This is a genomic window from Arthrobacter sp. CMU6 (genome assembly GCF_059090205.1).
The window spans coordinates 1-46,719 of record NZ_JBNHFL010000036.1; the positions used below are offsets into that span (position 1 = coordinate 1).

The window sequence follows — 46,719 nt, forward strand, 5'->3', positions numbered from 1 at the left end:
AGGGCAGACTGGAATTTGGCGGCCGGGAGGCCCGTCCGCTTTGCCTCCACCAAGGCAAGATCCGAGACCGGGTCCGTTGCCCGTACCGTTCCGGCCATCCGGCGGCCATCGGCGAAGCCCACCTCCACAGCGCTGTTTCCGCGCACCACGTGCTCGTTGGTGATGATCAAACCGTCCTTCGAATACACCACGCCGCTTCCCAGCCCGCCGTCGGTGAAGACAGTCACGACAGACGGCTGGACGTTGCTGACAATTGCGGGAATATCGACCGGCCCTTGACCGGTCCCCGGGCCACCGCCCCCTGCCGGTGATGTTTGCGTTTGGGTCGGCTGGTCCGGCGTGATCCGGCCTCCTGGTGCACTACCTGAATCACCCCCTGATGCGCTGGCTTCGGCACTGCCCGAAGACTGCGGTGATGACGGAGCCGTGCATCCCGAAAGGATCGTTGCGAGTACGGCGGCCGCACACACGATCCCGCCCATGTGGACGATAGGGCGTGATGTTGGTTTCCGGGCGTTCATAGGAACTTCCTCTCGTTACGTGGCCCGTGCCTGCAATGCACCTAGTCACGAGGAGTTTCCGCGAGGACCACAGTCCCCAGGGCCGGGTTACACGCGGAGTGTCTTCAGCGCTGTTGCCCAGTCAATGAGTTGCTGAAGGAGTGGTTCCAGGGCTTCTTCCGCGGCGTTGCTGGGCGTGAACCTGGTGAAGTTTTCGAATTCCGTGGCGAAGGGCAACACCACCTGGGCGCGGACGTCGGCGATCTGCAGTTCACCGGCAATCAGGCGCAGGTTTTCCGCCGCCCGGACTCCGCCGGCGCTGCCGTAGGAAACGAAACCTGCAGCCTTGTTGTTCCATTCCTCGTACAGGTAATCCAGGGCGTTCTTCAGGACACCTGGAACGGAGTGGTTGTACTCGGCTGTGACGAAAATGAACCCATCGAACCGCGCAACCGCGGCCGCCCAGGACTTGGTGTGTTCGTGCTGGTAGTTGCCCAGCGACGGCGGCATCAGCTCGTCCAGCAGGGGCAGGTCGTAATCAGCCAGGTCCAGCATCTCGAATTCGGCACCGCCCCGCGACGTTGCCCTGGCCAGCACCCAGTCCGCTACCTGCTTGCTCCGCCGGCCGGGCCGGGTGCTGCCAACCACCACAGCGATCGTCACCACGCAGACCACTCTCCCTTCAAAACCTCTTCAGCGCCGTATGCGTGTGAGTTATGGTGCTTGTCCGGCTTAGCTTATGAGCAAGTCGATCTATATCCACTGACATAGATTTAATTGCACCGGCGCCTGGGGCTGGCAAGATCCATTGACGCAGGCGCCCTGCCCAAAAAACAACAGCCACCGACCCCAAAGTGCCGGATCCAAGGACATGGAGCGCGGGGTTCCGCCGGTCGCGGCCGAGTGCCTGCTTGGGCTGGAGTACTGCACTGTCGGACCTTGTTCGTGTCTCGGGAATGCGCAATCCGCAATGTCAGTTGTACTGATTGGACGAACAAGAAAGGAGGAGTTCTTACTAGGGTGGGCACCTACGAAAGAGGGTGTGCGAGGTTCTGCGACTACTACTCATTTATGTCGTACGCAGACTTCACCGCTTGGGTTGAAGCCGATGATGGGTCTCTCCCCGAGATCTCATTTTCCGAGGTCTCTCTCCGCGGCTGATGCTTCGGCTTCACAGGACAGACGTTCCCCGGGCCGCTCCCAACCGAATTGGGGCGGCCATCAAATCAGGCAGAGGCCTGCGGGATGGCCCAGCGAGGCTGATAGCGAAGCAGGGGGCGGGTCATTGGTAATGACCCGTCCCTGCTGATGGCTACGGCCGCATCGGGAAGGATGCGCCGGTGACATGACCCCCAGGTCCGTCAGTGCCGCGCGGTCGGTGCCGGTGCACCATGGCCGAGTTGCTGCTCGCTGCGGGCCAACGCGGTCCGTTCCGCGGTAAGGTCCAGCGAGCGGCTGAGCAGGAAATAGACAACCGACGTGACCAGGAGACCGACGAGCCAGGCGATGTCGACACCGCCAAGTGCGTCGGCGATTGGCCCCGTGTAGCTCCAGGAACCGATCTGGGGCAGCACCATGAACGGGATTTCGGCCATGAGACCGATGGCGAAGGCGACCAGACCACGCCATGCCCAGACTCCGTAGATGCCCGTGGGGGTGAACAGGTCCGTGATGGCGTAATGGCCCTTGCGGACCAGGAAGTAATCCACCAGGTTCGTCGCCGTCCACGGGACCAGCAGATACAACATCAGGGTCAGGGCGGAGAAGACTGTGGCAACAGCCCCGGAGGTGATCATGCTGGCGATGAGGTACCACACAGCAGTCAGGATGAGGACGGTGATGATCCGGGCTTTGCGGGTCGGTTTGATGGGCCGGATGGAATCGATGGTGGTCAGCACTGTGAGCATCCCGCCGTAGGCGTTCATCCCCATGGTGGCCGCCAGCGCGAGGGCCGAGAGCAGCGCGGTGGCGTCGCCAAGGTGGAGGAACACAGTGTTTCCGGCCAGCTGGAGGCCGGCGAGGCCGTCGGTGGCACCGAGCCGGATTGCCAGCCAGGCCCCCAGGATGATCAGCCAGATCGCGGAGGAGGATGCGCCGAAGAACACGGCTGCGATAACGGACCGGCTCCTGGTCTTTGCCGGCAGGTAGCGCGAATAGTCGGAAACATAAGGTGCGTAGGTGATGTTGTACGCTGCTGCCGCGGCGAACTGCGCCATGAACGCACCCCAGTTGAAGCCATACTCAGTGGTGCTTTCGGCTCCGCCGGCGTTGCCGGAGATGACCCCGATGGTCAGGATCAGCATGAGCGGCAGGGAAACATAGAGCAGCACGCGGAAGGCCTTGTGCACCCAGTCGTGGCCGAAAATCGCCAGAGCTGCCGCACCGAGGGCCGCGACGACGGCGATGACGGCCGGGTTCCAGCCGAAGGCGCTGCTTAGGCCGTCACTGAGGAGTACGGTGTCAACGACGTTGAAAGCCACGTAGGTGAAAAGGGTGGCGATCAAAGGAATCACCACGCCCCGGTATCCGAACTGGGCGCGCGACTGGATCATCTGCGGAAGGCCCATGGTGGGGCCCTGCGAGGCATGGAAGGCCATGAAGACCGTTCCGACCGCGATGCCAAGGACGCTCGCGACGACGGTCCATCCCAGGCTCAGGCCCATCGAGGGGCCGATGAATCCGATCGGAATGGAGAAGTATTGGAAGTTGCCCAGGAACCACAGCGGCGTCTGGTGCCACAGCTTGCCGTGCCGTTCGTTATCCGGAACCCAGTCGATGGAGCGTATCTCAATCAGGGGTGCGCCGGCCCGCGCCTTGGGCTGGTTGGATGCTTCTGAGGTCATTGGTCGACTCCGTGATCAGAAAGTGTTGAGTGAAAGGTGCTCGTGAACGGCCAGGATGCCGTCGGAGCCGGAGCGGGTGAACAGGATGGTCTCGCGTTCTTCAGTGGTTGTCCGCTGCCCCTGTTCTTCTGTGGTGGTTGCCACGCTGTGGGAAAAGACCGCGGTTGTGCCATAGATCTGGATGAACGGATCACTGCTGTGACAGGCGATCACTTTCCATCCTTCGGATACCCAGGTCCGCCATTGCGATTCGTAGTCGGCACGGCTGCTGAGCCGTGCAGGGGTCCCGTGGAAGATGAATGTGGCCGCCGGGTCGAACGAGGCGAAGTATGTGTCGTCGTCCATGGCGGCAAAGGCCATAACGATACGGGATGCCGCCGAAGTGACTTCGTCCGGGGTTAACTGCAGGCTCATGGTTCTCCAGTGTTGGTCTGGCACGGTGTCCCGTCCCGGGACGCGGCCGGGGTGCGCCGGCCTAGTGATAGGAGTGATTCCAATCACATGACGACTATGCAACATATGATGCTTAGAAGGCAACTATGTGTCCAACCTGGTCAGAGGGTCCAGGGTGGGGGCACAAAAACGCGCCACGGAGAATACTCCGTGGCGCTTGTCTGCTGATGATCTCGTTTATGAACTGCTCGACTGCATTCGGCTGCGTTCCGAAATGTGCTCCACCAGTTCGCCCACACGCTCCTCCGAGTAGTTGCGCGCGATGTCGCCCTGGCTGATGATGCCAACCAACTTGTGGTCGGCAATGACTGGGAGCCGCCGCACCTGGTACTTCTCCATCATTTCGATGGCGGCGTCGACGTTCGCATCGGCGTCAATCCAGTGTGGCTTGCCCATGGCGAGGTCGCTGGCCGGCATCTCGCGCGGGTCGCGGCCCATGGCCACGCATTTGAGCACGATGTCCCGGTCGGTGATCATGCCTTTCAACTTGCCGTCGTCGCCACAGATTGGCAACGATCCGCAGTCCAGATCCAGCATCATCCGTGCGGCATCTGCAAGGGATTGGTTCTCCCTAATACACTGTGCATTCGTCGTCATGAATTCACGTACGGCACTCATTGGTCCTCCTTCATCGATTGGGGTATCGACGCAGAGTCGCCGGGCACATGCGCCGATGTTGCCAGCCTACGCCGGGGCCGGCGCCGATGTCGACGGCGGCCCTGAACCTTCTTCAGAACCGAGCCTCTCGCCCGGAACCCAGGCCATGATCAAACTCGCCGAAGAGCACATGCGGATGCCCCAGAAGGAATACCAGCCGTCGTAGACGACATTTGCTCCATGCCCGTCCGTGACGGCAGGCGGACTTCCGCCGCAGCGAGCATCACTATTTCAGATGTGATTGCCCTATTTTATGAGCTATGCAGATGCACTTCACCCAAGTGAAAATGGATCAACCGTCACTTATGAGAGCCGCAGCGGCCGCAATTCCAGCCAAATCCCCAAGGAAGGGTCAGGCTGTGCGTGCGGCTTCCGCGTCGCACGCGTGGAGGAACGCTGCGGCTACTTTGCTGAATTTAGGAGATCCACATGATTAGCCAAGAGGTTGAGGTCCTCGTCGTCGGGGCCGGTCAAGCCGGGGTTGCGATGAGCGAGCATCTGAGCGAACGCGGGATATCGCATCTGGTTCTGGAGCGGCACCGTATCGCCGAGCGGTGGCGCACAATGCGGTGGGACTCCCTGGTTGCGAACGGGCCGGCGTGGCATGACCGCTTTCCGGGCCTGGAATTCACCGACGTTGAGCCGGGGGCGTTCCCGTCAAAGGAGCAGGTAGCGGATTACTTCGTTGCCTATGCAGAGAAGATCGGCGCACCCATCCGCTGCGGCGTGGAGGTGACATCCGTGCGCAGGAAAGTCGGTGCACCCGGATTCCATGTGCAGAGCTCGGACGGGAACTTCGATGCACGCTACGTCGTCGCAGCAACGGGGCCGTTCCAGCGCCCGGTGATTCCCGCCGTCGTTCCCGAAACTGCCGACCTCGTGCAGATCCACTCCAGCTCTTACCGGAACCCGGCCCAGTTGCCGGAAGGCGCCGTTCTGGTTGTGGGTGCCGGATCTTCGGGCGTGCAGATCGCCGCGGAAATCCAGCGGTCAGGCCGGCAGGTCTTCCTCTCGGTGGGGCCGCACGACCGGCCCCCGCGGAGCTACCGCGGACGCGACTTCTGCTGGTGGCTCGGCGTGCTCGGCATGTGGGACGCTTCCACCCCGGCGGCGGGCGCGGAACACGTAACGATCGCCGTGAGCGGTGCCGACGGCGGCCACACGGTCGACTTCCGCGCCCTTGCCGCGGATGGCATCAAGCTCGTCGGCCGGACCGAAGCGTTCCAGGACGGCAGCATGCGCTTTGCCGGGGATCTCCGCACCAACATCGCTAACGGCGACGCCCACTACCTGGGGCTGCTCGACGAGGCTGACGCGTACATCGAGCGCAACGGACTTGATCTTCCGGAGGAGCCCGACGCCCGCATCCTGGGACCCGATCCGGACAGCGTCACCCACCCCATTCTGGAGCTCGACCTCGCTGGCGCCGGTGTTGGCTCGATTGTCTGGGCCACCGGCTTCGCCGTCGATTACAGCTGGCTGCAAGTGGACGCGTTCGACGAGAAGGGCAGGCCGCAGCAGCAACGCGGAGTTTCCACCGAGCCGGGCGTCTACTTCCTCGGACTGCCGTGGCAGTCACGCCGGGGCTCGAGCTTTATTTGGGGGGTATGGCACGACGCCAAGTACGTTGCCGACCAGATCGCCATCCAGCGGAGCTACCTGGCCCACAACGATCAGCACTCGCTGGTATCCAGCGGAGCCGTCTGACGCCACGGGAGCGGACCACGCACCGATAGCAACGCGCAGTCAAAGGGACCATGCCACGGAGGCATGGTCCCTTGACGTTCCTGCCAGGTGGTTGACGGTCCTGCAAAAGGAGGTGAAGGGCGTCCTGCATGCGGTGACAGAAGCCCGGCGCAACCAGAACCGGCGCGCACACAAAAGGCCCGCTGCGTGGCAGGAAATCCACGCAGCGGGCCCATGGCGGACGGCTCCGGCGTCAGCCCAGCCCGGCCAGCGCCCTCGCCGAAAGAGCATGCTCCATCTTCTGCCGGTCAAGCAGTCCACGCTCGATCACCAGCTCGGCAATGCCGCGATGAGAAGCAAGTGCCTCCTTGGCCAGCTCGGCCGCGGCGGCGTAGCCGATCAAGGGGGCAAGGCCGGTGACCACGCTTATCGAGTCGGACATCCGCTGCTGCAGCACCTGCGTGTTCGGTGTGATGCCATCTACGCAGTGGGTCCGGAGCTGACGGCAGGCGACCGTCAGCCAGGCTATCGACTCAAGTAGGGAGTCAGCGATGACCGGCTCGAAGGCGTTGAGCTGAAGCTGGCCGGCCTCCACGGCCATGGTCACCGTTGCATCGGCGCCGATCACACGGAAGGCGACCTGGTTGACCATCTCGGGGATGACCGGGTTAACCTTGCCGGGCATGATGGACGACCCCGCCTGGACTGCGGGCAGGAAGATCTCTGCGAAGCCTGCTTGGGGACCAGAGGAGAGCAACCGAAGGTCGTTGCAGATCTTGGAAAGCTTCACCGCGGCCCTTTTGAGCACTCCTGACACGAGCATAAAAACGCCGGTATCGCTGGTGGCCTCCACGAGGTTGGCAGCAGAGGTCTGCTGCAGGCCCGTGACCGAATTGAGCTCACGTAGCACGGCGTCACGGTATCCCGGGGGAGCGGTGATGCCAGTACCGATGGGGGTTGCTCCGAGGTTGGATTCGCGCAGGTGCGGCAGGAGTTCCAGGAGCCGGGTTCCGTCCTCACGCAGGGTTTCGGCGAATGCCCCGAACTCCTGCCCCATGGACATGGGCACTGCATCCTGGAGTTGGGTGCGGCCCACCTTGATGATGCCGGAGAACTCCGCAGCTTTGGCATCGAATGCCGCTATGAGCCTGCCGTGCTCGGCACAGAACTCTGAGATTTCCCGCTGAAGGGCGATCTTGACGGCGGTCGGATACACGTCGTTGGTTGACTGGCTGCGGTTGACGTCATCAATGGGGTGCAGCGCAGCGTAGTCGCCCTTGTTATGCCCCATCAGTTCAAGGGCGCGGTTAGCTACGACCTCGTTGGCGTTCATGTTGGTGCTGGTCCCCGCGCCGCCCTGGATGGTGTCGACGACGAACTGGTCGTCCCAGAGCCCGTCCATAACCTCCCGGGAGGCCTTTTGTATGGCAGCGGATTTGTCCGGATCAAGGAGGTCCAGGCTTTCATTGGCGCGGGCTGCCGCATACTTCACGGCACCCAGCGCCCATATCAGGGAACGCAGGGTGCCGATGCTCCGCCCGCTGACGGGGAAGTTCCCTACCGCCCGCAGGGTGCTGATGCCCCAGTAGGCATCCGCGGGGACATCAGCGTCCCCGAGACTGTCGCGCTCACGCCGCGGCCCCGCGGCTGGGGAGGATAGTTGATCTGTCATGGTCCTGTTCCGTAGAAGTCCACACGTGCAAATGCCTGGCTACTCCGCCAGGTAGTCCAGCGCAGTGAGCGCCAAGGCGGCCGCGCCATCATGGATGGCAAGGTTGGCTGCCTCCCCGACGCAGTGGGAGGCGAATTCGGGCTGGTGATTGGCCGCAGGGAAACAGCCGAGCCCTATATAGGGGTGGATGGCCGGAACCACCTGGGACACGTTGCCCATGTCGGTTGAGGCCCGGTTCATGGTCGCTTGCTCGGGAGGGGCGTTGAAGTCCCTGCCAAGGGATTCCGCATGCCTGACATACAACTCAAGCGCCCGCGGGTCCGTGCGGAACTCCGAGTACGGTTCCGATTCCGGGGTAACTGACAGCTCGCAGCCGGAGGCCAGAGCCCCGGCTTCGAAGCAGCGGTGGACCCGCTCTTCGAGCTTCCCCAGCTGGGCGAGCGACTCGGCACGGACGTACCAGCGGCCCTCGGTCTTTTCCGGTATGGCGTTGGGCGCTTCACCGCCGCGCGTTTGGATGCCGTGGACGCGGGTGCCGGCGGGCAGTTGCTGGCGGAGGAGACCCAAGGCGACCTGGGCGACGATGAAGGCATCGTTGGCATTAACGCCCTGGTCGGGATACGCGGCAGCATGAGCCGACTTACCCCGGTATTCCACGTGGTTGTGGGCCACGGCGTAGGGACGGGCTTCGGCGGAGTCGACGGGGCTTGGGTGCGCCATCATGGCCAGATCCAGTCCCAGGAAGGCGCCCTTCTTGAGCAGCTCGATCTTCCCGCCGCCACCTTCCTCCGCCGGCGTTCCGTAGAGTTCTACGGTCAGGTCCCGCTCGGCGGCAAACCCTGCCAGGGCAACAGCGGCGCCGCACGAGATGGCCGTGATGATGTTGTGGCCGCACGCGTGCCCGAGGCCGGGAAGTGCGTCGTACTCGGCCATGAGCCCAATGCGCCGCGCGCCGGTTCCCAAGACGGCCCGTATTGCGGTGGGGAAGCCGAGGTACTCCTTTTCCACGTCGAACCCGTGGGAAGCCAGGTAAGCAGCCGTCCACCCGGCGGCGCGGTGTTCCTGCCAACCGAGCTCCGGGTTGGCGTGAAGTGTCTCCGAAAGCCGGGTCAGGTCCGCCTGCTGTGCGCGGACGGCCGCCAAAACCCGGACACTCTGACCGCGCTGCCCGGGCTGCCTACCCAGAACGGCCGGACTCACGCCGGCAGCAGATTCAGCGCTCATCGCCCGCCACTCCATAACCTACGGAAGACGCCGGGTCGAGCCCGCGGATCACGTAGTCCTGCCGCTGCGGAAGCCAGACCTCCAGGAGTTGCTCGAGCTCCGCGATCGGGTTCTTATGCCAGTCCACCCGCAGGTCAGTGTCCCGCCACCCGTGGCCGGAGACCACCGAGAGGCCGGCCGAGCGGACAGGCCCAGCCTCACCGCCGGCTGCCTCGGCCGCGCGAAGGGCAGCCATGAGGCGCACTTCCAGTTCCCCTGACGTGGCTTCAAACGCATCGCAGAGAGCCTGGGCAACGCCCTGATGCGCAAGCATGTTGCCGGCGGCCACACTGTTCGCACCACGGCCCTCCCCGAACACGCCCAGGGTGTGTGCCCCGCTGAACACGGCTGACCCGCCTTCTGCGTCCAGGACCACCAGCTGCCGGTAGTCGACAGCAGGTGATTCATGAACGACGGCGGCTATCGCCTCTTGTGCGGAATAACCCGCCTGGAGCCGGTCAAGCAGGGCATAGCCCAGCCTGGGATCAGTGATGTTCTGGGAGCTGACTGCGCCGACGCCGTCACGAAGGTGCGCGCAGCGTGCGGCGACGGCGGGCGAGGACGAGGAGACAGCGATGCCAAACCTGCCTTGCCCGTCTGTGGCGGCGATGCTGAAGGTCATGCCTGTCCCTCCGCTGAGAGCACTGCGGTGGCGTCAATCTCCACGAGCCACTCGGGGCGCGCCAGTGCCTGGACAACGATTCCGGTTGATACGGGGAACACGCCCTTGAGCCAGCGGCCCATCGTCCGGTACACAGTTTCCCGGTAGCGCGGGTCAATAAGGTAGACAGTCACCTTGACGATGTCCTCCAGGCTGCTACCGGCTTCCTTGAGCAGCATGTCGATGTTGGCCATGGCCTTTTCCGTCTGCGCTTCGACGTCACCTATACCCACGGACTCGCGCGTCTCAAGATCCTGGCCGATCTGGCCCCGGAGATAGACCACGCCGTTGGCCACTACTGCCTGGCAGAGATCGTTGTCCAGGTTCTGCTCGGGGTAGGTGTCTTTCGTATTGAACGTGCGTATACGCTGGTGCTTCACTTGGCAGCTGCCTTTCAATCCTGTTTGTAGCGGATGCTCGTATCCTTCAGCTTCCTGTGGGGGCATTGAATCTGTCCAACAGTTCTTTTAGAGGGATTGCATCGATAATTCTGATGAACGGTGTATGCTCGTCCAATGGATGTGACGCTCACCCAATTGCGCTATTTTGTGGAAGCGGCATCGCAGCTGTCCATGACGGGCGCGGCTGCACGGCTCAACGTTGCGCAATCCGCCGTATCGGCTGCCATCGCCCAGCTTGAACGCCACGTGGGAACGCAGTTCTTCATCAGGCAGCGCTCCAAAGGCCTGGTGCTGACGCCGGCCGGCGAGCTCTTCGTTCGCGACGCCCAAGCGATCCTGGCGCAGGTTGAAGAAAGCATTGATCACGCCCGCGGAGAGCACCAGAGTGTTGCCGGCCGCATCCGCATTGCTTGTTTCAGCACCCTTGCGCCGTTCCTGCTGCCCGGCGTCCTGACCAAGCTGCGGGAAGACCATCCTGCCCTTGAAACGGAAGTCATCGAGACCGATACCCCGGGGTGCATCAATGCGCTGCTCAGCGGTCAGGCGGACTTGGCGCTGTGCTACGACCTTGGCCTGCCGGACGTTATCGCCACATCAGTGGTGGATACGGTCAGGCCCTACGTGGCGCTTCCGCCGGATCACAAGCTTGCCGGGGCGGAAAGCGTGCCGCTCTCGGCGCTGGGCGGGGAGTCCTTTGTGCTGCTCGATCTGCCCCACACGCGCGACCTCATGCTTTCAATCGCCCGCCTGGGCGGCCAGGAGCCGGACATCCGGTTCCGCTCGGCCAGCTATGAAACCGTGCGTACATTCGTGGCCCGCGGACTGGGCTATTCAATCCTTCACCAGCGGCCGCAGCACCAGTTGACGTACGACGGCGGCAAGCTGGCCGCCGTCGAAATCCGCGACGACGTGCCTGAGCTCAAGACCGTCCTGGCCCACCTGAAGTCACACCGTCCAACCGCCAGGGTGCGGGCGGTAGCCCAGGCGGTAAGGCATCAGATCGTTGCCGCAAGATCCGCCCGCTCATAAGTTTGCGGCGGCGCTGCATCTGATCAGCAGATGCAATTCGCATCAAAAATCTATTCGACAGATTGAGCAAGCGCGTTCGAAAATGGTAATGCCAGTATTCGGGCGTGACCCGGGTCACGTGTTCTGGTGGCGCAGTTCTGCCGGTCGTCAGCGTCGACCACCGTGAACTCGCTCTCCCCATCCCAGCATCGGATCTTTTCCTCCAGGAGGAAGTGTGAACACCAACAATATCGAGGGGCAGATCAGCCGGAAGGGCTTGCGCACCAGCGTTGCTGCCGGTTCGATCGGCGTCTTTGTCCACTGGTTTGAGTGGGCCATCTACGCCTATCTCGCCTCCACTATCGCCGTCGTCTTCTTCCCCCAACAGGACAGCACAGCGGCGCTGCTTTCCGTCTTCGCGGTCTTCGCCATCAGCTTCGGCGTCCGTCCCCTGGGCGCACTCGTCTTCGGAACACTGGGCGACAGGATCGGACGAAAGAAGACACTTTCCATCGTCATCCTCTCCATGAGCGCGGCGACACTGGTGGTCGGACTCCTGCCTACCTACGACGCGATCGGCCTGTGGGCACCCGTCCTGCTCGTTGCAGCACGCGTGGTCCAGGGGCTCGCCGCGGGCGGCGAATTCGGCAGCGCGGCGGCGTTCCTCGCAGAGTATTCACCAAGGAAACACCGCGGTTTCGGCGTCAGCTGGCTGGAGTTCGGCAGTCTCCTTGGCTTCCTGGCGGCATCCCTGGTGGTCTTCGTCCTGACCAGCGTCATGGACGCCCAAACCATTGCCGACGGCGGCTGGCGGATTCCGTTCCTGATCGCAGTTCCGATGGGCATCATCGGTTTCTACATCCGTTCCAGGATCGAGGACACTCCAGAATTCCGGTCACTCGAGCAGCTGGACAACGTCCCGCAGAGCCCGGTCAAGGAGGTGTTCACCAGGCACTGGAAGCAGCTCCTACAGATGAGCGGCCTGGAAATCATGATGCACGTGACCTTCTATGTGGTGCTCGTTTACCTCCTGACCTACCAGGAAAAGGTCCTGGGCTTCGACGCCGGCACGGCCGCCCTGCTCTCCACCGCCGCATCCGTGGCCGGGCTCGTCCTTGTACCGTTGATTGGCGCGCTTTCTGACCGGATCGGCCGGAAGCCGATACTGATCGCCGCGGCCATTTCCCTGGTGGTGCTGGCATATCCGCTGTTCCTGATCATGCACTCCGGCACGTCCTGGGCGGGCATCGTTAGCACCATCGGCTTGGGCATCATTTTGGCCCTTATTCTCGGTGTCCATGCTGCGGCGGCAGCAGAACTCTTCCCAACCCGGACGCGGCAGACCGGCCTCTCGGTGGCCTACAGCGTCACCGCGGCCATCTTTGCCGGTACTGTGCCATACGTCCTGACTTGGCTCATTGCCCAGACAGGCAACGAAATGATGCCTGCGTTCTACCTCATTCTCGTTGGCCTGATTGGACTGGCGGCCGTGCTGAGCATGAAGGAAAGCAAGGGCAAGGACCTTCTCGGGGAAGAAGACATCCAAACGGCACCCCGCCAAACCGCGCCGGCCGCCAACGCGCCCATTCGTCACTGACACAACCATCACGCAATCCGTGGCCCGGGCTTCAGAATCTGAACCCGGGCTACGGCCGCATCCGGCGCATCACGCGCCAGGCTGCCGGGACACGAGCCGCGTCAGCGCACGCTCCACCAGATGACGCTGCCGCGAACCTGTGACGGCATCCGGATCCAGCATGGCGGTCACGTGCAGGCCCATCATGATGTTCAGCAACTCATCGGCAACCGCGTCCGGATCCGTCAAAGGTTCACATTCGCCGTCGTGCTCTGCCTGGGCGAGGAAACCCATCACCAGACCACGCCATTGCAGCAGCGCCTCCCGCCCGACGGCGCGCAGCGCGTCCTCCGTTTGCGCGCGCTGCCAGAAGGAGACCGCCACGCGGGCTTCGACCACGGTGAGGGGATCGGCCGGAATGATTTCCAGGCAGAGGCTGCGCAGCGCCGAAAGACCCCGGCGTCCGGCGGTGCCCGCGGCGATCCGTTCGTTGGTCCGCTCGCAGATCAGTTCGTACGAGGCCAGCAGCAGGGCATCCTTGCTCGGGAAGTAATGGGCCAGCACGCCCGGTGCCGCATACCCGCATTCGCGCGCAATGTCCCGCATGCTGGCATTCTCGATGCCCTGCCCCGCGATCAACCGCCACGTGGTCTCGATGATGGAACGGCGCCGTTCCTGGTGATCGACCAAGCGGGGCATGCTGCTCCTTCGTTCGCGGCGGTTCGTGGCTGGGACCGTGAGCACCCTACCACCGCGGGGACGCGCCTGCGCGTCCCCGCGGCGTGGACTGGCGTCAGTGCCTGCAGGTTCAGTGGGCGCAGTGGCCCGGGCCGGAATGCCCGACGGCGGTGCCTCCGCTGGCGCCATGCCCGCCTTCGTTTCCGGTACCGCAGTGGCCGGCAGCCGACGGCGGCACGTTCAGTGTTGGGTTCTCGTCGAAGAAGCCGTGCGGCTTCAGGGTGAAGCCGGTGGTGTCCACAGGCATGATGGGCCAGTCCTCGGGGCGGGGGAAGTGGGTCAATCCGAAGGAGTGCCACACCACAAGGTCCTGGCCGTCGATGTCACGGTCCTGTGCCACGTAGGCGGGAAGCCCGGCGCCGCCCGGGTGCTGGTTGACGAAGTCGCCTGCCGCGTAAAGCTCCTCCTCCGCGTGCCGTGTGACCCAGAGGTGGTGCCGGGCGAATGCAGCCCGGGATGCGATCGAGGAATCATCCGCCATGGCCAGGGTGGGGTTGCCTTCAGGGTAGAGCGTGTAGCCCACCGGGTGGCCGAGGTGGTTCAGTGACTCCGGGTTGCTGATGTGCCACACGCGGCCTTTGGCGCCATCGGCGTCGCGCACAGCAACAGACTCGCGGGCCAGCAGGGTGCGCTTTTGGGTGAAGGCGTTGCCGTGGGGGTTGCCCGGGCCCTTCGGCAGGCGCACCAGGTCCAGTTCCTCAACACGGTTCGTGTCGCCGTCGACCATCATGTCCAGCCGGGCGCTGAAGAGGTGCTGGTGGTAGGGAGCGCCAAGGCCCGGGGCGATCTCCGACGCGTAGGCGTAGTCCTTGTCCGGGAGCCCTGCCGTGAACACGATGCCCGTTGCTTTCGCTTCGAACTCGATGGTGCCATCCAGGTAGAGGTACCAGTAGAAGCCGTAGTCGTAGTTGCCCACGGTGGTGAAGAAGGAGACCACCAGGCGGCGGTTGCGGCGGACCTCGTTGGAGCCGGCCCACTCATCGGTGTGTTTCCAAAGGATTCCTGTGTCTTCCTCGTGGATGCAGATGCCGTTCTCGATGGTGCGTGGATTGCCGAAGTCGTCGGCCACCACGGGGGACATGTAGGTGATGTCGCCGAGGCAGTCGCAACCGAGCTTGAGTGAGTTCGCATCGCGGCCCACGAGGTATTCGCCGGAGTCGAAGTAGTTCTGCCAGCTCCTGTAGGGGGAGGGGTCGCCGTACGGGACCACCATCTCGGAGATTGATGCGCGGTGGACTACCGGACGCCTCCGTCCCTTGTGGGAGTGGTGGAGCTGTTGGAGCACCAACCCTTCGCGGGCGTCGAAGCCAACGCGCAGGTCCCAGCCGGCCCAGGAAAGGTGGTTGCCCTCCAGCGTGAAACTGGGCCCGTCGGGCTGCGTGATCTCGATCGGCTTCAAATCCGTGCGGAGCTCGCCGTGGACCGCGGGGTCCGTGTAGTTGCCGTTGACCTCCGGGACGGCGACCGGGCCGTCGTCGATCAGGTGGTTGACCCGCCGGTTCTGCACATCGACGAAGGCCACCAGGCCGTCGATCGGATGGGCCCACGGGTGGTCCGCGGGGTGGTCCTGGCGGAATCCGAGGCCGCGCAGCAGCCGCTTGCCGTCCTCATTCCCGTACTCGAAGACGCCCGCCGACAGGGGAGCGACGCGCACCTGTGCCGGGGTCAGGCCGCGGGCGGCAAGGGCCGCGTTCCACTGCGGGTCGCCGGCCAGGATGTCCTCGATGAGCCCGAATTCCTCCAGGAGAACCGGCAGCTGGCCGTCCGTTTCCGGATTGAGTTCACGCTTGTCCAGTACGAGGCCGCTGGTCAGGGAAAGGCGGACGTCGAGGGACCGGGACTGCGAGGCGTCCCAGAGCATGGCCCGGACCAGGCGAACGCAATCGGTGTCATTGCTTCGGAGGGCACTCTTCGGCGGCTCGATCAGGCCAAGGTAAGCGAAGCGGGTGGTCTCGGCCACGAGCCCGGCCTCCGCCAGGATCCGGCGGGCATCGTGGATTTCCCCGGCCGAGAGCTGCTCAAGGGGGTGCTGCGGCATCTGCGCCGGTGTGGCCAAGGGGGTGGTCTGAAGGGTCATGGCACTTCCTGAAGTCGGATTTTGATGGTACAACTGTTCAACCAACGCTTTGATGTTACCCACCTCACAAGCCCCGCGTAAAGTCCCCGACCCCCGCCACGCCGGCAGCCAGGAGAACCATGGACCAGCGAAACCGCTCTCGCCTTATGCGCTTTCCGGGCGCCCTCGTTCCAACGGGAATCGTCGGCACTGCCGCGGCGGGCAGCGCCACCGCCCACGTGGTGGCGGCCGCCAGCGGTCCGGCGGGATTGACGGCCTGGTGGACGGCTGCCATGGGTGCCGCCTGCCTGGCCTGCGCCGCACCGGTGCTGGGGGGACGGCTCTGCGCCGGGCGTGCCGCCGGGCACCTGCTGGCGATGAGTGCCGGCATGATCCTCATTCATTTGGTCTTGCTGGTGACGCCCGGCGCCGCGGGCCATCACGGCAATGGCGGCCCCGCATCCTCGCCGGGCCATGAGCACGTGATGCTTACCCTCATCGCCGTTGAACTGCTTTGCCTCATGAGCGCTTCAGCGGCGCTCCGCCTGGCCCGGCGCAAGCCGTCCGGAACGATCGGCACCGCAGTCCGTGCCGCCGTCGAACCTTAGCGACCACGTACTGAACCGCCTCCGAAACCCCAACCCCAGGAGCTACTGTGAACAGCACTTCCGCCACACTTTCCCTTGACTGGCAGGGCAGGGCGAACGCCCTGGCCATCGACGGCAGGGCCTTCATCGACGGCCGCCGCGCAACCGCAAGCGGGAAACAGTCCCGGCCCACCACCAGCCCCATCGATGGCCGCGTGCTGGCCGAGCTGACTGCATGCGGGCCCGCCGACGTCGACCGCGCGGTGGCTGCCGCACGGCGCGCCTTCCGGTCATGGTCCCGCATGGGCGCCGAAGGGCGGAAGGGATTCCTGCTTGCGTTGGCCGCGCTGATGGAACGGCATGCCGACGAACTGGCACTCCTGGAGACATTGGACAGCGGGAAGCCCATTCTGCAAACCACCACCGTGGATGTGCCCGGCGCCATTTCCACGCTGCGCTGGTATGCGGAGGCGGCGGACAAGCAGGGCGGGGAACTGCCTGCAGTCCCGCCCGGGGCTACCGCGCTGGTGACGCGCGAGCCGCTGGGCGTGGTGGCCGCCATTGTTCCGTGGAACTTCCCGCTCGAAATCGCGGTCTGGAAGCTGGCTCCGGCGCTTGCCGCCGGAAATACACTGGTGCTCAAGCCGGCCGAGCAGACGTCCCTGAGCGTGTTGCGACTTGCCGACCTGGCCACTGAAGCCGGGCTGCCGGACGGCGTCCTGAACATCGTCACCGGCTCCGGCAGGGAAGTGGGCGCGGCGCTGGCGCACCACATGGACGTTGACGCCCTGGCGTTCACCGGTTCGACCGCCGTCTCCCGAACTCTGCTGGAGGCCTCCGGTCGAAGCAACCTCAAGCGGCTCAGCCTCGAAGCCGGCGGCAAGAGTTCCAACATCGTCTTTGCCGACACGGCCGACCTCGCCGCTGCCGCAGCGAAGGCAGCCTTCGGCGCCTTCTACAATCAGGGCCAAGTCTGCTCCGCCAACTCGCGGATCCTGGTGCAGCGGGATGTCCATGACCAGTTTGCTGCGTTGCTGGCCGACGCCGCGGACGCCTACCGGCCGGAAGATCCGCTTGCCGGCCTGGCAGGCAACGGTGCCCTGATCAGCAGGGCGCACACAGACGACGTCGAAGGCTGGATCACACGCGGCCGCGCCGAGGGTGAGGTGCTTTTCGGGGGCGGGCGGCGCGAGATCCGTGGCTCTGATGCCTATCTGGAGCCCACGCTGCTGGGCGGCCTTGGGGCCGGGCACGATGTCCACCGCGAGGAGATCTTCGGGCCCGTGGCTGTGTTGCACGCCTTCGACACCGAGGACGAGGCGGTGCGGCTGGCGAACGCCACAGACTATGGATTGGCAGCGTCCGTGTGGACCTCGAACCTGTCCCGGGCCCACCGGGTGGCGGGGGAGTTGACTGCGGGAACAGTATCCGTGAACACTGTGGACGCGCTGGGCAACACCACGCCTTTCGGCGGTTTCAAACAGTCCGGATTCGGCCGCGATCTGTCCCTGCACGCCTTCGACAACTACACCGCACCGAAGACCACGTGGATCCAGTTCGGCTGATGAAATGCATCTGAAAAAACGATGATTCGCATCGTGATTCTTTAGTTTACGCGATGCATTTCACCAGCCTACGCTGCAACCATCCCTCTCACCTTTCTTGCGCAGTAGCGCCTTAAGCAGTAGCAAAGGACCCATCATGGATCAGCCAATAGCCTCCACAACGCGCCTTGCCCTGGAGCAAAGCCAGCATCTGCAGAAATCCCTCGGCCGCTTCGACATCCTGTTGCTGGTGGTCGCGGCCGTCATCTCCGTGGAAGTCTTGGGCCAGGTCTCCGGGTTCGGCGGCGAAACCTTCACCTGGACCCTCATCCTGGCCGTCACGTTCATGGTTCCTTATGGCCTGATCTTCGCCGAGACCGGCGGCGCGTTCACCGAAGAAGGTGGCGTGTACGTCTGGACCAGGATGGCATTCGGCCGCGTTGTCGCGGCCATCACGTCGCTTTTCACCTGGGTAACGCAGCCGGTCTGGGTGGGCGGCGCCATGGCGTTTGTGGCAGTGGAAACGTGGTCCGAATACGTGGGCCATGTGGAGGCGGGCAGCGTCAGCGACTACATCTTCAAGCTGGTCTTCATCTGGATCACGGTGACCTCAGCCATTGTCAGTTTGAAGCACGGTAAATGGCTGCCCTCGCTCGGAGCCATCCTCAAGGTCGCGTTCCTGACCTTCTTCATCATCGTCACCATGGTCTATGGGCTGCAGCACGGTTTCAACGGACTTGAACTCGGCTTCTTCTCACCCACCTTGGCCGGCTTCTTGGGCGTCACCCCGCTGCTGCTTTTCTCGTTCCTTGGCTTCGAGTCCGGCAACAGCGCCGCGGGGGAGATGAAGAACCCGGCCAAGGATGTTCCCATCTCGGTCGCGCGCTCTTCCATGATCGCCGCCGCGAGCTACCTCCTGCCGATCCTGGCCATCCTGCTGGTGGTGCCGCTCGACCAGATCACAGGCATCGGCGGGCTGTTCGGCGCAGTGTCCACCGTCTACACCGTGTTCGGCCCGGCCGCTGAGGTCATGCTTGCCATTTCAGCGGTGGTCTTCTGCTTCGTCCTCGTGTCGCAAGGCGCGGCATGGATGATCATCAGCGACCGCATGCAAGCCATGGCCGCCGCCGACGGCTCCTTCTTCGGGGGCTTCTTCGGCCGCTTCCACCCCAAGCTGGGCACGCCGATCCGCGTCAACACGCTCTCCGGGGTGGTGGCCACGCTGTTTATGCTCGCGGCCATGCAGCTCAGCGGGACCAGCAGCGCACTGTTCGGGGTGGTCCTGTCCATCGCCATCTCAACGTTCCTCCTCAGCTACCTTCTGGCCATCCCGGCCGCCGTCCGGCTGCGGAGCAAATACCCCCTGACCGCCAGGCCCTTCAAGGTGCCCGTCTCGGACACCGGCTTCCGCATCCTGGGTGCCATCTGCTTCGTCTGGATCCTGATCGGCTCGTGGGTGGCGATCTTCCCCGGAACACTCGAGGTCCTCTTCGGCCTGGAATACGACTTCGAGGCAACGTGGGGCGTCCCGCAATTCACCTTCGAGGCCTTCGCGCTCGGCACACTCGGCTGCATCCTGGCCCTGGGACTCGTGGGTTATGCCCGCGGCAAGAAGGTCCGCGACGTTGTGGCGCCGGCGAATGCCAAAGCTGAGCTGGTCAACGACTGACTTTTGCATACGGGTGTACCGGGCGGAAGATCGCCCGGTACACCCGTTGACGCCGAAGCTGCCGAAATTATCCGAACAGCGAGCGTGTGTGGTCGTTGAGGAACGTTCCCCGGGGATCGAACTCGCGCCGGACTTGGATGAAGGTATCCAGCTCCGGATAGAGGCGCTCCAAACGGCTTCTGGTCATGAAGTGGATTTTGCCCCAGTGGGCCCGGGGCTCGAAGTCATCCAGCACCGCATCGGCGTCCCGGAAGAACTGCCAGTAGTCGGTTCCTGGTTCTGTGGTCAGGGTGATGACGGTGCTGTCACGGCCTTGGAACTGAGACACGTACCCTTCGTCGGATTTCACCCAACGGACCTCCACGGGATATCTCTGGCCGGGGTGTTTGGCGCGGATCAGGTCTTGGATGGCCTCGACGGCGGTGAGGCCAAGTTCGCTGGGCACAAAGTACTCGAGCTCGTGGAATGGTGTGGTGAAGCCGTCCGGATAAATACGATATGAACGGTCCAAACGCGCGCCTTCAACAGTGGAGATTCCTGCCTCGTCCTGGACCGTCGCCACGTTGTACCGTTTGGTGTAGCTGCGGTTTCCCATAGGGTGGTCAGGTGAGCCCGGCAGGTCCAGGAGTTCGCATGAGTCGTCCTCTGGGCACCAGAGGAACGAGTAGTGCCGGTTCGACTCGATGTCAGACTGCCATGCCGCCGCCGTGTCCTCCCATGAGGGGTATGTGATCTGTTCCTGCAGGTAGTAGCGGTCCTCCACCGCGAGCTCCACTTCCAGGAAGATCCCAAGGGTTCCCAAGGCAACCTGGGCTGCCCTCAGTTCGCGGAGCTGCCCTTCGCCGATTTCGACGATTTCGCCGTAGCCGTTGATCAGCCTCACCCAGCGAAGGGCTGAGGAGAAGCTGCCCAGATCCTTCCCGGAGCCGTGCGTGCCCGTGGCCAGTGCGCCCGCGATCTGCTGCTTGTCGATGTCGCCCTGGTTGGCCAGTGCCAGTCCCTGTTCCCAAAGCGGATCCCCGAAGGCGTTGATCGTCGTGCCTGCCAAGGCCCTGGCACGACGGCGGACGCGGTCGGTTCCGGTGATGGCCGAGAGCGCAGACATGTCCATGAGGACGCCGCCCGTCTGGACCAGCGGCGACGATGAGTGCCCTGAGCCTGCCGCCCGCACAGGCAGGCCCTCGCGGATGGCGAAACGGACGGCGTCGAGCGCTTCTTGTTCGGTCCGCGGGCGGACAGTGAATGCAGGGGTTGCGCTCTGGTTCCCGCCCCAGTTGGTCCACGTGACGTCCGTCCCGAAGGGAGCGGTCGGGGTTGCCGCACGCGTTGATGCTGCGCCGGGAAGGTTGACTGTGGTCATCGCTGAACTCCGATGCTGTGTCTGACGCTCATGCGCCGTGATTGATCATGACGTGCTTGGTGCGGGAGTAGTCGTCCAGGGCGTAGAGCGAAAGGTCGCGGCCGTAGCCGGATCCCTTGAACCCGCCCCACGGTACTTCGCACGCCAGTACCAGGTGCGAGTTGACCCACACGGTGCCGAAATCGAGCCGCTTGGGCACGTTCAGAGACAAGCTCGAGTCACGGGTCCAGACTGAGGCGGAGAGGCCGTAGGGGCTCTCATTGGCTCGCGTAACGGCCTCTTCGGTGGAGCCGAAAGTCTCGACGGTGACCACGGGACCGAAGATTTCGTGCGTGGCGATGTGTGCGCCGGCCGGGACGTTGGTGATCACGGTTGGCTCAATGAAATAGCCAGGTCCCTCCAAGGCGGATCCTCCGATCGCCACCTCAAGCCCTGCGGCTTTTGCTTCGGCCAGTGACGCCTTGACGCGCTCGAAGTGCGGGCGGGAGATCATGGGACCGATTTCGACGTCGTCACCAGCTTCCGGCGCGCCGATCACCAAAGTGCCGACTTCCCTTACCAGGTGCTGGGTGAACTCTTCGGACACAGATTCGTGTACGAGCACGCGGCAGGCGGCCCCGCAGTCCTGGCCGGCATTCCAGAAGCCGGCGTTCCGTACGCCTGCGGCAGCGGCGCGGAGGTCGGCGTCGGGAAATACAACAACGGGAGCCTTGCCGCCAAGTTCCAGGTGGACGCGCTTAACCGATTTTGCTGCTGTCTGGGCCACCGCCTGCCCGCTGGCAACACTGCCAGTCAACGCGATGAGGGCAATATCCGGGTGCTCGGAGAGACGCTGGCCGACGGTCCCGCCCTGTCCCGTGACGACGTTGAGGATGCCATCCGGGATGCGTCCGGCCAGGAGTTCTGCCAGCTTCAGAGTGGACAGCGGCGTCTGCTCGGATGGCTTCAGGACAATGCTGTTGCCGGCGGCCAGGATGGGCGCGATCTTCCAGGCTGCCATCAGCAGCGGGTAGTTCCACGGCGTGATGACGCCCACCACGCCCACGGGTTCCCGGAGGATGACTGAGGTGTGTGCGTTTGCGTAGTCACCGCCCGCCATGGACGTCAGGGTGCGGGAGGCTCCAGCCATAAAGCGGAAAGTGTCGATGGTACTGGATACATCGTCCTCAGCGACGGTGCGGGGCTTTCCGGTGTTCGCGGATTCGATGATTTCGAGGGCTTCGCGGTTGGCTTCGATGATGTTGGCGATCAGGTTCAGGACCTCGGACCGTTCCTTGGGCGTCGTCGCGCTCCAGGATTTTTGTGCTGCGACGGCCGCCTCAACCGCCACGTCCACGTCGGCGGCGGTGCCCGCCTCAACAGAGGCGATTACTTGCCCCGTGGTGGGGTCTACGACGTCGATGAGCTCTGTGGAGGAGCCAGGAACAAAGGATCCGCCAATGAAGTGCCCCGTGGGCGGAAGGATGCGGGCGGGGCTGTGGTCCGTGGCGGCGCGTCGGACCGTGAAGGGCTAGGTTTGAGTGAGAGTCATGATGTTTCACCTTTTGCTTTCTGTGCCTGTCTGGGCAGCGGGAGTGGATGGGGCCGGTAGAAACCCGGGTTAGATCAGGTCGTTTGCGAGTGTTGGGGTGGGAACGGGATCACCGGCCTTTTTCGGGAAGACGCGTGCGGTGAAGTAGTAGAGAGGGGCAACAACCACAAGGCCGACTATCCAGGAGATATCCATGCCTCCCATCGCTGCCGCAAGCGGGCCGGTGTAGAGGGCCGTTGCAGAGAACGGGACCTGGATCAGGGCCCCGGCAACATAGGAACCGATGGCGATCCAGTTGAACCGTCCGTAAACGCCGCCGTCGCGCCGAAAGAAGTCCTCAACCCTGTAGTCGCCGTGCCGCAACAGGTAGTAGTCCACGAGGTTGATGGCAGTCCAAGGAACCAGGACGTACATGAGGAAGGCGAGGAAGTTCGTGTAGAAGAAGATGAAGTTGTCGCGGGCGAACAGGGCAATCAGGAGCGCGATGGTGAAGATGATGACGGCGGCGATGCTGCGGGTCTTGGCGTGCGGCAACCAGGTGGGCCGGAACGTCTGTCCGATGGTGAGGGTGCAGAGGACGCCGCAATACAGGTTCATGGCGTTGGAGGCGGCCACGCCCAGGCAAAAGATGCCAATGACGGCCAGGGTCCATGGCTGGAGCAGCGCCCCCAGGCTGCCGACGATCTCGACATTACCGGCCTCGGCGCTCAGGGCAACGGCGAGGGTTCCCACCACGGCACCGAGGATCATCGGGAAGAGTGTTCCGAGGACGCAGCCCGAGTAGGACGCCCAGAACGCAGGAGCCGAGCCGGTTCCCTGGGGCATGTAGCGGGAGTAGTCCGATACGTAAGGTGCGTAGGCGAGCTGCCACAGGGCGGACACGGAAACGGTGCCCATGAAGCCAACCCAGTTGAACGTGCCCTGCTCCAGGAAGCTTGCCGGGAGTCCATGGACGAACACGATCCAGATGAACGCCAGCAGCAGAGCCGCTCCGGCCACAACGCTCAGGAAGCGTGCGTAAGCGTGGATGAGGCGGTAGCCGAAAATCGTGGCGACCACGCTGACCAGGCCGATGATGATGATGCCGGCGTCCACACTGATGCCTGGACTGACCGCGGCCATGGCTTCCCCGCCAAAGACCAGGTTGGCTGCGAAGAACCCGACGTACATGATGACCACGATGACAACGATCAACAGTGCTCCGAAAGAACCGAACTGGCCCCGGGTCTGGATCATTTGTGCGACGCCGAGCTGCGGGCCCTGGGCGGAGTGCAGCGCCATGAAGATGCCGCCGATCACGTTGCCAATGATGATTCCCGCGATCGCCGTTACAAAGTCCAAGCCAAATACCGTGGTGGCCAGTCCGCCGGTCACGATTGTCATGATCATGATGTTGGAGCCGAACCAGATGGTGAAAAGATCGCGGGCTTTTCCATGGCGCTCAGTGGCCGGAATGGGCTGGATGGTCTTGTCCTCGAGCCGCGGAACTTCGGCGGCGGATGTTGTGTGAGTGCTCATCACACGCCCTTGGAGGTTGTTTGCAGTTCGCGGACAGCGTGAGCGGCAGTCCTGCCGCGATTCACCATCAGCGCGAGAAGGTCGAAGACCAGGGTTGCCGCTGCGACGCTGGTGATGTCGGCATGGTCGTAGGCGGGAGCGACTTCGACGACGTCGGCGCCCACTATGTTGATGCCGTTCAGTCCGCGGAGCAGTGCCAGAAGTTCACGGGAGTGGAGTCCGCCCATCTCGGGGGTGCCGGTGCCCGGCGCGTACGACGGGTCCAGGACGTCGATGTCGATGGACACGTAGACGGGGGTGTTGCCGAGCCGGTCCTTGACCTGCTGGATTGCTGCCGGAACGCCGATGACGTCCAGATCCGAGCAGCGGATGATCTGGAATCCGAATTCGTGGTCCCGGAGGAAGTCGTTGCGGTCGTAGACCGGCCCGCGGATGCCGACGTGCATGGACTTGTCCTCCACCAGGAGGCCTTCTTCGAATGCCCGGCGGAAGATCGTTCCGTGCGTGACCGGCTGGCCGAAATACGTGTCCCACGTGTCCAAATGGGCGTCGAAGTGGAGCAACGCCACGGGGCCGTGTACTGCGTTCAAAGCCCGCAGCACCGGCAACGCAATGGTGTGGTCGCCGCCGATCGAGATGAGCTTCTTGTCCTCGCCGATCAGCGGAAGCGCCTGCTCCTCGATTTCGCGGACCGCGCGGGTGATGTCGTACGGCGTGCAGGCGATGTCCCCGGCGTCCACAACCTGGACTTCGTGCACAGGCTCAACATCGAGTTCGGGATGGTATCCGGGACGCAGGAGACGGGAAGCCTCGCGAACTGCGGCAGGACCGAAACGGGCGCCGGGCCGGAAGGAGGTTCCGCCGTCGAACGGTACTCCGACAATCGCAATGTCGTAATCCGGAACGCGGTCGATCTGGGGCAGTCTGGCAAAGGTGCCAAGGCCTGCAAACCGAGGGACTTTCGTTGCGTCGACGGGGCCTATGGGGTTGTGCGTTGTCATGCTGGAATCCTTCGGAGGGAGTGTGCTCGCCCTTGAGCGGGAAGTAGGTAATTCAATTCTTGGTGACGCGCATCACGACGTATAGCGGTAGATTGACTACAAATGGCCGAGGCGCCTAGACATATGTATGAACGCCGCCAAACGGCCGAGCCAGCAGCAATAGGGAGCGCATTCCATGGCAATCACCGTGGCTGAACTCGTCGCCGAACCCCAGCTTGGGCTTACGCTCATGGCCGGATCGAAAGGCCGCGACAACCGGATCACATGGGCGCACACCTCCGACCTGCCGCGGCTGTGGGAATGGGTCACCGGCGGTGAGCTCATGATGACCAACGGCCTGTCCATACCCGCGGATGCCGCCGGACAAGTGGCGCTCGCCGAGGCCATGGTCGACTCCGGTGCCAGCGCTTTGGCCATCGGGGAGAAGATGCACGCACCGGAGCTCCGCCCCGAATTCCTTGCCGCCTGCGACCGGCTGCCACTGCCACTAATCAACATCCCGTACCCCCTGCCGTTCATCGCCATTGCCCGGTCCGTGGCGGAGTCGTCCTTGCTCGAGGAATCCCACCGCCTTCGCCAAACGGCACGCGTCTACGACCTCCTTCGCACCACCGGGGAAGCGGGGGACCATTGGCAGAGCCTTGTTCGGAGACTGGCCACTGAGCTGGACGCTGACCTGCTGGTGGTTGATCGGCAGTGTCTGCACCCGTGGCATCCCGAGGGCCGACCGCTCCCCAATTTCCTCGCGGACGAATGGGCCCCGTCGTCAGGACACGTGACGCTCGCGGGCAAGAATTTCCAATGGCATCGCGTCCGCGGCAGGCACGTGCTGACCATGGACATCCCAACCCATTCCAACGCGGTCTTGGTGGTGTTGCCGAACAGCGAACCGCACCCGGACGCCGTCGTACTTCTGCATGCCGCAACCGTCCTGGGACTGCAACTTTCACAAATTGTCCTGTCCCTGGAAAGCCGACACCGGCTGGCCGGTGAGTTCCTGCTGCAGGCCATGGACGGCCGCTTGGGGATGTCGGAAATCGAAAGGAGGCTAGCGGCTTTCAATGTCCCGGCACAGGATTTCCTGATGGCGTCAATCTCAGCGGAGGACGGCGAATGGCTGGCCAGTGTCCACATCGAACTTTGGCGTCACGGCATCCCGGCGGCGTCGTTGAAGCGGAACAACAGGCTGCACGTGGTGGTTCCGGCTGACGCGACCGACGACTCGCTGATCCACTGCGCCGGTCCCGGCGCACGGATCGGCATCAGTGCTCCCACCACTGCCGCCGGGATCCAGCGCGCGTTGCAGGAATCCTTGTGGGCCCTCGGTTCGGCTCAGGCCAACAACTCGGGGCTGGCCCGCTACGCGCAAGGCCCATCGTGGCTGGGGCTCACGAGCTTTGAGGAAGGGGGTGCGCTGGTTCAGCGCCTACTGGGCCCGATTTTCGACTACGAGCAAAGCCAGGAGGGCGATCTCCTGGTCACGCTGAAGACGTATCTGGACACTCAAAGGTCGTGGCAGAAGACGGCCGCGGCGCTCTTCGCGCACCGGCAAACCATCATCTATCGCATGCGGAAAATCGGTGAGTTGACTGGCCTGGACATGACCGAAACGTCCACATTGGCGCAGCTCTGGTTCGCGCTGCAGATTCACGCGGCCATGAAAAAGTGAGCACACGGGTTACCGCCCCGACCATGGCGAAACTTCGCCGCCTCCTGGCCGTGCGGGCTCCTAATCGGGCCTGCCGACGACGACGTGTGACGGGCTGTGTGTGACGTACCCGGTGAGCCAGGAGGAGAGTGCCCGGACCTTCTGTTGGGTGCCCGGGAGCAGGGCGAGGTGAACCCCCAGCCAGGAGAGGAAGGCCAGCGGTCCCTGGAGTTGGATGCGTTTGCGGCCCAGTTCGGCGACTGCTGCGCCACGGCCGACCATGGCCATGTAACCCTTGTCCCAATAGACGAAGGGCTGCCGTGTGCCGCCGGTAAGGTCAGCGTGGATATTGCGGGCGGCCCATTTCCCGGACTGCTCGGCGACAGAGCCGAGCTGGGGCAGTTTGGTGCCGGTGGCGTCAGTGATGTTCGCTGAGTCACCCAGGACGTAGACGCCTTCGGCGCCCGGCGCGGTCAGGTCCGGCAGCACGTCGATGCGTCCGCCCTTCCCCTGCGGCAGGCCGGATTCGGCGATGATTTTTCCGCCTTTCAGGCCACCGGCCCAGACGACGATCTGCGCGGGAATGGTAGTCCCGTCCGCCAGCGTCACGCCGTCGGCACGGACTTCGGTCACCCCCTGGCCCATGTGCAGCTGAACGCCAAGTTTTTGCAGCCGGTCACGGGTGTACGCCTGCGACTTGGCAGAGAAGGGCATCAGCACGTTCGGAAGCATATCCACAAGGTGGACGCGGCACCGGTCTGCCAGCCCGGGCGAAAAGTACTTGGGCACCAGGTACTTGATGTTCTCGGCGAGGGCGCCGGCTGTCTCGACTCCGGTGGGGCCGCCGCCGACCACAACCACGTCGGCGCGGCCGTCCTTCACACGGTCTGCCTGGTCCAGGGCTGCTGTGAAGGCAGTGCTCAGGCGGGTGGCGTCGGCCACTGAGTACAGCGGGTAGGCATGTTCTTCGGCGCCGGGAGTGTTGAAGAAGTTCGGTACCGCGCCCGCGGCGATCACCAGGATCTTCGCCTGGTAGCGGGAGCCGTCAACAGTGGTGACCGTGCGGGTGGCGGAATCGATCGCCGTCACCTCCGCAGTGAGGACCCGGACACTCTTCGTGCTGCGGAACACGGACCGCAGCGGCCGGGCCACAGCGGACACGCCGATCTGCGAAGCAGCCACCTGGTAGAGGAGGGGCTGGAACTGGTGGTAGTTGTTCGCGTCGATAAGGAGCACTCGGATGCCTTTTCGCCCGAGTTGCTCAGCTGCTGTCATGCCGGCAAACCCGCCGCCTACCACGATCACCTGATATGTATCGTCCATTCGTGCAACATACCCTGCCAGGCAACGGTGCAACAGGGCATGTTTACGGGTGGGTTTTAGGGAGGGCATGTCAGTACCCTTTCCAAACGGCTGGGCGGTTCAGCGGGCCGGCTCGGCCACGGGTGCAGGCTGAGCCGCGGGTAGCGTCCTGGTGCGGCGCTCGGCCAGATCTGCGGGCAGGATAAGGGCAGCACTGACGGCCAGTGCCAGGAGCAGAAGGACGCTGCCGGTCGTGAGCGCGGTGCTGACCTGCGCCGCCAGGGCCTTTCATGAGTTGGGGCGCCCGTAAAGTAAGCAGGGTGAGCAACCGGATCAGCCCGTACGATGCATGGCAGCGCCTGCTTGAAGGCAACGAGCGCTTCATCTTGGGAGAGTCGAAGCACCCGAACCAGAACGCCTCAAGGCGCAGTGAGCTGGTGAACACCCAGAACCCGTTCGCGGTCATCTTTGGCTGCGCGGACTCCCGCCTGGCTGCGGAGATCATTTTCGACGTCGGCCTTGGCGACGTTTTCGTCGTGCGTACCGCAGGGCACGTTATTGATGACGCCGTTCTGGGCTCGCTTGAGTATGGCGTCTCAGTGCTCCACGTCCCGCTGATTGTGGTCCTTGGACACGACAACTGCGGCGCCGTCACTGCCGCGAAAGACGCCGTGGAAACCGGAGAGGTTCCACAGGGCCACATTCGTGACCTGGTTGAACGGATTACACCTTCGGTCCTGAGCTCGCTTCGTGAGCACAAGACGGACGTCAATGACATGGTCGTTGAACACGCCAAACAGACGGTGCGCAGGCTGCTGGACAGTTCACGGACGATCTACGACGCCGTGGACGATTACTCCACCGCGGTTATTGGCGTCGCGTACCGGCTCGAAGAGGGCCGTGCGCAGCTCGTATCCACATCCGGAGTCCTCTAAGCCGGCGGATTTGGCTGAGCTGTGGAGTGTAGGGTGGCGGTGTCGCTCTCGGCTGGGGTGCCGGCTTCATCAAAGATACGTTGAATTGGAAATTTGCGATCAGGAACGATGAACACGAAAAATAAACGGACCCGCAAGCGCGAGTCGGGGATGAGCTACTTTGTTTTTTCGTCGTCCTCTTGTGCGCGACGCTTGCGCGGTCGGTTCTGCGGGTATCGCCTGGATCGGAGCCTTCGTCCGGAACCACACTGGGTGTGGCCTGGAGGCTGGCCGCGACGCAACCGAAGGCAAGCGCGGCACGCGCTGCAAGAGGCGCCGAAGCTGCCTGGGAAGTGGACGGGCAGGAATCCGGCACGTGAAAGGTTTTTCTGCCTATGCCGTTGGTACATGATCTGGATTCTGTTGAAAAAGGCGTTTGGCTGATTTTTTCAAGAACCCGGGGGCCTCGTCGTTCGGTCCCGAATGGGTGACGGGTGGCGTGGCTGGAGCCACACGCCTGACCCCGTATTAGCGGGGGCCGGGCGCGGCTGGAAAAATTCTTGTCGACTGGACGGTACTACTCGGCGGTCGGTCGTTGTCGTTGCCGTTTTGTGGCTGCACGTTGTTGCTTGGCAGCGAGGCGCCGGCGGTTGGAACCGCGCGTGGGTTTGGTGGCCCGGCGACGGGCAGCCTCGGGCGCGAGACCCTCTGCGACGAGGTCTGCCAGTTTGGCGAGGGCGATCTCGCGATTGCGTAGCTGGGAGCGCCGCTCGGAGGCGGTTACGGTGATCACCCCGGTGTCGATTCGTCGGCCGAGACGCGTTATCAGCACCAACCGCTGGTCGTCGGAAAGAGCCACGGAGTCGCTCACGTTCCAAGAGAGCTCGACGCGGCTGTCCGAGGTGTTGACGTGTTGACCGCCTGGCCCGGATGAACGCGAGAACCGCCAGCGCAGTTCCGACGCCGGTATCGTGAGCGCGGGCAACACCTCCAGATCCATACAGACCAGCGTTGCACAATACAGCGGTTGAGGTGCGCTTCAACCTGGCAGAGGACCTTCCGGGGGTGGGTAATTATGTGTTCCTCTGCGCCTGATTCTCGCTGGGACAATTTTTCTCCCTGCCGCCTGCCGTGGACAAGCCAGTTGTGCTTTAGTAAAGCCATGGCTGCTCCCATCGAGGACTACGCGCTGCTGTCGGATCTCCAAACCGGCCCCCTGATCTCCAGGAACGGGAGCATTGACTGGCTTTGCTTCCCGCGGTTTGACTCCCCGTCGATGTTCAGTTCCCTGGTTGGAGCCGAGAGCCATGGCCGCTGGCTGGTGGCACCCCGCCACCCGGAAGCAACAGTGGTGAAGCGGCATTACGTCGATTCAACATTTGTTCTGGAAACAGTCTGGAAGACGCCCACGGGACTGGCCCAGGTCACAGACTTCATGCCCGTGGCGCACACGGGTTCTTCGATTTTGCGCAGGATCACTGGCCTGGAGGGGCGGGTGGAGATGTGCCAGGAACTCATCATCCGTCCGCGGTACGGCACGGTGGTGCCCTGGTCCAGGCGGATCCAGGACGGCGCGGCTCCCGGTGGAATGGTGCTTTTGGCCATGGCGGGCCCGGACGCCGTTGCGCTGCGCGGACCGCATCTGCCGGAGGCCCACGCGCACGGGCATTCGGGTGACTTCCGGGTCGCGGCGGGCGAGGTTGTGGACTTTGAACTGACGTGGTTTCCTTCGCACCGGCCCGTCCCTCCGGCGGTCGACGTCGACGCCGCACTCGAGCAGTCCATCGATTACTGGACACGATGGGGCAGCCACTGCCGTTCAGACGGTCCTTACGGGGGCTCGGTGAAACGTTCCCTGCTGGTGCTGAGGGCGCTGACGAATTACGAGACCGGCGGCATAGTCGCCGCGCCCACGACCTCCTTGCCGGAGGAGTTTGGCGGGCCACGGAACTGGGACTACCGGTACTGCTGGCTGCGAGACGCCGCTTTGACGCTGGAGTCCATGCTTACCCACGGCTATGAAACTGAGGCCCTCCAGTGGCGCAACTGGCTGCTCCGCGCCCTCGCCGGCGAGCCCGAAGACCTGCAGATCATGTATGGCATCGGCGGGGAACGCGACCTGCCGGAAAGCATCCTGGACCATCTGCCCGGTTATCTGGACTCACGGCCGGTGCGCATTGGAAACGCTGCGGTGGCCCAGTTCCAGGCCGACGTCGTGGGCGAAGTGATGGTCGCGCTGGAACGACTCCGCCTGGCCGGCGGCAAGGAAGACCACTTCTCCTGGGCGCTGCAGCAGATCCTGCTCGGCTTCGTTGAGAAACACATCGAGGACAAAGATTTTGGCCTGTGGGAAATGCGGGGAGACCCGCAATTCTTCACACACTCACGTGTCATGATGTGGGCCGCCTTCGACTGCGGCATCCGCGCAGTCCGGAACCACGGCCTGGACGGACCCGCGGACCACTGGGAAGGCCTGCGCGGGCAGCTGCGGACGGAAATCCTGCGCGAGGGATTCGACACGGACCTCAACTCCTTCACGCAGACCTACGGCGGAGGGCAGACCGACGCGGCCTTGCTCGTGATGCCCCAGATCGGCTTTCTTCCCTACGACGACGACCGCATGCTGGGAACCGTTGCGCGGCTGGAGAAGGAACTCCTCACCGAGGACGGGCTGTTGTTGCGGTACCGCACCGAGACCGGCGTCGACGGGCTGGACCCGGGGGAACATCCCTTCCTCGCGTGTTCCTTCTGGCTGGTTGAACAGTACGCGCGAACGGGCCGGAGGTTCGAGGCGAAGAACCTCATGGACAAGCTGGTGGGCTTCTCCAGTGAACTCGGCCTGCTGAGCGAGGAGTACGCCACAAAGGAGGGCCGGATGGCCGGCAACTTCCCGCAGGCGTTCTCGCATCTGGCACTCGTTCGGGCAGCCGACGCCATGCACGGGGTGGATCTGCTGAGTCTGGCCACGGAGTCGAAAGTTTGACACCTAAGCAGTGCGCGGGAAGTCCGCCCTGAGCACAGGCCAGCGGCCGCCTCGGCGGCCCACCCAAAAGGGTAGTTTAAACCATCCCGAATAGGTGTTTTATCTGCGCAGCAACCACAGAATGATGGATGTCAGGCCCACCCTTGGAGAGGGGAGTGCAGTTGACCGCCATTGCCGAACCCTCTCACGGCGGCTAAAGATTCAACCGCTGCCCGACTCGGGACGCGGCACACCATCACTTGGCCGGACGCGTTTACGGCGAGTGCAGCAGAAAGGCAGATTCCATGAGCAAAACCTTCCAGCCCACTGAACTCTTCGAGGGGAAACTGGACGAATCCCCGCTCGGCCCGCCGTTGGCCGAGGTGCTCGGCGACGAGATTCCAACGAGGATTTCCATTCCCTTTACCAGCGACGACTCCCGCATCCTCTCCGGAGTCTGGGAAGCCGAACCCGGCCTCTCGCGGTGGGAGTTCCTGGAGCGCGGTGAGGTGATCCACGTCCTTGAAGGGCGCATGGTGGTCACCGAGGACGGCGGTGAACCGGTCACTCTGGAGGCTGGAACTGCAGGCTTTTTCCCTATCGGGTGGCAAGGAACTTGGGAGATCCAGGAACGGATCCGGAAGTTCTTTGTGATTTTCACGTCCTGACCGGGGCCGCCTAACGGCTGCCGGTCCAGCCTCCGTACTGGACCGGCGCCGGTTCCGCGGCAACGGAGGACCCAACCTCGGCAGGTCGGTGTTCAGGAACCGGGATGCAATTCCCGGCACTCCGGTCAGTGCAATATAGCGCTGATCTCCGCCCGAACCATCCGCTCAGCCAGTTCGCCAAGGTCCAGGTTCAGGACGGCTTTGAGGGCGCGTGCCATGTTGGGGGCTGCGGCAAGGAATTCGACCAGGCCCGGATCAGTGTCCAGCTCCTGGCCGAGCTTTTCCCTGACGTCATCGGCGGTCCAGTGGCTGTCGGTGTGCTGACTGGTGAGTACAGTCCTGGTGTTCATGGCCCTGCCCTTCCTTCGCCCTGTTCATTGGCTTTGCCATAAGCAACTTTGCCGCGCCGGGCTCAAGAACCCGTCAGGCCGCGAACCGGATTTGAACAGGTTTTGGACAAGTTTTCCTCAAGACCCCACCCGGCTGAGGAAGACATCCTGGCAAGCCTGCGTAACTCGAACAATCTCTCCTGGCGGCGGGACTAATTCCACCGCTGGCGCAGTTATGCACGTGGGGCCCAACAGGGCCGCGCGCGCCTTTCTTCGCTGACAACGGGAACGAGATCACATGACGACGACGACTGCCGAAGGAGTCGGATTCCGTTCCCGCCGGGGACCCATCCTCATTGCCCTGATGCTCTCGACCGGTTTGGTGGCGATCGATTCGACGATCGTTGCGACGGCGGTGCCCTCGATCGTGGATGACGTTGGCGGGTTCACTTCCTTCCCGTGGCTGTTTTCGGCCTATCTATTGGCGCAGGCCGTATCGGTGCCGATCTACGCCAAGCTCTCGGACGTCGTCGGCCGTAAGCCTGTCATCCTCAGCGGTATCGGTCTTTTCCTGCTCGGTTCGATCCTCTGCGGAGTGGCCTGGAGCATGCCGGCCCTCATCGCGTTCCGTGTGCTGCAGGGCCTGGGCGCGGGAGCAGTCCAGCCGGTGGCGATCACCATAGCCGGCGACATCTACACCCTGACTGAGCGTGCAAAGGTGCAAGGCTACCTTGCCAGTGTGTGGGCGGTATCGTCAGTCGTCGGCCCGACGCTCGGGGGCGTGTTTTCCACACTCGGCATTTGGCGTGGCATCTTCCTCGTGAACATTCCCCTTTGCATCCTGGCAGGGTGGATGCTGGTCCGGACGTTCCACGAGAATGTCGAGCGGGCGAAGCACCGGGTCGACTACTTGGGGGCGGCACTGCTGACATTTTCCCTCAGCCTGCTCATCCTTGGGGCCCTCGAGGGTGGCCAGGCGTGGGCCTGGAACTCTTCCATCAGCATCGCCGTCTTTGCCGTCGGAGCACTCTTGTTCGCTGCGTTCCTGTTCGTCGAGAGGAGGGCAGCGGAGCCGGTCCTGCCGCCGTGGGTGGTGTCCCGCCCGCTGCTGGCGACGACGGCGATGATCTCTTTCGGCGTCGGTGCAGTCATGCTCGGCCTCACCTCCTACGTCCCCACGTTCCTCGAAGGAGCCCTCCGGACCACTCCGATTTTCGCCGGGCTCGCCTTGGCGGCACTGACCATCGGCTGGCCGATCAGTGCGTCCCAGGCGGGCCGTTTCTATCTGCGGATAGGGTTCCGGAGGACCGCCCTGATAGGCGTCACGGTCACCGTCATCGGGACAGCCGTTCTGGCACTCACTGCCTCCGCACCCAACATTTTGGTGGCAGCGGCAGGTTGCTTCGTCGTCGGACTGGGACTGGGGCTGGTAGCGACCCCGAGCCTCATTGCCGCCCAGTCAAGCGTCGAATGGAATGAGCGCGGCGTAGTCACCGGTACCAATCTTTTTGCGCGTTCGGTCGGCAGTGCCATTGGCGTCGCCGTTTTCGGGGCAGTTGCCAACTCGATCTATGCCAATGCCCCCGGCGGAATTTCCGATCCACAGACGATCGTGTCGGCGTCGGCCGCCGTATTCCTGGCTGTATTGGTCTGTGCAGTGCTCACCGTTATTGCCGTTGCCGCGATGCCTGAGGGGGACAGCAAGAACACGAGCTCCGACGCGGCGGCCAGAGCCAATGCGGCCTCGTCCCGCGACTAGCGGCCGCACTCAGCCGCTGTGTACCGCCGTGTGCTGCCTCTTCGGTCGAACCGTCTGAACAGGCTGGGGGCGGGTGACGGCAAGGATCATACCCACCCCGGCCATCGAGGAGACCATCGCGGAGCCGCCGTAGGAGATGAACGGCAGCGGCACGCCGATGACCGGGAGCAGGCCGGTGACCATGGCGATGTTCACGACGGCCTGACCGATGATCCAGGTGATCACGCTGGAGGAGACAATGCGCGCGAACGTGTCCCGCGTCTGGGCGATGACCTTGAAAACAGCGATGCCGAGGACCGTAAACAGCACGAGCACCAGGAAAGTCCCGGCCAGGCCTAGTTCTTCGCCGAGGATGGTGAAGATGAAGTCGTTGTGGGCCTCGGGGATCCAGTTCCACTTCTGCCGGCTCTGCCCCAGTCCCACTCCCAGCCAGCCGCCGGAGGCCAGGGCGTACTGGCCGTGCAGCGCCTGGTAGCCGACCCCCTGGGAATCGTCAGCGGAACCCGCGCCGAGCCACGACGAAATGCGGGATACGCGGTTGCCACTCGTGGCGGCCAGGACGAGGGCCGCCGCAGTGCAGACAATCCCGGCCACACCGAAGACTTTCATCCGCACGCCGCCGTAAAACATGGTGACAGCGAGGATCATCATGATGATCATGGCCGTGCCCAGGTCATGGCCCAGGGCCACCAGCCCGATAATGACGGCGCCGGCCGGTAGGAGCAAGGGGACGACGGCGTGCTTCCACTCGTGAAGCAGGGCCTGCTTCCGGGACAGGACGGCGGCTGCCCAGACGATGAGGGCGAGCTTCGCGAACTCGGAAGGCTGGACCGTGAACCCGCCGAATCCCAGCCAGTTACGGTTGCCGTTCACGGTCATGCCCAGGGGTGTGAACACCAGGCCAAGGCCTACGACGGCGGCTCCCAGAAGTGGCCAGGCGAGCCACCGGATGTGCCGGCTCCGGAGACGGGCCAGGCCGAACATGATGGCTATGCCGGCCACCGTCCACATGCCCTGCTTCAGCGGAAGGTCGTAGGGATTTCGGCCGGCTGCCACGGACTCCACCGAGGACGCGGAGGCCACCTCGATGAGGCCAAGTGCTGCCAGAACCAGCACGACCGCCAGGATGACAGGCCGGGTGCGGTCCCCGGACTGATCGCCGAGCAGCCGTCCGATGCGGAGCAGAACATCGCTGCGCCCTGTCCCACTGGCCGATGGATGCTTAGCGGTCATGTGGCCATCACTGTTTTCCTCCCTCGGGTCGGCCCCGCTCCGGGCCGTTCCGGGAAGGAGAAACCCACCGGGGAGAAATCATACGTGCTGGCCGGCGGTATCCGGTGCTTTGCCGGACGTGACGTCACCCCCAGTAGAGGTGCCTGCGCCGTGGCTGCTTGAGCGGAGGAGCGGAACAGAAGTGCTGGAGGTCGGCAATAAGCCGGAAGTACCGGTCTGATTCGAGGGCGGCGAGTGCTCTGCCGTAAGCCGTCTCGTACGCCGTTCCCTGGACAGTGCGCGGATGTTGGAGGTTTCCTTGGCTCTTTTCGCGCTCAGGTGTGGAATGGCAGAGCGGAGCCAGGGACTCGATGAGCCATGTCAGTTCTGCCCGAAGCGCATCCACCGCAGTCCGGTTGAACAGCTTGCGGTCCCCGAGCGCGGACCATACCCGGTCCGCGGCGGCACTCATGGCATTTGAGGCGTCCTGTACTCCGGACCGCACGCCGGGGTCGTAACAGAGAAGCGCTGCAACCTGGTCGAAAAGGAAGGATGGCGCGACCGGCTCGGCTTGGTAGTGGGCTTTCTCCAGAGCTTTCAGCATTTTTTGTCCCGACTGTCCCGATACCCGGGCCAGAAGAAGGCCCAGTCGATTGCATCGCCTTCGACATCTTCCATGGTCACCCGCCGACCTGAGACACGCATGAGAAGCCCGTGAGGGTCTTCTCACAGGGGCTTTGCCACTGGACACCGTCCCGTGGCTGTCTATGCTGATGCTTGCAAGCAAGCTCACCGCGAGGCGATGGAAGTCGCCATGAGGAGGGTAGAGCAATGACTGAAGGTATGGGCAGGGTAGTCTGCGACATCACCGTCACGGCCGACGGATATTCGGCCGGGCTCAACCAGACCGAGCAGCGCCCGTTCGGCGACGACGGCGGCGACGGCTCCGGCGACGGGCTGCACGCCTGGATGTTCAAGACTCCCGACGAGAACCGGGCGGAGATCGACCAGATCGTGGCCGCCAAAGCATTCATCATGGGGCGCAACATGTTCGGCCCTGTGCGTGGTGAGTGGGATCGGCAGTGGAACGGGTGGTGGGGCGACGATCCGCCCTTCCACCATCCCGTCTTCGTGCTCACGCACCACGCCCGCGAACCGCAGCCGATGGACGGCGGCACCACGTTCCACTTCGTCACCGACGGCATCGAGTCGGCGCTGGCACAGGCCCGTGCTGTGGCCGGTGAGGGCGATGTCGCGATCGGGGGCGGCGCGACAACCATCAACCAGTACCTGGCCGCCGGCCTGATCGACGAGCTGCGCGTGCACATCGCGCCGCTCACGTTCGGCGCCGGCACCCGGCTGTTCGAGGGCGTCCCGCCGCTGAAGCTCGAGCAGGTAAAGTCACGGGCGGCGACACTCGTAACGCACGTCACCTACCGCGTGCTGTCCTGATCCGGCCGGGCCGACGACTGCTGAATCCAGTCTCAGCTCAGGTACTCGTCGGCCACAGAGAGTGCCTCGTCCAGGATGGCCAGGCCTGCGGCCGCATCCGAGTCGGTTACGTTCAGCGGTGGAGCGACATTGACACGGTTGCCCTGAATCAGCGGCAAAAGCCCCCGGTTCACGCATGCCCTGGCGACGGCGAGCATCGGCGCGTTGTCAGCGCCCGTGGCTCCTGCAGGCACGAGCGGCTCTTTCGTCTGCCGGTTGCGGACCAGTTCCAGGGCCCAGAGGCCACCGATGCCCCGCACATCCCCGACGGACTGGTGCTTCTCAGCAAGCACCCTCAGGGCTGGCCCCAGGACGTCTGTGCCAAGGCGGGCAGCTGCCGCTGCGGTGGCTTCCTCGTGCATCGCGTTGATGGCGCCGACGGCTGCCGCGCAGGCAAGAGGATGGCCGCTGTACGTCATGCCCGCCGGGTAGGGGCGTTTGGTGAACGTCCCGTAGATGGCATCGCAGATGAGGACGCCGCCCAGCGGAACGTACCCGGAGTTGACGCCTTTCGCAAACGCCATCAGGTCGGGTGACACACCCGCGTGGTCCACACCAAACCAGGCCCCCGTACGGCAAAAGCCCACCATCACCTCATCGGCGATGTACACGATGCCGTGGCGGTCGCACAGCTCGCGAACCCCGCGCAGGTAGCCCGGTGGCGGCACGATGACCCCCGAGCTGCCGATGACTGATTCCAGGACCAGGCCGGCGATAGTCGAGGGACCTTCCAGGAGGATCACCTGCTCGAGATGGGTCAGGGCCCGCTCAGATTCCTCCTCCGGGGTCTTTGATCCGAAGGCCGAACGGTACAGGAAAGGACCAAAGAAGTGTACGGCGCCCGCTGCGCCCACGTCCGAGGCCCACCGGCGCGGATCACCGGTGAGGTGGATGGATGTGGTGGTTGAGCCATGATAGGAGCGGTAGGCGGCGAGCACCTTGGGCCGTCCCGTGTGAAGGCGCGCCATCCGCACCGCATGCTCGATGGCCTCGGTCCCGCCGGTGGTGAACAGCACGTGGCCGAGGTGCTCCGGTGCGACCTCTACTATCAGCCGGGCGGCTTCGCCCCGTACATCGGAGGCGTTGCCGGGTGCGAGGGTGCACAGCCGGTCAGCCTGCTCCTTGATGGCAGCCACAATGCGGGGATGCTGGTGGCCGAGGTTGGTGAACACCAGCTGCGAGCTGAAGTCCAGGTATCGCCTCCCGTCGCCGTCGAAGACGTGGCTCCCTGAGCCGCCGACCAACGTGGGCACCTCGCGCGGCCCCTGCACAGCCCAGGGGTGGAAGACCAGATCGTCGAGATTCATGACATCCTCCGTTGCTTAGGTGCCGGACGGTTCACTCCACTGCTTCACAGTGGCACCTTCCCGCAGCAGTTTCCAGAGCACTTTCCTCCGGCCCGGGTGCGGCGCGTCGCCCGGCCCTTTAGCACCGCCAGGAAGTCGACGGGCCGGCCCTTGAGCGGCCGCGCGCTCCATGGATAGCATTGCCGGCACGGGCGCAGCGTCCCGGGGGCCACCGACGTCGATCAGATCCAGGAGACGGCCATGGGTGAAATCACTGGAGAAACATCATCAGCGGATCTGATGGTCGACCTCATCATCTCGCTGGACGGGTATGCCTCCGCCGAGGGGTGGCCCGGCTGGTGGGGGCTGGAGGGGCCGGAATACCTGGCCTGGCTCGAGGAGGAAGGGAAGAAGAATTACACCTTCCTCATGGGGGCGAACACCTACCGGGTGATGTCCAGCATGTCAGGGGAGGCGGCGGCCGGGGATTCGGGATTCTCCAAGGATGAAGGAGCCGCCCTGACCGGCCTCGACGCCGTGCCCAAGGTGGTCTTCTCCTCCACCCTGCAGCCACCCCTGGCCTGGCCAAACTCGGAGCTGGTGGCCGGGGACGCCGTCGAGGCGGTGCGTGAGATGAAACGGACCGGAACCAGGCCCTTGAGCACGCTCGGCAGCCTCAGCCTCTGCCGGTCCCTGCTGACCGCCGGCCTCGTGGACCGGTTCCGCCTGGTCGTCTTCCCGGTGATCACGGGACGCACCGGGCGGGAACGGATCTACGACGGCTATCCGGAGGTGTCGCTCGAAATGGTGGACAGCCGGACCTTCGACGGCCGGCTCCAGCTGCTGGAATACATCCCCACCGTGCTCGACGGGCCGCCAGGCAGCGGTTCCGGCTGAGTCAACTGGGCATCTTGGGGCCGGGTTGTCGTGCCGGCCCGCTGTACGACAAGGGCGCTCTAAGCTCCGGCTGCAGGGAAGTTTTGGACCCTTGACGGCTTGCCTCGGTCTGGGCATCGTGGAAGTTGGATGGAGGAGGCGACCACCATGCAAGAGAAAAGCTGGTCGGTGAATATCGTTGTTGACGAACATGAGGGACAGACACGGGCCACGGCACGACTGGAAGTCGAGAAGCGGCCTGAACTGGTAGGGACCGGAATGGCCCGGTTGAACCCCGCGGACTCCGATGTCCCCGAGATCGGGGATGAGCTGGCAACCGCCCGTGCGTTGGCGGACCTGGCGCACCAGCTAATCGAGGTCACCGCAGCCGACATAGAGAAAACCACCAAAGCGCCGGCGCATTTGCGCGCCTGACCCTGCTGAGGCCGGTCAAGGCAGCAAAAAGCCCGGCCGGGAAATCCCGGCCGGGCTTTGCAGTGTGCGTGAGGTGCTAGAGGTTCGCTTCGGCGTAGATGCGCAGCGCGTCGCGAACGAAAGCGGCTCCGGATTCGCCGCCGTAGTTTGCGCTGAACCGCGGATCCGCGACGTACATCTCACCAAGGCCCAAGACGTAGCCCTTGATATCACCGTCCGGCGCCGCCGCGGGTGTGCCGGGGATGCCGCGGAGCCATTCCACCTGCCGCCGTGCAAGGTCCTGGGCCTCGGCGCTGTCTGCTGCCATACCCGAGCCCGCTGCGGCGACCCAGTCGCTGCCGAGCTGCTGTGAGCGCTGTTTCCAGGCCGCCTTTTGCCCGGCATCCATTCCCCGCCACCAGGCGTCGCTGCTGGCATAGGCCTCCTTGCCCCAGCGCTCCTCCACCTCATCCTTGTAACGGGTGTGGTCAAATCCGTTGAACATGTTTTCTGCCATAAGTTCTCCACCTCCTTTCACCGCGTCAATCGTTCGCTGGACCGACGCGATCTGCCGGTTCAGCCTTTCCTGCTCTTGCCGGAGCCACTGCAGGTGGCCGCTCAGGGCTTTGGTCGCGTCCGATTCGTTGCCCAACACGTCGGCGATTGCTGGCAGGCCCAGGCCCAGCTCACGGAGCAACAGGATCCGCTGAAGCTGGATCAGTGCCGCTTGATCGTAGTGCCGGTAGCCATTGTGGGCAATCCGGCTCGGCCTCAGCAGGCCGATGTCGTCATAGTGCCGCAGGGTGCGGCTTGTGGTCCCGGCGATCCTGGCGATCTGCTGGATCGACCAGTCCATGCGCTCCTCCTTTCCTGCCGCCTTTGATCCGATGTTCCGACTCTAAAGGTTGACGTTGCGGCAACGTCAAGGACCGGACCGGGATAGGGCTGGGCCGGGATAAGGCAGCAGGCTGGCCGGAGCCTGCTGGGCCTTGGCTTCACCGTTTCGTCCTTCTAGCCCCCGCCCTTTTCGCCTCCGGTCAGCCGGGCAGCTTCGTCACGCTGACGGTCCGGGGTGCCTGGAAGGACAGGAGCCGGATCCAGTCCGGTTCATGGTCCTGCAATCGGATCCCGGGCAGCGCCGCCGCGGCTTCCTGGACGATGACGGCGGCCTCCAGTTCGGCGAGCTTGGCCCCGAGGCAGCGGTGGATGCCTGAACCAAAAACGAGGCCGGTTGAGAATCCCCCGCCGGCACGTGCCCGCGGGTACGGGCTTCCCGGTGCGTCGCCTGCCGTGATCTGGTTGCCGGACAGCTCAAGGAGTATCTCCGTACCGGCCGGGATCCGGTCGCCGCCGAGGTCCGTGGTGTGGGCTGCCACGCGGCGCCAGGTGGGGACAGATGACTCGGTGGCGAGCACATGCCGGACAACGGACCGGGCGCCGGCTTCCGAGGCCGCCTCCGTCCAGCTTGCCGGCGCGGCACCATCCAGCAGCCGGAACAGCGTGGTGCTGATCAGCTGGGTGGTGGTTTCCTGGCCGGCGATCAGCAGGAAGTAGCCAAGCGAGCTCATCTCGGTCCTCGAGAGGCCGTGTTCGGCCAGCGACTTGAACAGGTTGCGTCCCGGAGCAGCCACGGATTCGGCCACGAGCCGGCGCAGCCAGACATAGAACTCGGCGGCGCTGCGGGCCAGGTCGAGCTGCCGGTCCCCGTCCGGCCAGCCCCAGAACAGCTCCATGGAGTCAAGGCCCCAGCGTTTGAGCTCGGGAAGATCCCGGACCGGCAGCCCGAGGAGTTCGAACATGATGACCGCCGGGGGAAATGCCGCGACGGTCTGCACGAGGTCCGCGTGGCCGGACCGGGCGAGCCGGTCCGCGGTGTCTCCCGCCGCTTCCCGGGCCAGTTCCCGGATGCGCGGCTCCATGGCGGCGACGGTGGCGGGCGTGAAAAATCCTGCCACGACCTTCCGGATGCCACCGTGCGTGCCGGTGTCGTTGCTGGCCAGAACCGGCGGCAACGCAAAGCCCACGCGCTGCAGCACGCGCAAGGCCGGTCCCTCCAGCGGGGTTACAGCCTCCAGCGCATTCGCCGGACTGAAATCCGCGGGGCGGTGCAGGACCTCCCGGACCGATTCTGGGTCCCGGACCACGAGATAAGGACACCCGGACCTGACGGGGACTTCCGCCCGAGCCACCGTTGCCGCGGACCCTGCTGTGGCAGTCGCCGCCATCATGCCGGTACCCCGTTCAGCCAAGCGGCTGCGCCGGCACGGAAGTCGGCCGGGGACAGTTCGGCGGCCTGGCCGGGAAGGGCGCCCAGGAGCGGCACCGGCAGCGTCCCGAGAACCTGCCGGTTGCTGTGGTGCACGGCGTCTGGCCTGGCTGGCCAGCTTCCGAGCACGACGCCGAGCACGTCCAGTCCGCGCGTGGACAGCGCCTCCAGGGTCAGGGCGGTGTGGTTCAGCGTGCCAAGCCCGGGCCGCGCGACCACCACGAATGCCGCCGCCAGCAGGGATCCCAGGTCCGCCAGGGTGCCGCCGCCGGAATCCAGCTCCACGAGGAGGCCGCCGGCGCCCTCCACCAGGACGTGGTCGTGGGTTGTGCTGAGTTCACGGATCCGGTCTGCATGCGCAGCCAGCGGGGGCAGTGGCGTCCCATCGAGGGCCGCGGCCGCGACGGGCGCCATGGGTTCCTGCAGGACGACTCCGGCCTCAGCTGCGACGCCGGCGAGCCGGATGATTTCGGCCGCATCGGAATCGCCGTCGGCGGCACCCGACTGGCACGGCTTGTACACCGCCACGCTGCGTCCCGTTCCGTGCAGGACCGCGGCGAGGGCCGCCGTCGTGATGGTTTTGCCGACGCCGGTGTCCGTTCCGGTGACCAGAACGACGGGGGACAGATTCATGGAAGTTCCTCCAAAATGCCGCGCAGCACTGCGCAGCTGTCTGCGATTTCTTCGGGCGTGAGCGTGGCGCGGGCGGTGAGCCGCAGCCGGGGGATCCCGTCCGGAACGGACGGCGGGCGGAAGCAACCGACCCGGACGCCGGCACGGCGCGCGGACTCGGCGGCAGACAGGGCTGATTCCGCGGACGGCATCGGGATGGACTGGACTGCCCCGGCTGGCGGGTCGATGGCAGCGCCGCGGGCCGCGAGGACTGGGGCAAGTCCGGCGGCCAGTGCGGCCGCGTTCGCGTGGACGGAGTACGCCCGCCACGGTTCCTGCCTGATGATCCGTGCCGCGGTGAGGGCCGCTGCGGCGGATGCGGGCGCCAATCCGGTGTCGAAAATGAAGCTGCGGGCCCGGTTGAGGAGGTGTTCCCGCAGCAGTGCGGATCCCAGGACGGCTCCGCCCTGGCTGCCCAGCGCCTTGGACAGCGTGCCTGTCACGATCACGTTGGGATGGCCGGCGAGGGCGGTCCCGGCCACAGCGCCGCGGCCCTGAAAACTTCCGAAACCGGCGACGCCGATGCTGTGGGCCTCGTCAATGAGCAGCACGGCATCATGCTGTTCGGCCACGGCCAGCAGGTCGGCGAGCGGCGCCCCGTCGCCGAGGACGCTGTAGACGGATTCGACGGCGATAAGCGCCCGCGGCTCCCAGCGCCCGGCCAGCAGCCGGCCGGCTTCCGCCGCGCTGTTGTGCGCGAAGGATTCGGTGCGGGACCGGCTGAGCCGGAAGCCGTCGATCAAGGAGGCATGGCAGTGCTCGTCAGCGATGATCAGGGTCCCCGGACCACCCAGCGCCGTGGTAACCCCGATGTTGGCCAGATAGCCGGAGGAGAAGACGAGCGCAGCTTCCATCCCGGCCAGCGTGGCCAGTTCCCGCTCGAGGTCCAGATGCAGCTGGGTGGTGCCGGCCACCAGCCGCGATGACGTGGCGCCGGCGCCCCACCGCGACGCGGCCTCCGCTGCCGCCCCGGCAACCCTCGGGTCCGTTGCAAGGCCCAGGTAGTCGTTGCTGGCCAGGTCGATGAACCGTTCGTGCCCGGTCCGGGGAACGGGCCGGCGGACCTGGCCCCGGCGTTCCCGGACCGCTGCCTGCCTCTCGAGCCACTGGGTCATCGAGCTACTCATGACACGCTTCCTGAGCAGGCCGGTAAGCGTTCAGCGACCCCTGCTTCAGGGCGTCCGGCTTCAGAGACCCCGGCTTCATGGACCTCGGCAACGGCCGCGGCCATCCCCGTCGTGATGCGCTCGATGTCCGCCGCCGTGCTGATGTACGGCGGCATGGTGTAGACAAGGTTCCGGAACGGGCGGACCCAGACGCCGTGCCGGATGGCTGCCGCAGTGACTGCGGGAACGTCGACGGCGTCGTGCAGCTCGATCACCCCGACGGCGCCGATGGTGCGTACCTCTCGGACGGCCCCCAGTTCCATGGCAGGTGCCAGCCCGGCCGCCAGGCCGGTGCCGATCCTTCCGACGTTGGCCCGCCAGGTCCCGGTTCCGATGATGCCGAGGCTGGCGTTGGCCACGGCGCAGGCCAGCGGGTTGCCCATGAAGGTGGGGCCGTGCAGCAGGGCACCGGCCCGGCCGGCGGAAACAATCGCGGCCACCTCAGCAGAGCAAAGCATCGCAGCCAGGGTCAGGTACCCGCCGGTCAGTGCCTTGCCCACGCACATGATGTCCGGCACAACACCGGCATGGTCGGCCGCGAACAGCTCGCCGGTGCGGCCAAAGCCGGTGGCAATCTCGTCGAAGATGAGCAGCAGTCCGGTCCGGTCCGCCACCTGCCGGAGTACTGCCAGGCATTCGGGCGGATACGCGTGCATGCCGCCGGCGCCCTGAAGCACCGGCTCGACGATGACCGCCGCCAGTTCCGCCGAATGCAGCGCCGCGAGCACGGCTACTTCGGCTGCCCAGGCCTGCACGGCTTCCGGTGTCGCGGAAGAAGCCGCCGGAGGCCGGGGCGCAAACACGTTGCCGGCGAGCAGTCCGGGGAAAGCCGAATGCATGCCGTCCACGGGATCGCAGACCCCCATGGCCGCGAACGTGTCGCCGTGGTAGCCGCCGCGGACGCTGAGGAACCTTTGCCGCTCCGGATGGCCGGCCGCCGTCTGGAACTGCACCGCCAACTTCAGTGCAACCTCCACGGCAACGGAGCCCGAGTCCGCGAGGAACAGCCGCTCCAGTCCCGGCCGTCCCGGGGCAGCCGGGGCCATGTCCACCAGCCGCTCGGCCAGTTCCACCGCCGGGGCGTGTGTGAGCCCGCCGAACATCACGTGGCTGAACTTTCCCACCTGTGTGGTGGCAGCCGCATCCAGTGCCGGGTGCCGGTAGCCGTGGATGGCCGACCACCACGAGGACATCGCATCGATGACCTCGTGGCGGGTGCCGTCTTCGCCGCGGAGCCGCAGCCGCACGCCGTCGGCTGCCTCCACTTCCCACAGCGGAAGGTCCGGGGAAGCGGGCGCGTAAGGGTGCCACAAGCGTGCGCGGTCCCGTTGGATCAGCTCCGTCTGGTCCGAAGCCGGCGTCACGGGACCAGCACCCCGTGACGTGAGCATTCAGCGGACCATCCCAGCGGTGTGACCTGCACTTTCATCCGGCGCCGGCAGGCCGTGCAGTAGCGCGGCGGTTCCATTGTCAGGCGTTCGCCGCACTTCCGGTGAGCGGACGACGGCGGTCCGTAGCCGCCGTCGTACGGCTCACCGCAGTGCCCGCAAAAGGTGTCGGTGGTTGAGCGGCAGGGCATCACAGCGTCTTCTGGAGCTCTTTGATCGGCATGTTCAGCTCGACCAGCAGGTTCAGGTCCGCCGTCGCCGGACGCCCCAAGGTGGTGAGGTAATTGCCGACGATCACGGCGTTGATGCCGCCGAGGAGGCCTTCCCGGGTGCCGAGGTCCCCGAGTGTCAGTTCCCGCCCACCGGCATAGCGCAGTACGGTGCGGGGCATGGCGAGGCGGAACGCGGCGATGGCACGGAGGGCATCCTTGCCGTCCATGATCCCCTGGTTTTCGAGCGGGGTGCCGGGGCGCGGGTTGAGGAAGTTGAGCGGGACCTCGTGGGGTTCCAAGGCGGCGAGCTGGGCGGCGAGTTCGGCGCGCTGTTCCAGGGTTTCGCTCATGCCGATCAGGGCGCCGCAGCACAGTTCCATGCCTGCTGCTTTGACCATGTTGCAGGTATCGAGGCGTTCCTCATAGCTGTGCGTCGTGACGACTTCGGGGAAGTAGCTGCGGGCTGTTTCCAGGTTGTGGTTGTAGCGGTGCACGCCCCATTCGGCGAGCTGGTCCACCTGGAGCTGGGTGAGCATCCCGAGCGAGCAGGCGATGTTGATGTCGACTTCCTCGTTGATGCGGTCTATCGCGAACTTGATCTGGTTCATGAGCTTGATGTCGGGGCCGCGGACGGCGGCAACGATGCAGAACTCGGTGGCTCCGGTGGCCGCGGTCTCCTTAGCGGCCTTCACCAGTTCGGGGATGTCGAGCCAGACTCCGCGGACGGGGGAGTCGAACAGGCCGGACTGGCTGCAGAAGTGGCAGTCCTCCGGGCAGCCGCCGGTTTTGATGGAGATGATGCCCTCCACCTCGACGTCCTCGCCGCAGTGCCGAAGCCGGACTTCGTGGGCGAGCTGCAGGGCTGCGGGAAGCGCCTCATCCGGAAGGCGAAGAACATCCTCGAGCTGCTCCTGGGTAAGCCCGATGCCGTCCTCGAGAACCTGCCGGCGGGCGGCCTCCAGGATGGGGAAGGTGCCCGGGATCGCGTGGCTTGTGGCTTCGCTCGCGTTTGCCTGAATCGTCATTGATGGGTCCTTTGCGTGTGGTGGCTATTTCTCCGAACTGACGCTAATTCCCCATCGGGGGCAAGATTTTGTGGGATCCCAACAACCAGACCGCCGGGACATTAGCCGGGTCCCTACCCGGTCCGCGGGCCGAACAGCAGGGGCCGCCGTCGCGGTTGCGGCGGCGGCCCTTGTTGTTGTGGTGGTTTGGTTAGCCGTTGATGATTTGGGGGATGCCGAGGTGTTTGAGGCCTTCGACGCCGAATTCGAGGCCGTAGCCGGATTGTTTGGCGCCGCCGAAGGGGATGCGGGGTCTACGGCGCCGTGTTTGTTGATCCAGACGGTGCCGGCCTGGATGCGGTTGGCCACCTCGCGGGCGGCGGGGAGGTTGGGGGACCAGACGGAGGCGCCGAGTCCGACGTCGAG

At 64.6% G+C, this 46,719-nt stretch carries 43 protein-coding genes and 1 pseudogene; 15 read left to right on the forward strand and 29 right to left on the reverse strand.

Translation table 11 applies throughout. The features are described 5' to 3' along the window. From AC5RWD_RS20220 to AC5RWD_RS20240, 5 genes are all read right to left on the reverse strand, one after another. The coding region (locus tag AC5RWD_RS20220) for a trypsin-like peptidase domain-containing protein (protein ID WP_494021724.1) at positions 1 to 227 on the reverse strand (227 nt) is incomplete at its 3' end. A gap of 381 nt (positions 228 to 608) precedes the next feature. Next, positions 609 to 1,166: an NADPH-dependent FMN reductase gene (locus AC5RWD_RS20225; protein WP_494021725.1), complete on the reverse strand. Its 558-nt coding sequence runs from the start codon at positions 1,164 to 1,166 to the stop codon at positions 609 to 611. Between the two features lie 695 nt (positions 1,167 to 1,861). Then, a complete protein-coding gene (locus AC5RWD_RS20230; protein ID WP_494021726.1) occupies positions 1,862 to 3,343 on the reverse strand; it encodes a purine-cytosine permease family protein in 1,482 nt (493 codons plus the stop codon). 15 nt (positions 3,344 to 3,358) lie between these two features. After that, positions 3,359 to 3,757 (reverse strand): YybH family protein, encoded by a 399-nt coding sequence (locus tag AC5RWD_RS20235; RefSeq protein WP_494021727.1) that lies wholly within the window; start codon positions 3,755 to 3,757, stop codon positions 3,359 to 3,361. A 216-nt stretch (positions 3,758 to 3,973) separates the two neighbouring features. Beyond that, positions 3,974 to 4,414 carry a CBS domain-containing protein gene (locus tag AC5RWD_RS20240; RefSeq protein ID WP_494021728.1) on the reverse strand — a complete coding sequence of 147 codons (441 nt, stop codon included), beginning with the start codon at positions 4,412 to 4,414 and terminating at the stop codon, positions 3,974 to 3,976. Positions 4,415 to 4,469: 55 nt separating this feature from the next. On the opposite strand from AC5RWD_RS20240, the gene AC5RWD_RS20245 reads away from it, so the two are divergent. Next, positions 4,470 to 4,619: a hypothetical protein gene (locus AC5RWD_RS20245; protein ID WP_494021729.1), complete on the forward strand. Its 150-nt coding sequence runs from the start codon at positions 4,470 to 4,472 to the stop codon at positions 4,617 to 4,619. Between the two features lie 263 nt (positions 4,620 to 4,882). Next, a complete protein-coding gene (locus tag AC5RWD_RS20250; protein ID WP_494021730.1) occupies positions 4,883 to 6,160 on the forward strand; it encodes a flavin-containing monooxygenase in 1,278 nt (425 codons plus the stop codon). 232 nt (positions 6,161 to 6,392) lie between these two features. Here the strand turns inward: AC5RWD_RS20250 and AC5RWD_RS20255 are convergent, their stop codons facing one another. Genes AC5RWD_RS20255 through AC5RWD_RS20270 form a run of 4 tightly spaced genes read right to left on the reverse strand, consistent with a single transcriptional unit; the run spans position 6,393 to position 10,115 of the window. Then, complete coding sequence (locus AC5RWD_RS20255; RefSeq protein ID WP_494021731.1) at positions 6,393 to 7,811, reverse strand: aspartate ammonia-lyase; 1,419 nt, start codon at positions 7,809 to 7,811, stop codon at positions 6,393 to 6,395. A 39-nt stretch (positions 7,812 to 7,850) separates the two neighbouring features. After that, entirely contained in the window at positions 7,851 to 9,035 is a 1,185-nt protein-coding gene (locus AC5RWD_RS20260) for a M20 family metallopeptidase (protein ID WP_494021732.1), read from the reverse strand. Then, positions 9,025 to 9,696, reverse strand: coding sequence for a DUF1028 domain-containing protein (locus tag AC5RWD_RS20265; protein ID WP_494021733.1), 672 nt, complete (start codon positions 9,694 to 9,696; stop codon positions 9,025 to 9,027). Before AC5RWD_RS20265 ends, AC5RWD_RS20260 begins: the two co-directional genes overlap by 11 nt. Beyond that, positions 9,693 to 10,115: a RidA family protein gene (locus AC5RWD_RS20270; RefSeq protein ID WP_487439854.1), complete on the reverse strand. Its 423-nt coding sequence runs from the start codon at positions 10,113 to 10,115 to the stop codon at positions 9,693 to 9,695. Before AC5RWD_RS20270 ends, AC5RWD_RS20265 begins: the two co-directional genes overlap by 4 nt. Positions 10,116 to 10,250: 135 nt before the next feature. Here AC5RWD_RS20270 and AC5RWD_RS20275 point away from each other — a divergent pair, with 135 nt between their 5' ends. Both AC5RWD_RS20275 and AC5RWD_RS20280 read left to right on the forward strand, forming a co-directional pair. Next, entirely contained in the window at positions 10,251 to 11,165 is a 915-nt protein-coding gene (locus AC5RWD_RS20275; protein ID WP_494021734.1) for a LysR substrate-binding domain-containing protein, read from the forward strand. A gap of 214 nt (positions 11,166 to 11,379) precedes the next feature. Beyond that, positions 11,380 to 12,741, forward strand: a complete 1,362-nt coding sequence (locus tag AC5RWD_RS20280) for an MFS transporter (protein ID WP_494021735.1) — start codon at positions 11,380 to 11,382, stop codon at positions 12,739 to 12,741. Between the two features lie 69 nt (positions 12,742 to 12,810). On the opposite strand, the gene AC5RWD_RS20285 is transcribed toward AC5RWD_RS20280, so the two are convergent. Beyond that, positions 12,811 to 13,419: a TetR/AcrR family transcriptional regulator gene (locus AC5RWD_RS20285; protein WP_494021736.1), complete on the reverse strand. Its 609-nt coding sequence runs from the start codon at positions 13,417 to 13,419 to the stop codon at positions 12,811 to 12,813. Between the two features lie 109 nt (positions 13,420 to 13,528). Then, positions 13,529 to 15,535 carry a primary-amine oxidase gene (locus AC5RWD_RS20290; protein ID WP_494021737.1) on the reverse strand — a complete coding sequence of 669 codons (2,007 nt, stop codon included), beginning with the start codon at positions 15,533 to 15,535 and terminating at the stop codon, positions 13,529 to 13,531. A gap of 119 nt (positions 15,536 to 15,654) precedes the next feature. Here AC5RWD_RS20290 and AC5RWD_RS20295 point away from each other — a divergent pair, with 119 nt between their 5' ends. From AC5RWD_RS20295 to AC5RWD_RS20305, 3 genes are all read left to right on the forward strand, one after another. Further along, positions 15,655 to 16,122, forward strand: a complete 468-nt coding sequence (locus AC5RWD_RS20295) for a hypothetical protein (protein WP_494021738.1) — start codon at positions 15,655 to 15,657, stop codon at positions 16,120 to 16,122. 47 nt (positions 16,123 to 16,169) lie between these two features. Then, the gene (locus AC5RWD_RS20300; protein WP_494021739.1) at positions 16,170 to 17,666 is read left to right on the forward strand and encodes an aldehyde dehydrogenase family protein; all 1,497 of its coding nucleotides are present in this window, start codon (positions 16,170 to 16,172) and stop codon (positions 17,664 to 17,666) included. A gap of 136 nt (positions 17,667 to 17,802) precedes the next feature. After that, the gene (locus tag AC5RWD_RS20305) at positions 17,803 to 19,314 is read left to right on the forward strand and encodes an APC family permease (protein ID WP_494021740.1); all 1,512 of its coding nucleotides are present in this window, start codon (positions 17,803 to 17,805) and stop codon (positions 19,312 to 19,314) included. 67 nt (positions 19,315 to 19,381) lie between these two features. On the opposite strand, the gene AC5RWD_RS20310 is transcribed toward AC5RWD_RS20305, so the two are convergent. From AC5RWD_RS20310 to speB, 4 genes are all read right to left on the reverse strand, one after another. Then, positions 19,382 to 20,674, reverse strand: coding sequence for a D-arabinono-1,4-lactone oxidase (locus AC5RWD_RS20310; protein WP_494021741.1), 1,293 nt, complete (start codon positions 20,672 to 20,674; stop codon positions 19,382 to 19,384). Positions 20,675 to 20,702: 28 nt separating this feature from the next. Further along, entirely contained in the window at positions 20,703 to 22,139 is a 1,437-nt protein-coding gene (locus AC5RWD_RS20315) for an aldehyde dehydrogenase family protein (RefSeq protein WP_494021764.1), read from the reverse strand. Positions 22,140 to 22,274: 135 nt separating this feature from the next. Further along, the gene (locus tag AC5RWD_RS20320) at positions 22,275 to 23,723 is read right to left on the reverse strand and encodes a purine-cytosine permease family protein (protein ID WP_494021742.1); all 1,449 of its coding nucleotides are present in this window, start codon (positions 23,721 to 23,723) and stop codon (positions 22,275 to 22,277) included. Next, positions 23,723 to 24,724, reverse strand: a complete 1,002-nt coding sequence (speB, locus tag AC5RWD_RS20325; protein WP_494021743.1) for an agmatinase — start codon at positions 24,722 to 24,724, stop codon at positions 23,723 to 23,725. The genes AC5RWD_RS20320 and speB overlap by 1 nt, the downstream gene beginning before the upstream one ends. Positions 24,725 to 24,899: 175 nt before the next feature. On the opposite strand from speB, the gene AC5RWD_RS20330 reads away from it, so the two are divergent. Next, entirely contained in the window at positions 24,900 to 26,393 is a 1,494-nt protein-coding gene (locus tag AC5RWD_RS20330) for a PucR family transcriptional regulator (protein WP_494021744.1), read from the forward strand. Between the two features lie 60 nt (positions 26,394 to 26,453). Here the strand turns inward: AC5RWD_RS20330 and AC5RWD_RS20335 are convergent, their stop codons facing one another. After that, entirely contained in the window at positions 26,454 to 27,695 is a 1,242-nt protein-coding gene (locus tag AC5RWD_RS20335) for an NAD(P)/FAD-dependent oxidoreductase (protein WP_494021745.1), read from the reverse strand. A 269-nt stretch (positions 27,696 to 27,964) separates the two neighbouring features. Here AC5RWD_RS20335 and AC5RWD_RS20340 point away from each other — a divergent pair, with 269 nt between their 5' ends. After that, the gene (locus tag AC5RWD_RS20340; protein ID WP_494021746.1) at positions 27,965 to 28,609 is read left to right on the forward strand and encodes a carbonic anhydrase; all 645 of its coding nucleotides are present in this window, start codon (positions 27,965 to 27,967) and stop codon (positions 28,607 to 28,609) included. 556 nt (positions 28,610 to 29,165) lie between these two features. Here AC5RWD_RS20340 and arfB read toward each other — a convergent pair. Beyond that, a complete protein-coding gene (arfB, locus tag AC5RWD_RS20345) occupies positions 29,166 to 29,588 on the reverse strand; it encodes an alternative ribosome rescue aminoacyl-tRNA hydrolase ArfB (RefSeq protein ID WP_494021747.1) in 423 nt (140 codons plus the stop codon). 162 nt (positions 29,589 to 29,750) lie between these two features. Between arfB and AC5RWD_RS20350 the strand changes: the two genes are divergently transcribed. Together AC5RWD_RS20350 and AC5RWD_RS20355 are read left to right on the forward strand one after the other, a co-directional pair. After that, on the forward strand, positions 29,751 to 31,571 hold the full coding sequence (locus AC5RWD_RS20350) for a glycoside hydrolase family 15 protein (protein WP_494021748.1): 1,821 nt from the start codon (positions 29,751 to 29,753) through the stop codon (positions 31,569 to 31,571). A 284-nt stretch (positions 31,572 to 31,855) separates the two neighbouring features. Then, positions 31,856 to 32,218 carry a cupin domain-containing protein gene (locus AC5RWD_RS20355; RefSeq protein WP_494021749.1) on the forward strand — a complete coding sequence of 121 codons (363 nt, stop codon included), beginning with the start codon at positions 31,856 to 31,858 and terminating at the stop codon, positions 32,216 to 32,218. A gap of 125 nt (positions 32,219 to 32,343) precedes the next feature. Here AC5RWD_RS20355 and AC5RWD_RS20360 read toward each other — a convergent pair whose 3' ends face one another. Continuing rightward, positions 32,344 to 32,568 (reverse strand): hypothetical protein, encoded by a 225-nt coding sequence (locus tag AC5RWD_RS20360; RefSeq protein WP_494021750.1) that lies wholly within the window; start codon positions 32,566 to 32,568, stop codon positions 32,344 to 32,346. A gap of 277 nt (positions 32,569 to 32,845) precedes the next feature. Here AC5RWD_RS20360 and AC5RWD_RS20365 point away from each other — a divergent pair, with 277 nt between their 5' ends. Continuing rightward, positions 32,846 to 34,306, forward strand: a complete 1,461-nt coding sequence (locus tag AC5RWD_RS20365) for an MFS transporter (RefSeq protein ID WP_494021751.1) — start codon at positions 32,846 to 32,848, stop codon at positions 34,304 to 34,306. A gap of 9 nt (positions 34,307 to 34,315) precedes the next feature. On the opposite strand, the gene ftsW is transcribed toward AC5RWD_RS20365, so the two are convergent. Next, entirely contained in the window at positions 34,316 to 35,539 is a 1,224-nt protein-coding gene (gene ftsW / locus AC5RWD_RS20370; RefSeq protein WP_494021752.1) for a putative lipid II flippase FtsW, read from the reverse strand. A 124-nt stretch (positions 35,540 to 35,663) separates the two neighbouring features. Beyond that, on the reverse strand, positions 35,664 to 36,122 hold the full coding sequence (locus AC5RWD_RS20375) for a CHAD domain-containing protein (RefSeq protein WP_494021753.1): 459 nt from the start codon (positions 36,120 to 36,122) through the stop codon (positions 35,664 to 35,666). Between the two features lie 227 nt (positions 36,123 to 36,349). On the opposite strand from AC5RWD_RS20375, the gene AC5RWD_RS20380 reads away from it, so the two are divergent. Beyond that, complete coding sequence (locus AC5RWD_RS20380; RefSeq protein WP_494021754.1) at positions 36,350 to 36,970, forward strand: dihydrofolate reductase family protein; 621 nt, start codon at positions 36,350 to 36,352, stop codon at positions 36,968 to 36,970. A gap of 32 nt (positions 36,971 to 37,002) precedes the next feature. Here AC5RWD_RS20380 and AC5RWD_RS20385 read toward each other — a convergent pair whose 3' ends face one another. Beyond that, positions 37,003 to 38,316, reverse strand: coding sequence for an aspartate aminotransferase family protein (locus tag AC5RWD_RS20385; protein ID WP_494021755.1), 1,314 nt, complete (start codon positions 38,314 to 38,316; stop codon positions 37,003 to 37,005). A gap of 240 nt (positions 38,317 to 38,556) precedes the next feature. Between AC5RWD_RS20385 and AC5RWD_RS20390 the strand changes: the two genes are divergently transcribed. After that, positions 38,557 to 39,192, forward strand: coding sequence for a dihydrofolate reductase family protein (locus AC5RWD_RS20390; RefSeq protein ID WP_494021756.1), 636 nt, complete (start codon positions 38,557 to 38,559; stop codon positions 39,190 to 39,192). Positions 39,193 to 39,321: 129 nt separating this feature from the next. Then, positions 39,322 to 39,606 (forward strand): DUF1876 domain-containing protein, encoded by a 285-nt coding sequence (locus AC5RWD_RS20395; protein ID WP_494021757.1) that lies wholly within the window; start codon positions 39,322 to 39,324, stop codon positions 39,604 to 39,606. Positions 39,607 to 39,682: 76 nt separating this feature from the next. On the opposite strand, the gene AC5RWD_RS20400 is transcribed toward AC5RWD_RS20395, so the two are convergent. The 8 genes and pseudogenes from AC5RWD_RS20400 to AC5RWD_RS20435 form a co-directional block, all read right to left on the reverse strand. Then, positions 39,683 to 40,441, reverse strand: coding sequence for a MerR family transcriptional regulator (locus AC5RWD_RS20400; RefSeq protein ID WP_494021758.1), 759 nt, complete (start codon positions 40,439 to 40,441; stop codon positions 39,683 to 39,685). Between the two features lie 181 nt (positions 40,442 to 40,622). After that, positions 40,623 to 41,729, reverse strand: a complete 1,107-nt coding sequence (locus AC5RWD_RS20405) for a cytochrome P450 family protein (protein WP_494021759.1) — start codon at positions 41,727 to 41,729, stop codon at positions 40,623 to 40,625. Between the two features lie 80 nt (positions 41,730 to 41,809). Beyond that, on the reverse strand, positions 41,810 to 42,484 hold the full coding sequence (bioD, locus tag AC5RWD_RS20410) for a dethiobiotin synthase (RefSeq protein WP_494021760.1): 675 nt from the start codon (positions 42,482 to 42,484) through the stop codon (positions 41,810 to 41,812). Next, positions 42,481 to 43,638 (reverse strand): 8-amino-7-oxononanoate synthase, encoded by a 1,158-nt coding sequence (locus AC5RWD_RS20415; RefSeq protein WP_494021765.1) that lies wholly within the window; start codon positions 43,636 to 43,638, stop codon positions 42,481 to 42,483. Before AC5RWD_RS20415 ends, bioD begins: the two co-directional genes overlap by 4 nt. Positions 43,639 to 43,646: 8 nt before the next feature. Further along, the gene (locus tag AC5RWD_RS20420) at positions 43,647 to 45,080 is read right to left on the reverse strand and encodes an adenosylmethionine--8-amino-7-oxononanoate transaminase (RefSeq protein ID WP_494021761.1); all 1,434 of its coding nucleotides are present in this window, start codon (positions 45,078 to 45,080) and stop codon (positions 43,647 to 43,649) included. Beyond that, positions 45,050 to 45,268: a biotin synthase auxiliary protein BsaP gene (bsaP, locus tag AC5RWD_RS20425; protein WP_494021762.1), complete on the reverse strand. Its 219-nt coding sequence runs from the start codon at positions 45,266 to 45,268 to the stop codon at positions 45,050 to 45,052. Before bsaP ends, AC5RWD_RS20420 begins: the two co-directional genes overlap by 31 nt. After that, the gene (gene bioB, locus AC5RWD_RS20430) at positions 45,268 to 46,314 is read right to left on the reverse strand and encodes a biotin synthase BioB (RefSeq protein WP_494021763.1); all 1,047 of its coding nucleotides are present in this window, start codon (positions 46,312 to 46,314) and stop codon (positions 45,268 to 45,270) included. Before bioB ends, bsaP begins: the two co-directional genes overlap by 1 nt. A gap of 190 nt (positions 46,315 to 46,504) precedes the next feature. Next, positions 46,505 to 46,719, reverse strand: a pseudogene (locus AC5RWD_RS20435) (aldehyde dehydrogenase family protein); the annotation flags it as partial.

Coding starts and splice junctions, on each gene's coding strand:
- AC5RWD_RS20230 (WP_494021726.1), bottom strand. CDS start 3,343: ATGACCTCAGAAGCATCCAACCAGCCCAAGGCGCGGGCCGGCGCACCC.
- AC5RWD_RS20235 (WP_494021727.1), bottom strand. CDS start 3,757: ATGAGCCTGCAGTTAACCCCGGACGAAGTCACTTCGGCGGCATCCCGT.
- AC5RWD_RS20240 (WP_494021728.1), bottom strand. CDS start 4,414: ATGAGTGCCGTACGTGAATTCATGACGACGAATGCACAGTGTATTAGG.
- AC5RWD_RS20245 (WP_494021729.1), top strand. CDS start 4,470: ATGTTGCCAGCCTACGCCGGGGCCGGCGCCGATGTCGACGGCGGCCCT.
- AC5RWD_RS20250 (WP_494021730.1), top strand. CDS start 4,883: ATGATTAGCCAAGAGGTTGAGGTCCTCGTCGTCGGGGCCGGTCAAGCC.
- AC5RWD_RS20255 (WP_494021731.1), bottom strand. CDS start 7,811: ATGACAGATCAACTATCCTCCCCAGCCGCGGGGCCGCGGCGTGAGCGC.
- AC5RWD_RS20260 (WP_494021732.1), bottom strand. CDS start 9,035: ATGAGCGCTGAATCTGCTGCCGGCGTGAGTCCGGCCGTTCTGGGTAGG.
- AC5RWD_RS20265 (WP_494021733.1), bottom strand. CDS start 9,696: ATGACCTTCAGCATCGCCGCCACAGACGGGCAAGGCAGGTTTGGCATC.
- AC5RWD_RS20275 (WP_494021734.1), top strand. CDS start 10,251: ATGGATGTGACGCTCACCCAATTGCGCTATTTTGTGGAAGCGGCATCG.
- AC5RWD_RS20285 (WP_494021736.1), bottom strand. CDS start 13,419: ATGCCCCGCTTGGTCGATCACCAGGAACGGCGCCGTTCCATCATCGAG.
- AC5RWD_RS20290 (WP_494021737.1), bottom strand. CDS start 15,535: ATGACCCTTCAGACCACCCCCTTGGCCACACCGGCGCAGATGCCGCAG.
- AC5RWD_RS20295 (WP_494021738.1), top strand. CDS start 15,655: ATGGACCAGCGAAACCGCTCTCGCCTTATGCGCTTTCCGGGCGCCCTC.
- AC5RWD_RS20305 (WP_494021740.1), top strand. CDS start 17,803: ATGGATCAGCCAATAGCCTCCACAACGCGCCTTGCCCTGGAGCAAAGC.
- AC5RWD_RS20310 (WP_494021741.1), bottom strand. CDS start 20,674: ATGACCACAGTCAACCTTCCCGGCGCAGCATCAACGCGTGCGGCAACC.
- AC5RWD_RS20320 (WP_494021742.1), bottom strand. CDS start 23,723: ATGAGCACTCACACAACATCCGCCGCCGAAGTTCCGCGGCTCGAGGAC.
- speB (WP_494021743.1), bottom strand. CDS start 24,724: ATGACAACGCACAACCCCATAGGCCCCGTCGACGCAACGAAAGTCCCT.
- AC5RWD_RS20330 (WP_494021744.1), top strand. CDS start 24,900: ATGGCAATCACCGTGGCTGAACTCGTCGCCGAACCCCAGCTTGGGCTT.
- AC5RWD_RS20335 (WP_494021745.1), bottom strand. CDS start 27,695: ATGGACGATACATATCAGGTGATCGTGGTAGGCGGCGGGTTTGCCGGC.
- AC5RWD_RS20340 (WP_494021746.1), top strand. CDS start 27,965: ATGAGTTGGGGCGCCCGTAAAGTAAGCAGGGTGAGCAACCGGATCAGC.
- arfB (WP_494021747.1), bottom strand. CDS start 29,588: ATGGATCTGGAGGTGTTGCCCGCGCTCACGATACCGGCGTCGGAACTG.
- AC5RWD_RS20350 (WP_494021748.1), top strand. CDS start 29,751: ATGGCTGCTCCCATCGAGGACTACGCGCTGCTGTCGGATCTCCAAACC.
- AC5RWD_RS20355 (WP_494021749.1), top strand. CDS start 31,856: ATGAGCAAAACCTTCCAGCCCACTGAACTCTTCGAGGGGAAACTGGAC.
- AC5RWD_RS20360 (WP_494021750.1), bottom strand. CDS start 32,568: ATGAACACCAGGACTGTACTCACCAGTCAGCACACCGACAGCCACTGG.
- AC5RWD_RS20365 (WP_494021751.1), top strand. CDS start 32,846: ATGACGACGACGACTGCCGAAGGAGTCGGATTCCGTTCCCGCCGGGGA.
- ftsW (WP_494021752.1), bottom strand. CDS start 35,539: ATGACCGCTAAGCATCCATCGGCCAGTGGGACAGGGCGCAGCGATGTT.
- AC5RWD_RS20375 (WP_494021753.1), bottom strand. CDS start 36,122: ATGCTGAAAGCTCTGGAGAAAGCCCACTACCAAGCCGAGCCGGTCGCG.
- AC5RWD_RS20380 (WP_494021754.1), top strand. CDS start 36,350: ATGACTGAAGGTATGGGCAGGGTAGTCTGCGACATCACCGTCACGGCC.
- AC5RWD_RS20385 (WP_494021755.1), bottom strand. CDS start 38,316: ATGAATCTCGACGATCTGGTCTTCCACCCCTGGGCTGTGCAGGGGCCG.
- AC5RWD_RS20390 (WP_494021756.1), top strand. CDS start 38,557: ATGGGTGAAATCACTGGAGAAACATCATCAGCGGATCTGATGGTCGAC.
- AC5RWD_RS20395 (WP_494021757.1), top strand. CDS start 39,322: ATGGAGGAGGCGACCACCATGCAAGAGAAAAGCTGGTCGGTGAATATC.
- AC5RWD_RS20400 (WP_494021758.1), bottom strand. CDS start 40,441: ATGGACTGGTCGATCCAGCAGATCGCCAGGATCGCCGGGACCACAAGC.
- bioD (WP_494021760.1), bottom strand. CDS start 42,484: ATGAATCTGTCCCCCGTCGTTCTGGTCACCGGAACGGACACCGGCGTC.
- AC5RWD_RS20415 (WP_494021765.1), bottom strand. CDS start 43,638: ATGACCCAGTGGCTCGAGAGGCAGGCAGCGGTCCGGGAACGCCGGGGC.
- AC5RWD_RS20420 (WP_494021761.1), bottom strand. CDS start 45,080: ATGCTCACGTCACGGGGTGCTGGTCCCGTGACGCCGGCTTCGGACCAG.
- bsaP (WP_494021762.1), bottom strand. CDS start 45,268: ATGCCCTGCCGCTCAACCACCGACACCTTTTGCGGGCACTGCGGTGAG.
- bioB (WP_494021763.1), bottom strand. CDS start 46,314: ATGACGATTCAGGCAAACGCGAGCGAAGCCACAAGCCACGCGATCCCG.